Source organism: Bacillus sp. 22483 (assembly GCF_052044605.1).
Lineage (GTDB): Bacteria > Bacillota > Bacilli > Bacillales > Bacillaceae > Bacillus > Bacillus altitudinis.
In genome coordinates this window covers 1-54,979 of sequence record NZ_JBQENU010000017.1, presented here as the reverse complement: position 1 = coordinate 54,979, position 54,979 = coordinate 1, and the positions used below count along the sequence as shown (strand labels likewise).

Genomic DNA, 54,979 nt, shown 5'->3' with positions numbered 1-54,979 from the left:
GAATTGGAGAAGTAAGAGCGAAAAAGATAAAAAAAGGATTAAAAAGACTGCAAGAAAAACATTATATCGACCGTCAGCTATAAAAAGAGAAATTTTTCTTAAATACGGTTAAAAATGGATGAATATGGGTATATTAATGATGGTTTTGTTTTCTGTTCATGATGATAGGAAACTTAAGCATATATCAATGTCAGATGAAGGTGGATTGACAGATGAAAAATAAAGGAGGTGAAGGTATGTTAAAAAGAATCGTTCAGGCGTTTTTTATCATTTTCGGTGCAGTTGTAGGGATTTTTATCATTCCAGAGTTATTTCTGCTGTTAAATGTGAAGGACATACCTTTCATAACAAATGCTTACTCTTCGGCACTAATAGGAGCCGCTGTGTTCTTTATCATTGGTAAATGGTGCACAGGCTATGTGGTTAATTGGGTGAAATGGATCGAGGATTCTCTATTGAAGGCGCCTCTTCCTGATCTTATATCTGGAAGTTTCGGTTTAGTATTTGGACTTATTCTAGCATATCTTATTGTAAACGTGATCCCGCTAAACAATATCCCATATCATATTTTTGGTACCATTATTCCGATTTTCCTGGCTTTCTTTTTAGGATACCTTGGATTTCAGGTAGGGTTTAAGAAGAAGGATGAAATGATGGGGCTGTTCTCTCGATCTGCAAAGGTCACAAAGAAAAAAGGAGCAGCTGATGATGAACCTGAAATAGAAGATAAAAAGCTGAAAATTTTAGACACAAGTGTTATCATTGATGGAAGAATCGCAGATATTTGTCAAACTGGATTCCTAGAAGGTGTGATGGTCATTCCTCAATTTGTACTCGAGGAATTACAGCATATTGCAGACTCTTCTGATGTATTAAAGAGAAATAGAGGCCGAAGAGGTCTTGATATTTTAAATCGTATCCAAAAAGAACTGGATATTAAAGTTGAAATTTACGAAGGTGACTTTGAAGATATTCAAGAGGTTGACAGCAAGCTTGTGAAACTCGCTAAGTTAACTTCAGGTGTTGTTGTGACAAATGATTTTAATTTAAATAAAGTATGCGAACTTCAAAAAGTAGCAGTGTTAAACATCAATGATCTAGCCAATGCAGTCAAACCGGTTGTACTGCCTGGGGAAGAAATGAAGGTACAGGTCATCAAAGATGGGAAAGAGCATAACCAAGGTGTTGCTTACTTAGATGACGGTACGATGATTGTGGTCGAAGAAGGACGCAATTATATTGGAAAAGACATTGATGTGCTCGTCACGAGTGTGCTGCAAACTGCTGCTGGAAGAATGATTTTTGCGAAGCCAAAACTTCTGGAGAAGGCGCTCTAAAGGGAGAACGAACATGTATTATGAAGTAGTTATTCCGGCTGCGGGGCAGGGGAAGCGAATGAAGGCCGGCCGCAATAAACTTTTTATTGAATTGAAAAGAATGCCGGTCATCATCCACACACTGAAGGTGTTTGACGCTCATTCACAATGCAGACGCATGATCTTAGCGATCAATGAGGAAGAGCGTCGTGACTTTGAAAGGCTACTGAAGGTACACGCTTTTCAAACGCCTGTTTCACTTGTCACTGGCGGTGAAGAACGGCAGCAAAGTGTATACGAAGGATTGAAGGCTGTGCAAGATGCGGACATCGTGCTTGTGCATGATGGCGCAAGGCCTTTTATTAAGCATACACAGATTGACTTGCTCGTTAAAGCAGCGATTGAAAAAGGCTCCGCAGTCGTAGCGGTACCAGTGAAAGACACAATCAAACGCGTTCAAGAAGGCAAAGTGGAACAAACCATTGAACGTCAGAGCTTGTGGGCAGTCCAGACCCCACAAGCTTTTCGTCATTCTATTTTAAAAGAAGCGCATGAACATGCGGAGCGGACAGGCTTTCTTGGAACAGATGACGCCAGTCTTGTGGAACAATTACACGGTGAGAGTGTGTATGTTGTCCAAGGAGACTATACCAATATTAAACTGACAACACCGGATGATTTATTGGTTGCCAAGGCAATTATGGATGCGGAAAGAGGGTACTAGAACATGTTTAGAATAGGACAAGGTTTTGATGTGCATCAATTAACAGAGGGAAGACCTCTTATTATTGGCGGTGTGACCATCCCTTATGAAAAGGGTCTACTTGGGCATTCAGATGCGGACGTACTGCTTCACACTGTGGCAGATGCCTGCCTAGGTGCGATTGCTGAAGGAGATATCGGCAGACATTTCCCAGACACGGATCCGGAGTTTAAAGATGCAGACTCTTTTAAATTACTTCAGCACGTGTGGGCGCTTGTAAAAGAAAAAGGCTATACACTGGTGAATATCGATTGCACGATCATGGCGCAAAAGCCAAAGATGGCACCATACATTCAGCCAATGTGTGAGAAAATCGCAGAAGCCCTTGAGGCAGATGTCACACAGGTGAATGTCAAAGCAACAACGACAGAGAAACTTGGATTTACAGGAAGAGGCGAAGGAATTGCCTCTCAAGCAACCGTACTTCTTCAGAAAAAGTAAAATCCGTTTTGATGAGAATGGGTTTTGATGATAAAATACGTTTATAAAAAATTGGTGTCAGACAACATGATGCAGATGAAAGGAAGTTAAACTCATGGGAAATGAAGTGCGTGTTCGTTATGCACCGAGTCCAACTGGTCATTTACATATTGGGAATGCTAGAACGGCTCTTTTCAACTATTTGTTCGCACGCAGTCAAGGCGGCAAATTTATTATTCGAATCGAGGATACGGATCAAAAGCGTAATGTAGAAGGCGGAGAAGAAAGTCAGCTTCGTCATTTGCAGTGGCTCGGAATTGATTGGGACGAGAGCATTGATAAAGATGGCGGCTACGGTCCTTACAGACAATCAGAGCGTAATGATATTTACAAAAAATATTATGACGAGCTACTAGCGAAAGACTTGGCATATAAGTGCTATTGTACGGCTGAAGAACTAGAAGAAGAGCGTGAAGCACAAATTGCCCGCAGTGAAATGCCTCGATATTCTGGTAAATGCAGTCATTTATCAAAAGAAGAAGAGGACAAGCTGATTGCTGAAGGAAGAGAGCCAAGCATTCGCTTCCGTGTGCCAAAAGGAGAAATCATCAAATTTGATGATATGGTCAAAGGTGATATTTCATTTGAAACAGACGGCATCGGTGACTTTGTCATTGTGAAGAAAGATGGTACGCCAACGTATAACTTCGCTGTAGCAGTGGATGATCATTTGATGAAAATGACTCACATTCTTCGTGGTGAGGATCACATCTCGAATACACCTAAACAAATTATGGTCTTCAATGCATTTGGCTGGGATGTTCCGCTGTTCGGACATATGACGCTGATTGTAAACGAGAACCGCAAGAAATTAAGCAAGCGTGATGAATCAATTATCCAGTTCATCGAACAGTATAAGAACTTGGGCTATTTACCAGAAGCTTTGTTTAACTTCATTGCACTGCTTGGATGGTCTCCAGTTGGTGAAGAGGAACTATTTACAAAAGAGCAGTTCATCGATATTTTTGATGTCAATCGACTTTCTAAGTCACCAGCTCTATTTGATATGCATAAACTAAAATGGGTGAATAACCAATACGTGAAAGCACTTGATCTTGATCAAGTTGTGGCACTTACACTTCCACATCTTCAAAAGGCAGGCAAGGTAAGCGAGCAGCTGACAGAAGAAGAAAACACGTGGGTGCGCAAACTCATTTCTCTATACCACGAGCAATTGAGCTACGGAGCAGAAATTGTTGAGTTAACAGAGTTGTTCTTTAAGGAACAAATTGAGTATAATCAAGAGGCAAAGGAAGTTCTTGCAGAAGAGCAAGTACCAGAAGTGATGGCTTCGTTTGCAGGTCAGCTTGAACGTCTAGAGTCTTTCACACCTGATGAAATCAAAGCTGCCATTAAAGCGGTACAAAAAGAAACAGGGCATAAAGGTAAGAAACTATTCATGCCAATTCGTGTGGCTGTCACTGGACAAACGCATGGCCCAGAGCTTCCGCAAAGTATTGAACTACTAGGTAAAGAGACGGTATTAAACCGCATTAAACAAATATAAGGAAAATCGTTGCGAGGGAGAAGTACAATGTTATCGTCCATCACAGAAAGAGTCTTCACCGGCTGAAAGAGACTTATGGGCAGACGTTGGAAATGCACCCTCAAGACCCTTGAGGAACACGTATGTTAGTATGCAAGGGCGGTACCCTCCGTTATGGGATGAAGTTGAGAAGGCTGCGAAATGAGGGCTTTCTAAACAGAGTGGAACCGCGTTTTCAAAACGTCTCTGTCATATGGCAGAGGCGTTTTTTATTTGTCCAAAAAAGAGAGCAAGTCCTAAGAGAGATTGATGGGGAAGAACGGGGGGAGCATGTGTTTTTCAAAATGCTGAAAGAAGATATTGATACTGTGTTTGATCAAGATCCTGCTGCTAGAAGCTATCTTGAAGTAGTGCTAACCTATTCAGGGCTTCATGCGATTTGGGCTCATCGTATTGCGCATGCATTTTATAAGCGTAAGCTGTATTTTCTTGCGCGGATCATTTCTCAGGTCAGCCGGTTTTTCACAGGGGTTGAGATTCACCCAGCAGCAACCATCGGCCGGCGGTTCTTTATTGATCACGGCATGGGCGTCGTGATTGGGGAAACATGTGAAATTGGAGATAACGTCACTGTTTTCCAAGGCGTGACATTAGGGGGAACAGGGAAAGAAAAGGGAAAGCGGCATCCAACTATTTTGGACGATGCCCTGATTGCGACTGGTGCTAAGGTGCTCGGTTCCATTACCGTAGGAAAAGGGTCCAAGATTGGTGCGGGGTCTGTTGTGTTAAAAGACGTACCAGACCATTCCACTGTTGTAGGTATACCTGGGCGAGTGGTCGTTCAAAATGGAAAGAAAATCAATCGTGATCTCAATCATCAAGATTTGCCAGATCCAGTTTCCGATCGTTTCAAAGAATTGGAGCGAGAAATGGAAAAGCTAAAACGTGAACTGGCTTCATTGAGCAGAAAGGAAGAACAATCATGACAATCAATATTTATAATACATTGACACGTAAGAAGGAAGAGTTTGTCCCGCTTGAACCAGGAAAGGTCAAAATGTATGTATGCGGACCAACCGTGTATAACTACATTCACATCGGGAATGCAAGACCTGCCATTGTATATGACACGGTACGTAAGTATTTAGAATATAGCGGCTATGATGTGAATTTCGTATCCAACTTTACTGATGTGGATGATAAACTCATCAAAGCAGCAAATGAATTAGGCGAGGATGTCCCAACGATTGCCGATCGATTTATCCAAGCATACTTTGAGGACGTCAGTGCATTAGGCTGCAAAAAAGCAGACCTTCACCCGCGAGTGACAGAAAATATGGATGATATCATTGCGTTTATCGCCACATTGATTGAAAAAGGCTACGCCTATGAGGCAGATGGTGACGTGTATTACAGCACACGCTCATTTGAAGGCTACGGAAAGCTGTCTCACCAATCGATTGATGAATTAAAGACAGGTGCCCGTATTCGTGTAGGTGAAAAGAAAAGGGATGCACTCGATTTTGCATTATGGAAGGCCGCAAAGGATCAGGAGATTTCTTGGGACAGTCCGTGGGGTGAAGGGCGTCCAGGCTGGCATATCGAGTGCTCTGCGATGGTCAAAAAGTATTTAGGCGATACGATTGACATTCATGCTGGCGGACAGGATTTAACGTTCCCTCATCACGAGAATGAGATCGCTCAATCTGAGGCTTTGACAGGAAAACCTTTTGCGAAGTATTGGATGCATAACGGGTATATTAATATTGAGAATGAAAAAATGTCAAAATCACTTGGGAACTTTGTGCTTGTACATGACATTATTAAAGAACAAGATCCAGATGTGCTTCGTTTCTTTATGCTGTCAGTTCACTATCGTCATCCAATCAATTACTCCATTGACTTATTGGAAAGTACAAAGAGTGCATTTAACAGACTCAAAACATCTTATTCAAATCTACATCATCGCCTTGAGAGCAGTACCAATTTAACAGAGGATAACACTGAATGGTTGACAAAGATTGAAGAGCAGCGAGCGACATTTATTTCTGAAATGAATGATGACTTCAATACGGCAAATGCCATCTCTGTTTTATTTGAACTAGCGAAACAAGCGAATTACTATATGGAAAATGATCATACTTCTGAGGAAGTGATCAAGGCATTTATTGGCTTGTTCCAAGAAATCACATCCGTCCTCGGCTTCTCCCTAGAAGAAAAGCACACGCTTGACGAAGAGGTAGAAGCATTAATTGAGAAGCGGAATGAAGCTAGAAGGAATCGTGACTTCGCATTGTCTGATCAAATTCGTGACCAGTTAAAGAGCATGAATATTGTATTGGAGGACACTCCTCAAGGTACGCGCTGGAAAAGAGGAGAATAGGTCATGTTGAATTTTGAAAAGTTGAAAGACGGAAAACAGTTGAACGGACTTGCACTTGCTTATATGGGTGATGCCATTTTTGAAGTATACGTGAGGCATCACCTCCTCCAAACGGGGGCGACCAAACCAAATGAGCTTCATAAACGTGCAAGTAAGATCGTCTCAGCTAAATCTCAGGCCGCTATTTTATTTGAGCTTCAGCAGAAGGGCTTTTTCACAGAAGCGGAAGAAGCGGTGCTGAAAAGAGGAAGAAATGCAAAATCAGGCACAGTGCCTAAAAACACAGACGTTCAAACGTATCGTTATAGTACAGCGCTTGAAGCGCTCATGGGTTATTTATTTATTGAGAAGCAGGACGAACGCTTAGAAGAGTTAATTAGTCAGGCGATTGAAATCGGAACGTCAGGGAGGAAGACAAATGAGTCAGCAACATGATTATGTGATTGGGAAAAATGCAGTGATTGAAACACTGAAGTCAGATCGGGAGTTATACAAGCTCTGGATGGCAGAAAACACTGTAAAAGGACAAGCCCAGCAGGTCATTGAACTCGCGAAAAAGCAAAATATCACCATTCAGTATGTTCCGAGGAAAAAGCTTGATCAGATGGTAACAGGTCAGCACCAGGGAATCGTTGCACAAGTAGCAGCATATGAATATGCAGAATTGGACGATCTGTATCAAATTGCTGAAAAGCGGAATGAACAACCATTTTTCATCATCTTAGATGAAATTGAAGATCCGCACAATTTAGGGTCGATCATGCGTACGGCCGATGCTGTTGGTGCACATGGAATCGTCATTCCAAAACGACGAGCGGTAGGCTTGACGACAACTGTTGCGAAAGCATCTACTGGAGCCATTGAACATATCCCGGTCGCAAAAGTAACCAATCTTTCCAGAGCTCTTGATGAAATGAAAGAAAGAGGAATCTGGGTCGCAGGAACAGATGCATCTGCGAAGCAGGACTACAGACAATTTGATGGAACGATGCCTCTCGCTCTTGTCATTGGCAGTGAAGGAAAAGGAATTGGCCGGTTGATTAAGGAAAAATGTGATTTCTTGATTAAATTGCCAATGGCCGGGAAGGTCACTTCATTAAATGCATCAGTTGCCGCTAGTCTATTGATGTATGAAGTGTATCGAAAACGTTATCCGTTAGGAGAATAGAGATGGACATCCTCTTAGTCGATGGATACAACATGATAGGTGCATGGCCTCGTTTGCAGCACTTAAAAGAAAACAGCTTTGAAGAAGCCAGAGACGTGCTGATTCAACATTTAGCAGAATATCAAGCATATACAGGGTATCGAGTCATTGTCGTATTCGATGCCCATATGGTCAAAGGAATCGAAAAGAAGCGGACAAACCACCGAGTAGAGGTCATCTTTACAAGAGAAAATGAAACGGCTGATGAGCGGATTGAAAAACTGGCACAAGACTTAAATAACATTCGGACGCAAATTCATGTGGCGACCTCTGATTATACAGAACAATGGGCGATTTTTGGGCAGGGTGCACTTCGTAAGTCAGCACGAGAGCTCTTAAGAGAGATAGAAGTGATTGAACGAAAGATTGAAACACGTGTCAAAAAGATTACTTCTGATAAACCAGCATCCAAAATTGAATTGTCAGAAGATGTATTGAAAACGTTTGAAAAATGGCGGCGGGGAAACTTGGAATAGCTTGACGATATTTCAACCATTATTGTATAATATTTCTATCTAGGTGCGGTCGGGGGGATCGAAGTGAATCTAAACAACAGCAAGGGTAAGTCCATCAGAGAGCAATTTTGCCAGTTGGAAGATGAACAAGTCATTGAAAGGGTTCATGTCGGAGATAGTGATGCGCTAGATTATTTAATAACGAAATACCGCAATTTTGTACGTGCGAAAGCAAGATCTTATTTCTTGATTGGAGCGGATCGAGAGGACATTGTCCAAGAGGGGATGATCGGACTTTATAAGTCTATCCGCGATTTCAGAGAGGACAAGCTTACTTCATTTAAGGCTTTTGCAGAATTATGTATTACCCGCCAAATTATCACCGCAATTAAAACAGCTACTCGCCAAAAACATATCCCGTTAAATTCCTATGTATCATTAGACAAGCCGATATACGATGAAGAATCGGACAGAACATTATTGGACGTCATTTCCGGTGCTAAAGCGCTTAACCCAGAAGATTTAATCATTAGCAAAGAAGAATTTGATGATATTGAAATGAAAATGGGTGAATTACTAAGCGAGCTGGAAAGAAAGGTACTTGTGCTTTATCTTGATGGTAGGTCCTATCAGGAGATTTCTGAAGATTTAAACCGTCATGTGAAATCAATTGATAACGCACTCCAAAGAGTAAAGAGAAAATTAGAGAAATATTTAGAGCTGCGCGAGATCAGTCTCTAATCAAACCTATATTGACAGCTTTTTCGACACTGTGATAAGGTACTAAGGAAATGATGTCGAGAAAATAGGTGTAAATATGAGGAAAAAGATTACTCTAGCCTGTAAAGACTGCGGAAGCCGCAATTATACGACAATGAAAAGTGTTGCTTCAGCAGCTGAAAGATTAGAAGTTAAGAAATATTGCAAGACTTGTAATTCACATAAAACACATTTAGAAACGAAGTAGGATTTGCGTTCTTTAATCTGTGGAGGTCTTTTACATGCGTATTATCAGTTTCTTAAAAAGTGTCGGGAAAGAAATGAAAAAGGTCAGCTGGCCAAAGAAAAACGAAATGGTCCGCTACACGATCACTGTTATTTTAACAGTCGTATTTTTTGCCATCTTTTTCTCTTTTCTTGATATAGGAATCTCACAATTAATCGAATTAATTCATTAATACTTGAATAATGGTCTGCTGAACGTGCTATAATAGATCATAATATGACTTGCCAAAAAACCCGTTTTACGGGTTTTTTCAATTGCTTGAAAATATTTACCGGTACTCGAGATTCGTCAAATAGACATTACGAAATGTGGGGAGGGAAGGACTAAATAGTCCTGAACGAAAATGGAAAAGAATTGGTATGTTGTGCATACGTACTCTGGCTATGAGAACAAAGTGAAAGCGAACTTGGAAAAGCGTGTTGAATCAATGGGCATGCAGGATAAAATTTTCCGCGTTGTTGTACCAGAAGAAGAAGAAACGGACATTAAAAACGGTAAGAAAAAAGTAGTGAAAAAGAAAGTATTCCCTGGATATGTGTTGGTAGAAATCGTCATGACTGACGATTCTTGGTATGTCGTTCGTAATACACCAGGTGTGACAGGATTCGTTGGATCAGCTGGATCAGGCTCTAAGCCGACAGCGTTACTACCTGGCGAAGCAGAAACCATTCTGAAGAGAATGGGACTTGAAGAGCGCAAGACAGAAATCGACTTTGAACTAAAAGAAACAGTCAAGGTCATCGATGGACCATTTGCTAACTTCACAGGCTCTATCGAAGAGATTGATTATGATAAAAGCAAAGTCAAAGTATTCGTTAATATGTTTGGTAGAGAAACTCCTGTGGAACTTGAGTTCACACAGATCGATAAATTGTAATTTAAAAGAGCTTGAAATGAGTGTATAGAAGTGGTAATATAGCAAAGGTACGTCTTGAGTTCGCTCAAGATCGCTAGCTAGTTATTTCGTCATTCATATAAAGAATGAAGTTGTTGAGTGGGAGGGGGATTCCCCTATTACCACATCACGGACTTTAAGGAGGTGTGTCTCGTGGCTAAAAAAGTAGTTAAAGTTGTTAAATTGCAAATTCCTGCTGGAAAAGCTAACCCAGCTCCACCAGTTGGACCTGCACTAGGTCAAGCCGGTGTTAATATCATGGGATTCTGTAAGGAGTTTAACGCTCGTACAGCTGACCAAGCTGGTCTTATCATTCCTGTTGAAATTTCGGTTTTTGAAGACCGTTCATTTACATTTATTACTAAAACTCCACCTGCTGCAGTTTTACTTAAAAAAGCAGCTGGTATTGAGTCTGGTTCTGGTGAACCTAACCGTAATAAAGTGGCAACTGTTAAGCGTGATAAAGTACGCGAAATCGCGGAAACAAAAATGCCTGACTTAAACGCTGCTAGCGTTGAATCAGCTATGCGCATGGTTGAAGGTACTGCACGCAGTATGGGTATTGTCATCGAAGATTAATTTTTTGTCTTGTTGGGTTGCGAGTTTGGTTTTGACAAGTTCGCAACCCTTATTCGTGGGAGGTTATTCCGCTAAAACCACATAAGGAGGATTTTTATAATGGCTAAAAAAGGTAAAAAGTATGTAGAAGCTGCTAAGCTAATCGAACGTACTAAAGCGTATGATGTAGCTGAAGCTGTTTCTCTTACAAAAAAAGCAAATACAGCGAAATTTGATGCGACTGTAGAAGTTGCTTTTCGTTTGGGCGTAGACCCTCGTAAAAACGATCAACAAATCCGCGGTGCAGTTGTACTTCCTAACGGAACTGGTAAAACTCAACGCGTTCTTGTGTTCGCTAAAGGCGAAAAAGCAAAAGAAGCAGAAGCTGCTGGAGCAGACTACGTTGGAGATTCTGATTACATCACTAAAATCCAACAAGGCTGGTTCGAATTCGATGTAATCGTTGCGACACCTGACATGATGGGTGAAGTTGGTAAGATCGGTCGTGTACTTGGACCAAAAGGTCTTATGCCAAACCCTAAAACAGGAACTGTAACTTTCGAAGTTGAAAAAGCAATCAATGAAATCAAAGCTGGTAAAGTAGAATACCGCGTTGATAAAGCTGGTAACATCCACGCGCCAATCGGAAAGGTTTCTTTCGAGGACGAAAAGCTTGTTGAGAACTTTGCAACAATCTATGACACAATCCTTAAAGCAAAACCTGCAGCGGCTAAAGGTGTATACGTGAAAAACGTTTCTGTTACATCTACTATGGGCCCTGGCGTGAAAGTGGACCCATCTTCTTTCTCTGCAAAATAATTCTTGACTTGTCACAACCGTTTTGATAATATCAAAATGTTGTAAAATAGAATAATCATTTATACCGTAGACAGCAGGGGCCTTATGGCTTAATTAACCCGCCGAGGTGTATATGTCACAGTCTTACGTTAACGTATGCTTGTATATACAGCCTCCATGTCTTAATGGAGGCTTTTTATATGGAGAACCGTTCGTTAGGAACGTGATGGCCTGATCGGTATAAGTGTTACACAAAGAATGTACAGGAGGTGTAACCATGAGCAATGCAATCGATACTAAAAAAGTTGTCGTTGATGAAATTACTTCTAAGTTTAAAGACAGTATGTCTACTGTAATCGTAGATTACCGCGGTCTTTCAGTTTCTGAAGTGACTGAACTTCGTAAACAGCTTCGTGATGCTGGCGTAGAATTCAAAGTTTACAAAAATACTTTGACTCGCCGTGCAGTTGAACAAGTTGAACTAACGGGTTTAAACGATTTCTTAACAGGTCCAAACGCTATCGCATTCAGTAACGAAGATGTTATCGCACCTGCGAAAATCATCAACGAATTTGCGAAAAGCCATGAAGCTTTAGAAATCAAAGCTGGTGTTATCGAAGGAAACGTAGCGACTGTAGAAGAAGTGAAGGCTCTTGCGGAACTTCCGTCTCGCGAAGGCTTACTTTCTATGTTGCTTAGCGTTCTTCAAGCTCCAGTTCGTAACCTTGCTCTTGCTACTAAAGCAGTTGCAGATCAAAAAGAAGAACAAGGCGCTTAATGCGTACTTGACGTAAAAAAACTTAAAATGGAGGAATTACAAATGGCTTTAAATATCGAAGAAATCATTGCTTCAGTTAAAGAAGCAACTGTACTTGAGTTAAACGACTTAGTAAAAGCAATCGAAGAAGAATTTGGCGTAACTGCTGCTGCTCCTGTAGCTGTAGCTGCTGGTGGCGGTGCTGCTGCTGAAGAAAAAACTGATTTTGATCTAGTACTTGCTGGTGCTGGAGACCAAAAAATCAAAGTTATCAAAGTGGTTCGTGAAATCACTGGTCTTGGCTTGAAAGAAGCTAAAGAACTTGTTGACAACACTCCAAAACCTCTTAAAGAAGGTATTGCTAAAGAAGAAGCTGAAGAACTTAAAGCTAAGCTTGAAGAAGTTGGCGCTTCTGTAGAAGTTAAGTAATCTTCGCCTAATCTTTTGGGAAAGCTCGCTTTTACTGGCGGGCTTTTTCTTTTCTTATCTCCTGAAACGATTGAATCCAGAGGAGGTCCATTCACCATGAGTGACCACTATTATACGGAAAAGCCATCAGTGAAAAGCAATAAACAGACATGGGACTTCACCTTGAGAAACCGTAGCTTTACTTTTACAAGTGACAGTGGAGTGTTTTCTAAGAAAGAAGTCGACTATGGTTCGAGGCTTTTAATTGAAGCTTTTGAAGAACCTGACTTGGATGGCGACGTCTTAGATGTCGGTTGCGGTTATGGACCGATCGGCTTATCGTTAGCAAACGAAATGACAGGCCGCACCATTCATATGATTGATGTGAACGAAAGAGCAGTCGAACTTTCAAAGGAAAACGCTAAGCATAATCGCATTGATAATGTCCGCATCTATCAAAGTGATTTGTTCTCGAATGTTCATTCATCAGCTGCTTTTGCCTCTATACTGACCAATCCCCCAATACGGGCAGGGAAGAAAGTAGTACATGCGATCTTTGAAAAAAGTGCTGATCATTTATTGCCGGAAGGTGAGTTGTGGGTGGTTATTCAGAAAAAACAAGGTGGACCATCTGCGATTGAGAAATTAGAGCAGCTTTTTGGAGAAGTGACGGTCGTTATGAAAAAAAAGGGCTACTATATTATCAAAGCTAAAAAAGTTTGACGCAGTTTCCTAGCTGTGTTAACATTATAAAATGCCAATGTGTATATTTTGCTTGATAGGCTTAAAAAACAACTATTTTGTATAAATTATGCATACTTGGGAAAACTAATAAAATCGGTATTTGTTTTTGGATGTGGTTTTCTTATTTTAGAAACCCTTTTTTCTTTTGTCTTGTAAAAGTATTTCTTTACTGACATTTGAAAGACAGAAATACTTTTTACACATATAATACGCATGATTTGAGGGGTGAATCAGTTGACAGGTCAACTAGTTCAGTATGGACGACACCGCCAGCGCAGAAGCTACGCACGCATAAGCGAAGTGTTAGAATTACCAAATCTCATTGAAATTCAAACCTCTTCTTATCAGTGGTTTCTTGATGAGGGTCTTAGAGAGATGTTTCAAGATATATCCCCAATTGAGGATTTTACTGGTAACCTTTCTCTTGAATTCATTGATTACAGCCTAGGGGATCCTAAGTATCCTGTAGCAGAATCAAAAGAACGTGATGTAACTTACTCTGCTCCACTAAGAGTAAAAGTTCGTTTAATTAACAAAGAAACTGGAGAAGTAAAAGACCAAGATGTGTTTATGGGTGATTTCCCAATCATGACAGACACAGGTACTTTTATCATTAATGGTGCGGAACGTGTAATCGTTTCTCAGTTAGTACGTTCTCCAAGTGTATATTTCAGTGGTAAAGTAGACAAAAACGGTAAAAAAGGTTTTACTGCGACTGTCATTCCAAACCGTGGCGCATGGTTAGAATACGAAACTGATGCGAAGGATGTAGTCTATGTACGCATCGATCGCACACGTAAGTTGCCGGTTACGGTTCTTTTGCGTGCTCTCGGCTTCAGCTCTGATCAAGAGATACTTGACCTCATTGGCGAGAATGAATACTTACGCAACACGTTGGAAAAAGACAATACAGAGAATGCTGATAAAGCACTTCTCGAAATCTACGAGCGTCTTCGTCCCGGAGAGCCGCCAACTGTTGAAAATGCGAAAAGCTTGCTAGACTCTCGCTTCTTTGATCCGAAGAGATATGACTTAGCAAATGTTGGACGCTACAAGATTAATAAGAAGCTTCATATTAAAAATAGACTATTCAATCAAAAATTGGCTGAAACGCTAGTTGATCCTGAAACAGGTGAAATCCTAGCAGAAAAAGGTCAAATTTTAGATAGAAGAGTGCTTGATAAAGTTCTTCCATACTTAGAAAACGGCATCGGATTTAGAAAGCTTTATCCAAACGGTGGCGTAGTAGAGGATGAAGTAGAACTTCAATCTATCAAGATTTATGCACCAACTGATCAAGAAGGCGAGCAAGTGATCAACGTGATTGGTAATGCATATGTAGAGGAAGCTGTGAAGAACATCACGCCTTCTGACATCATTGCTTCAATCAGTTACTTCTTTAACCTACTTCATGGAGTAGGCGACACAGATGATATCGATCACCTTGGTAACCGTCGTCTGCGTTCTGTAGGTGAACTTCTGCAAAATCAATTCCGTATTGGTTTAAGCAGAATGGAGCGTGTTGTTCGTGAAAGAATGTCGATTCAAGACACGAACACGATCACACCTCAGCAGCTGATCAACATCCGTCCTGTGATCGCTTCTATCAAAGAGTTCTTTGGTAGTTCTCAGCTTTCTCAGTTCATGGATCAAACAAACCCGCTTGCTGAATTGACACACAAACGTCGTCTATCAGCGCTTGGACCGGGTGGTTTGACACGTGAGCGTGCAGGAATGGAAGTTCGTGACGTTCACTATTCTCACTATGGTCGTATGTGTCCGATTGAAACACCAGAGGGTCCAAACATTGGTTTGATCAACTCTCTATCTTCATTTGCGAAAGTGAATCGCTTCGGATTTATCGAAACACCTTACCGTCGGGTTGATCCTGAAACAGGTAAAGTGACGCCGAGAATCGATTACTTAACGGCTGATGAAGAGGATAATTACGTAGTAGCACAAGCGAACGCTATATTAGGTGAAGATGGTTCGTTTATTGATGATAATATCATTGCTCGTTTCAGAGGGGAAAACACCGTTGTTCCTCGAAACCGCGTTGACTACATGGACGTTTCGCCGAAGCAGGTTGTTTCTGCAGCGACAGCATGTATCCCATTCTTAGAAAACGATGACTCTAACCGTGCTCTAATGGGAGCAAACATGCAACGTCAGGCTGTGCCTTTGATGCAGCCGGAATCACCGATTGTTGGTACAGGTATGGAGTATGTATCAGGTAAAGACTCTGGTGCTGCTGTGATCTGCCGTTACCCAGGTGTTGTAGAACGTGTTGAAGCGAAAAATATTTGGGTTCGCCGTTATGAAGACGTTGACGGACAACAAGTCAAAGGAAACCTAGACAAATACAGCTTGCTGAAATTTGTCCGCTCTAACCAAGGGACTTGCTACAACCAGCGCCCAATTGTAAGTGTTGGAGATGAAGTCGTCAAAGGAGAAATCCTTGCAGACGGTCCTTCTATGGAAAAAGGTGAATTGGCTCTAGGACGTAACGTCATGGTCGGCTTCATGACTTGGGACGGTTACAACTATGAGGATGCGATCATTATGAGTGAGCGCCTTGTAAAAGATGACGTCTACACTTCTATTCATATTGAAGAATATGAATCAGAAGCTCGTGATACAAAGCTTGGACCAGAAGAAATTACGCGTGATATTCCAAACGTTGGGGAAGATGCTTTACGCAACCTTGACGAGCGTGGAATCATCCGTATTGGTGCAGAAGTAAAAGACGGAGATCTTCTTGTTGGGAAAGTAACGCCTAAAGGTGTAACAGAACTAACAGCTGAAGAACGTCTATTACATGCAATCTTCGGTGAAAAGGCTCGTGAAGTACGTGATACGTCTCTACGTGTACCACACGGCGGCGGCGGAATCATCCACGATGTCAAAGTCTTTAACCGTGAAGATGGAGATGAATTACCACCAGGTGTTAACCAGTTAGTCCGTGTATACATCGTTCAGAAGCGTAAAATTTCTGAAGGTGACAAAATGGCCGGACGACATGGTAACAAAGGGGTTATCTCCAAAATCCTTCCAGAAGAAGATATGCCGTATCTTCCAGATGGAACACCGATTGATATCATGTTAAACCCTCTAGGGGTACCATCTCGTATGAATATCGGTCAGGTACTTGAGCTTCATATGGGTATGGCTGCACGTTACCTAGGCATCCACATTGCGTCACCAGTATTTGATGGTGCTCGTGAGGAAGATGTTTGGGAAACGCTTGAAGAAGCAGGTATGTCCCGTGATGCGAAAACAGTCCTTTATGACGGTCGAACTGGTGAACCATTCGACAACCGTGTATCTGTTGGAATCATGTATATGATCAAACTGGCTCACATGGTTGACGATAAACTTCACGCACGTTCAACTGGACCATACTCACTTGTTACGCAGCAGCCACTGGGCGGTAAAGCACAGTTTGGTGGACAGCGTTTCGGAGAGATGGAAGTATGGGCACTTGAAGCTTACGGTGCAGCATATACACTTCAAGAAATCTTAACTGTAAAATCGGATGACGTTGTGGGTCGTGTGAAAACATACGAAGCGATCGTCAAAGGGGATAACGTACCTGAACCAGGTGTCCCTGAATCATTCAAAGTATTAATTAAAGAACTTCAAAGTTTAGGTATGGATGTGAAAATCCTATCTGGCGATGAAGAAGAGATAGAAATGAGAGATTTAGAAGACGATGAGGAAACGAAGAAAGCAGACGGATTAGCGTTATCTAATGACGAAGATGCTGCAGACCTCGCACCTGTCGATCTTGAACGTGACGCAGTCACAAAAGAATAGCAGAAACGATTAGAGCAAGTGACTAGGGTATAACCCGAAGATTAAAAGGGAGGTAGGCCCCTTGCTAGATGTGAACAATTTTGAGTATATGAACATCGGTCTCGCATCACCTGATAAAATCCGTTCTTGGTCTTTTGGTGAAGTGAAAAAGCCTGAAACGATTAACTATCGTACACTGAAACCGGAAAAAGATGGTCTCTTTTGTGAACGTATCTTCGGACCGCAAAAAGACTGGGAATGTCATTGTGGAAAGTATAAACGCGTTCGTTATAAGGGTGTTGTATGTGACCGTTGTGGTGTAGAAGTAACACGGGCAAAAGTCCGTCGTGAGAGAATGGGGCATATCGAACTGGCTGCCCCAGTTTCCCACATTTGGTATTTCAAAGGTATCCCAAGCCGTATGGGTCTTGTTCTAGATATGTCACCACGTGCGTTAGAAGAAGTGATTTACTTCGCTTCTTACGTCGTGACTGATCCGGGCAACACACCGCTTGAGAAGAAACAACTTCTTTCTGAGAAAGAATTCCGTGCTTATTTAGATAAATACGGTAACACCTTCCAAGCAGCTATGGGTGCAGAAGCAATTAACAAACTTCTTCAAGATATCGATCTTGTGAAAGAAGTAGATACACTCAAAGAAGAGCTAAAAACAGCTCAAGGACAGCGTCGTACACGTGCGATCAAACGCCTTGAAGTGTTGGAAGCTTTCCGTAACTCAGGAAACAAACCGTCTTGGATGATCCTTGATGTACTTCCGGTTATTCCACCAGAATTACGTCCAATGGTTCAGCTTGATGGCGGACGTTTTGCTACTTCTGACTTGAACGACCTTTATCGTCGTGTCATCAACCGTAACAATCGTCTGAAACGTTTATTAGATCTTGGCGCGCCAAGCATCATCGTTCAGAACGAGAAGCGTATGCTTCAAGAAGCTGTCGATGCCTTGATTGATAATGGACGTAGAGGCCGACCAGTAACAGGACCAGGAAATAGACCATTGAAATCTCTTTCTCACATGCTGAAAGGGAAACAAGGGCGTTTCCGTCAAAACTTGCTTGGTAAACGTGTTGACTATTCTGGACGTTCCGTTATCGTCGTTGGACCACATTTGAAAATGTATCAGTGTGGACTTCCGAAAGAAATGGCTCTTGAACTATTCAAACCATTCGTGATGAAGGAGCTTGTTGAAAAAGGATTAGCTCACAACATTAAGAGTGCGAAACGTAAGATTGAGCGCGTGCAGCCGGAAGTTTGGGATGTTTTAGAATCAGTGATTCGTGAGCATCCAGTCTTACTAAACCGTGCACCAACTCTTCACAGACTTGGTATTCAAGCGTTTGAACCTACACTTGTGGAAGGACGCGCAATTCGTCTGCATCCACTTGTATGTACTGCCTACAACGCTGACTTTGATGGTGACCAAATGGCGGTTCACGTACCATTATCTGCTGAAGCTCAAGCTGAAGCTCGTATCTTAATGCTTGCTGCTCAAAACATTTTGAACCCGAAAGATGGAAAACCTGTTGTTACGCCATCTCAGGATATGGTGCTAGGTAACTACTACCTTACACTTGAGCGTAAAGGTGCTATCGGAGAAGGTATGGTCTTCAAAGATACGAACGAAGCCCTTCTAGCTTATCAAAATGGGTATGTGCATCTTCATACACGTGTAGCTGTTGCAGCTAACTCGTTGAAGAATGTGACATTCACTGATGAACAGCGTTCTAAATTGTTGATTACAACAGTTGGAAAACTAATCTTTAACGAAATCTTACCGGAATCATTCCCATACATGAATGAACCGACTAAGAGCAATATCGAAGAAAAAACGCCTGACCGCTTCTTCCTTGAAAAAGGTGAGGATGTCAAAGCTGCGATTGAGAAACAAGAAATCAATGCGCCGTTCAAAAAAGGTATTTTAGGTAAAATCATTGCGGAAATCTTTAAGAGATTCCATATCACTGAAACATCTAAAATGCTTGACCGCATGAAAAATCTTGGTTTCAGATACTCTACTAAAGCCGGTATTACGGTTGGTGTGTCTGATATCGTCGTACTAGACGATAAACAAAAAATCCTTGAAGAAGCACAAGCAAAAGTAGATAACGTCATGAAGCAATTCAGACGTGGCTTGATTACTGAAGAAGAGCGTTATGAGAGAGTCATTTCGATCTGGAGTTCTTCTAAAGATGTCATCCAAGGTAAACTGATGAAGTCCCTTGATGAAGTCAACCCTATCTACATGATGAGTGACTCTGGAGCGCGTGGTAACGCATCTAACTTCACTCAGCTGGCTGGTATGCGTGGTCTGATGGCCAACCCGGCTGGACGTATCATCGAACTTCCGATTAAATCTAGTTTCCGTGAAGGTTTAACCGTATTGGAATACTTTATTTCCACTCACGGAGCGCGTAAAGGTCTTGCCGATACAGCTCTTAAAACAGCTGACTCAGGTTACCTCACGCGTCGTCTCGTTGACGTTGCACAGGATGTTATCATCCGTGAAACAGATTGCGGTACAGACCGTGGAATCTTGGCGAAGTCCATTAAAGAAGGAAATGAAATTATTGAGAAACTTGAAGAACGTCTGATCGGACGTTTTGCAAGAAAACCAATTGTTCATCCTGAAACGGGCGAAGTCATTGTTGGCGAAAACGAACTAATTGATGAAGATAAAGCACTTGAAGTAGTTGAAGCAGGAATCGAGGAAGTATGGATCCGTTCTGCATTTACATGTAACACGCCTCATGGTGTATGTAAACGATGCTACGGCCGTAACCTTGCAACTGGTACTGACGTTGAAGTCGGTGAAGCAGTTGGAATCATCGCTGCACAATCGATCGGTGAGCCAGGAACACAGCTTACAATGCGTACGTTCCACACCGGTGGGGTAGCAGGAGACGATATCACTCAAGGTTTACCTCGTATCCAAGAGTTATTTGAAGCGCGTAATCCGAAAGGGCAGGCAACCATTTCTGAAATTGATGGTGTCGTTGCTGAAATTAACGATGTTCGTGACAAGCAACAGGAAATTGTGGTTCAAGGCGAAGTTGAAACTCGCTCTTACACAGCTCCTTACAATGCACGTCTGAAAGTTGTTGAAGGTGACAAAGTCACTCGTGGTCAAGTACTGACAGAAGGTTCAATCGATCCGAAAGAACTTCTTAAAGTGACTGATATGACAGCTGTTCAAGAATATCTGCTTCATGAAGTACAAAAAGTATACCGTATGCAAGGGGTAGAAATCGGAGATAAGCACGTAGAAGTAATGGTTCGCCAAATGCTTCGTAAAGTGCGTGTCGCTGATGCAGGGGATACAGATGTATTACCAGGCACACTTCTTGATGTACACCAATTCACAGAAGCGAACAAAAAAGTACTATTCGAAGGCAAACGTCCTGCAACAGGCCGTCCAGTTCTTCTTGGTATTACAAAAGCATCGCTTGAAACAGACTCATTCTTGTCTGCAGCATCCTTCCAAGAAACGACTCGTGTCCTAACAGATGCGGCGATCAAAGGAAAACGTGATGAACTGCTTGGCTTGAAAGAGAATGTCATCATAGGTAAACTTGTTCCTGCTGGAACTGGAATGCCAAACTACCGTAAAGTTAAGCCGGTTTCACAAGTGCAGCCGTCTGACGATATGGTTCCTGTAGAGTAATCTTTCTCTTAAGATTTCTATAAAAATCATCAAAATATGGTGAAGGATGTCAAGATAATCTGTCAAACGATATTGACATCCTTCTGCCATGATGATAATATAACCAAGGTGCTCAAAATAAAACCTGTTACTTTGGAGGATATTCGATGTCTTATGATAAAGTATCACAGGCTCAATCCATTATTATTGGTACGAAGCAAACAGTAAAAGCTCTGAAACGAGATTCAGTGAAGGAAATCGTCGTAGCGAAAGATGCTGATCCTGCTTTAACCGCTAGTGTAATGAAACTAGCGCAAGAGAAGGGTGTAGACATTTTAGTGGTAGATTCCATGAAAAAGCTCGGCAAGGCCTGCGGAATTGAAGTTGGGGCAGCAGCTGTTGCCATTATGTTATAGCGTACTTGTTTTGTTTTTGCATGCTTAAAATGCAAAAGCATTGTTTTTTGCCTTTTGATGAACCACCTGGGTATGTGGGTTATAAAAAAAGTAATGAAGGGAGGAATAACAACATGCCTACAATTAATCAGCTAATACGCAAAGGACGCGTGAGTAAAGTTGAAAACTCAAAGTCTCCTGCACTTAACAAAGGATACAACAGTTTCAAAAAAGAGCACACTAACGTAACATCTCCACAGAAGCGCGGGGTTTGTACTCGTGTCGGTACAATGACACCGAAAAAACCAAACTCAGCACTACGTAAATATGCTCGTGTACGTTTGTCTAACCTGATTGAGGTAACAGCTTACATTCCTGGTATCGGACATAACCTACAAGAGCACAGTGTAGTACTTATCCGTGGCGGACGTGTAAAAGACTTACCGGGTGTACGTTACCACATCGTTCGTGGTGCGCTTGATACTGCCGGAGTTGACGGTCGTATGCAAGGACGTTCTAAATATGGAACAAAACGCCCTAAACAAAGCAAATAATATAAACAAACATAAGGGTTTTTAGAAGTTGAGTTCAGATCAGTGGAGTCAGGCAGCTGACAATGAAATTGAGATGAAAGACAGATAGAAATCCTTTTAAAAGAGAAGGGAGGCTATTCAGATGCCACGTAAAGGTCCTGTAGCAAAAAGAGACGTTTTGCCAGATCCAATTTACAATTCTAAACTTGTATCTCGTTTGATCAACAAAATGATGATCGACGGTAAAAGAGGAAAGTCACAAACTATTCTCTACAAGTCATTTGATATTATCAAAGAACGTACTGGTAATGAAGCGATGGAGGTTTTCGAACAAGCCTTGAAAAACATCATGCCAGTTCTTGAAGTTAAAGCACGTCGTGTAGGTGGAGCTAACTACCAAGTTCCTGTAGAAGTTCGCCCAGATCGTCGTACGACTTTAGGTCTTCGCTGGTTAGTAAACTACGCTCGTCTTCGTGGAGAAAAAACGATGGAAGAGCGTCTTGCTAACGAAATCCTTGACGCAGCTAACAACACTGGTGCTGCTGTTAAGAAACGTGAAGATACACACAAAATGGCAGAAGCGAACAAAGCATTCGCTCACTACCGCTGGTAGGATTTATACCAAACTAAAAAAACTATTCCCTAATAAGGAAGGAGAAATTACCCAATGGCAAGAGAGTTCTCCTTAGACAAAACTCGTAATATTGGTATCATGGCTCACATCGATGCCGGTAAAACGACAACGACTGAGCGTATCTTGTACTACACTGGTCGTATCCATAAAATTGGTGAAACTCACGAAGGAGCTTCACAAATGGACTGGATGGAGCAGGAGCAAGAACGTGGTATTACAATCACTTCTGCTGCTACTACAGCACAATGGAAAGGTTACCGTGTAAACATCATTGATACACCAGGACACGTAGACTTCACTGTTGAAGTTGAACGTTCTTTGCGTGTACTTGATGGTGCGGTTGCTGTTCTTGATGCACAATCAGGTGTAGAGCCTCAAACTGAAACAGTTTGGCGCCAAGCAACAACTTACGGAGTACCTCGTATCGTATTCGTTAACAAAATGGATAAAACCGGTGCGGACTTCCTTTACTCTGTAAGCACATTAAGAGATCGTCTTCAAGCGAACGCTCATGCAATTCAATTGCCGATCGGCGCTGAAGATCAATTCGAAGGAATCATCGACCTTGTAGAAAACGTAGCATACTTCTACGAAGATGACCTTGGAACTCGCTCTGATGCACAAGAAATCCCTGCTGAGTATAAAGACAAAGCTGAAGAGCTTCGTAGCAGCTTAATTGAAGCTGTCGCTGAGCTTGATGAAGAGCTTATGGAAAAATACCTTGAGGGTGAAGAAATCACAATTCCTGAATTGAAAGCTGCAATCCGTAAAGGAACTTTGAATGTTGAATTCTACCCAGTTCTTGTTGGATCTGCTTTCAAAAACAAAGGTGTTCAGCTTGTACTTGATGCTGTGCTTGACTACCTTCCTGCACCAACTGATGTTGCTGCAATCAAAGGTACATTGCCAGATACAAATGAAGAGGTTGTACGTGAGTCTACTGATGACGCACCATTCGCAGCTCTTGCATTTAAAGTTATGACTGACCCTTATGTTGGGAAACTAACTTTCTTCCGCGTATACTCTGGAACACTTGATTCTGGTTCTTACGTGAAGAACTCTTCTAAGAACAAGCGTGAGCGTGTTGGACGTATCCTTCAAATGCACGCAAACAGCCGTGAAGAAATCTCTACTGTATATGCAGGGGATATCGCAGCAGCTGTTGGTCTTAAAGATACATCTACTGGTGATACTCTTTGTGACGAGAAAAATCTTGTTATCCTTGAGTCTATGGAATTCCCAGAGCCAGTTATCGATGTAGCTATCGAGCCAAAATCTAAGGCTGACCAAGATAAAATGGGTATCGCTTTAGCTAAACTAGCTGAAGAGGATCCAACATTCCGTACACAAACAAACACTGAAACTGGTCAAACGATCATCTCTGGTATGGGTGAGCTTCACCTTGATATCATTGTTGACCGTATGAAGCGTGAGTTCAAGGTTGAAGCTAACGTAGGAGCTCCTCAAGTTGCGTACCGTGAAACATTCCGTTCTAGTGCAAAAGTTGAAGGTAAATTCGTACGTCAGTCTGGTGGACGCGGTCAGTTCGGACACGTTTGGATCGAATTCGAACCAAACGAAGAAGGCGCAGGCTTCGAATTCACAAATGCAATCGTCGGTGGGGTTGTTCCACGTGAATACATTCCAGCAATTCAAGCAGGTCTTGAAGATTCACTAGAAAATGGTGTATTAGCTGGATTCCCATTAATCGACATCAAAGCAAAATTATTCGATGGATCTTACCACGATGTTGACTCTAACGAAATGGCGTTTAAAATTGCTGCATCTATGGCATTGAAAAATGCTGTCAGCAAATGTAACCCAGTTCTACTTGAGCCAATGATGAAAGTGGAAGTCGTTATCCCAGAAGAATACATGGGAGACATCATGGGTGATATCACATCTCGTCGTGGACGTGTAGAAGGTATGGAAGCTCGCGGTAACGCTCAAGTTGTTCGCGCTATGGTTCCACTTTCTGAAATGTTCGGATATGCAACTGCACTCCGTTCTAACACACAAGGACGCGGTACTTTCACTATGCACATGGATCACTACGAAGAAGTGCCTAAGAGCATCAGTGAAGAAATCATCAAAAAAAATAAAGGTGAATAATTGATTTTGCCTTTAAACTAAAGTATAACTACTATTGAAGATCAGAAAGTGAGAGGTAACTCTTCACTTTCTATCACTCATACCAAATACAATGAACCTTTAAGGAGGATTTTTAGAATGGCTAAAGAAAAATTCGACCGTTCCAAATCGCATGCTAACATTGGTACAATTGGACACGTTGACCATGGTAAAACAACTCTAACTGCTGCTATCTCAACAGTTCTTCATAAGAAATCTGGTAAAGGTACAGCTATGGCTTATGACCAAATCGATGGTGCTCCAGAAGAGCGCGAGCGTGGAATCACAATCTCAACTGCACACGTTGAGTATGAAACTGAAACTCGTCACTATGCACACGTAGACTGCCCAGGACACGCTGACTATGTTAAAAACATGATCACTGGTGCTGCTCAAATGGACGGCGCGATCTTAGTAGTATCTGCTGCTGATGGTCCAATGCCACAAACACGTGAGCACATCCTACTTTCTCGTAACGTAGGTGTTCCTTACATCGTAGTATTCCTTAACAAATGTGACATGGTTGACGATGAAGAGTTACTTGAACTTGTTGAAATGGAAGTTCGTGACCTTCTTTCTGACTATGACTTCCCTGGTGACGATGTACCAGTTATCAAAGGTTCTGCTCTTAAAGCTCTTGAAGGTGATGCTGATTACGAAGCAAAAATCTTCGAACTTATGGATGCGGTTGATGAGTACATCCCAACTCCAGAGCGTGACACTGAGAAGCCTTTCATGATGCCAGTTGAGGACGTATTCTCAATCACTGGTCGTGGAACAGTTGCTACTGGTCGTGTTGAGCGTGGACAAGTTAAAGTCGGTGACGAAGTTGAAATCATCGGTCTTCAAGAAGAAAACGGTAAAACAACTGTTACAGGTGTTGAAATGTTCCGTAAACTTCTTGACTATGCTGAAGCTGGTGACAACATCGGTGCACTACTTCGTGGTGTATCTCGTGAAGATATCCAACGTGGTCAAGTACTTGCTAAACCAGGTACAATCACTCCACATAGCCGTTTCAAAGCTGAAGTTTATGTACTTTCTAAAGAAGAGGGTGGACGTCATACTCCATTCTTCACTAACTACCGTCCGCAGTTCTACTTCCGTACAACTGACGTAACTGGTATCGTACATCTTCCAGAAGGTACTGAAATGGTAATGCCTGGCGATAACACTGAGATGGAAGTTGAACTTATCTCTACTATCGCTATCGAAGAAGGAACTCGTTTCTCTATCCGTGAGGGTGGACGTACTGTAGGTTCTGGTGTCGTTTCTACTATCATTAAGTAATAACAGTTAAAAGAGACTCCTTGCAAAAGGGTCTCTTTTTTTGCTTTTCCAGTGCATAACCGCTACTATAAGCTATAGAATCTAAATGGAAACCGAGAGGATCACTGGAATGGCGAAGACAATGTTAAAAAAGTGGCTGATTGGCGGGCTTGATCAATGGATTATGATAAAAGAAGATCAAGCGGAAAAAACAAAACCTGTTTTATTATTTTTACACGGTGGCCCAGGCTCAGCTCAAATGAGTTACATAGATTCCTTTCATAAGGAACTTGATCAAGACTTCACTGTTGTCCATTGGGACCAGCGTGGTGCAGGACTGTCTTATCAAAAAAACATTCCTGAGTCTTCTATGACCATTGGGCAATTCGTAGAGGATACGATTGAGCTTACAGAAAAACTACTTTCCTATACTGATCAAGCGAAAATATACATTGCAGGTTATTCATGGGGATCATTAATCGCCATACAAGCTGTACATAAACGCCCAGATTTGTATCATGCCTATTATGGAATTAGTCAGGTGGTTGATGTATTAAAAGAGGATATTGTATCGTACGAACTTCTTCTAAAAAAATATCAAGGCAAGCACTTCTTCACTAGATGTCTAAGATTGCTGACACCACCCCCTTGGAAACGCACCTCTGCTCATGCTTTATTCTCACTATATAAAGAGTTCGCAAAAGTAGGGCTCACGCATAGGTGGAAGCCCATTTTTCAAATGCTGTATGCATTTCTCGTTAGTAAGCATTATCAGCTAAAAGATAAGTGGAAATTCCTTATGGGACAGAAGTATAGCCAGGAATTGCTGTGGGACGAGCTGATGAACGAAAGCATTCAATACCGAGTTTCTTCTATATTAATACCCTGCTACTTTATCATCGGGGAACATGACATGATTACACCAGCTGCTGTATCAAAACCATATGTTGATCAACTTACAGCACCAATAAAAGAGTGGTTTACTTTTAAAGAATCTGCGCATTCTCCGCATATTGAAGAGCCAGAAGAATTTATTCGTATCGTCAGGAAGACAGCTACACATCATCTTCAGGGAAAGCTTGATTTATAGGCTGAACCCCTGTATAATATGAAAAGTGTGCAAATCATAAATTTATCCGATTTATTATTGCAACACGCAGGCCAATTTGGTACAATAGTGCATGTTGGTCTTTGACTGCGATGAAGTGAGAGGTTGCTGACACACCCGGCCGCTTTGCCATGGCAAGGTGATCAGGTTTTTCTCACGGAGAACTGTCTAACGTAAGTAGGCGAAAAGGAGGGAAAATAATGGCAAAACAAAAAATTCGTATTCGTTTAAAAGCATATGATCATAGAATTCTTGATCAATCTGCTGAGAAGATTGTTGAAACGGCTAAGCGTTCTGGTGCTAGTGTATCTGGTCCAATTCCGCTTCCAACTGAAAAATCAGTTTACACAATCCTTCGTGCGGTGCATAAGTACAAAGATTCTCGTGAGCAATTCGAGATGCGTACTCACAAACGTCTAATCGACATCGTGAATCCAACTCCGCAAACAGTTGATGCACTTATGCGTTTAGATTTACCATCCGGTGTAGATATCGAAATCAAACTTTAATTCAAATAGAAAACACATATTATAGGAGGTGTGACGAATGACCAAAGGAATCTTAGGTAGAAAAATTGGTATGACGCAAGTATTCGCAGAAAACGGTGATCTTATCCCTGTAACTGTTGTTGAGGCTGCTGCTAACGTTGTTCTTCAGAAGAAGACTACTGACACGGATGGCTATGAAGCAATCCAAATCGGTTTTGACGACAAACGTGAGAAGCTTTCTAACAAACCAGAGAAAGGCCACGTTGCTAAAGCGGAAACTGCTCCTAAGCGCTTCGTAAAAGAATTACGCGGTGTGGAGTTAGATGCGTATGAAGTTGGTCAGGAAGTCAAAGTTGATATTTTCGCAAATGGAGATATCGTAGATGTAACAGGAACATCAAAAGGTAAAGGATTCCAAGGGGCTATCAAACGCCACGGACAATCACGCGGACCAATGACTCACGGTTCACGTTACCACCGTCGTCCTGGTTCAATGGGACCTGTTGATCCAAACCGAGTATTCAAAGGTAAACTTCTTCCAGGACGTATGGGCGGAGAGCAAATCACTGTCCAAAATCTTGAGATCGTTAAAGTTGATGCAGAACGCAATCTTCTTTTGATCAAAGGTAACGTACCAGGAGCTAAAAAATCTCTAGTAACTGTAAAGAGTGCAGTTAAAACTAAATAACTCTCTTAGGAAAGGAGGAAACAAGTCATGCCAAAAGTAGCATTATTTAACCAAAACGGTTCTACTAACGGTGAAATCGAATTAAACGCTTCTGTGTTTGGAATTGAGCCAAACGAAAGCGTAGTATTCGATGCTATTCTTATGCAAAGAGCTTCCTTACGTCAAGGAACTCACAAAGTAAAAACTCGTTCTGAAGTACGTGGCGGAGGTCGTAAACCTTGGAGACAGAAGGGTACAGGTCGTGCTCGTCAAGGTTCTATCCGTTCACCACAATGGCGCGGAGGCGGTATCGTATTCGGTCCAACACCACGCAGCTATTCTTATAAATTACCTAAAAAAGTTCGCCGCTTGGCTATCAAGTCAGTATTGTCTTCTAAAGTAATCGACAACAACATCATCGTTCTTGAAGATCTTACTCTTGATGCAGTGAAAACGAAAGAATTCGCAGGCATCCTTAAAGGGTTATCTGTTGAGAAGAAAGCGTTGATCGTCACTGCGGATGCAAACGAAACAGTTGCTTTATCTGCTCGTAACATCCCTGGAGTAACAGTTGTTGAAGCTAACGGTATCAACGTTCTTGACGTTGTCAACCACGACAAACTTCTGATCACTAAAGCAGCGGTTGAAAAAGTAGAGGAGGGACTTGCATAATGAAAGATCCTCGTGATGTTCTAAAGCGCCCTATCATTACTGAACGTTCTGCTGATCTAATGACAGAGAAGAAGTATACGTTCGAAGTTGATGTCAGAGCTAACAAGACAGAAGTGAAAGACGCTGTTGAAGAAATCTTTGGAGTGAAAGTTGAGAAAGTCAACGTTCAAAACTACAAAGGTAAATCAAAACGCGTTGGACGCTACACTGGTATGACTAGCCGTCGCAGAAAAGCGATCGTGAAATTAACTGCTGACAGCAAAGAAATCGAAATTTTTGAAGCGTAAATCTTAAAAAGAAGGAGGGAAATTCAAAATGGCGATTAAAAAGTATAAACCAACCAGTAATGGTCGTCGTGGCATGACTACTTCAGATTTTGCTGAAATCACGACTGACAAACCAGAAAAATCGTTGCTTGCACCGCTTCACAGAAAAGGCGGACGTAACAACCAAGGTAGATTGACTGTTCGTCATCAAGGTGGCGGTCACAAACGTCAATACCGTATCATCGACTTTAAGCGTGATAAAGACGGTATACCTGGACGCGTTGCTACAATCGAGTATGATCCAAACCGTTCAGCGAACATCGCTCTTGTAAACTATGCAGATGGTGAGAAACGTTACATTCTTGCTCCGAAAGGAATCCAAGTTGGTACTGAAGTTACTTCTGGACCAGAAGCTGACATCAAACCAGGTAATGCTCTTCCACTTATCAACATCCCAGTTGGTACAGTTGTGCATAACATTGAATTAAAACCAGGTAAAGGTGGACAATTAGTTCGTTCTGCTGGTACTTCTGCTCAAGTTCTAGGTAAAGAAGGTAAATACGTTCTTGTACGTTTGAACTCTGGTGAAGTACGCATGATCCTTTCTGCTTGCCGTGCGACTATCGGTCAAGTTGGAAACGAACAACACGAACTAATCAACATCGGTAAAGCTGGACGTTCTCGCTGGAAAGGCGTACGCCCAACAGTTCGTGGTTCTGTAATGAACCCTAACGATCACCCACACGGCGGTGGTGAAGGACGCGCTCCAATCGGACGTAAATCACCAATGTCTCCATGGGGTAAACCGACTCTTGGATTCAAGACTCGTAAGAAAACCAACAAGTCTGATAAATTCATTGTACGTCGTCGTAAAAACAAGTAACGGGGTTGTCTACGGTTCATTTAGGACCGTAGTTCAATCACGAAGGGAGGTTCCACAATGGCTCGCAGCTTAAAAAAAGGACCATTTGTTGATGATCATTTGATGGCTAAAGTCGAGAAATTGAATGAAACTGACAAAAAGCAAGTCGTAAAAACTTGGTCTCGTCGTTCTACAATTTTCCCACAATTCATCGGTCACACAATCGCTGTCTATGACGGACGCAAACATGTACCTGTTTTCATTTCTGAAGATATGGTAGGTCACAAATTGGGCGAATTCGCACCAAGCCGTACTTACAAAGGTCATGCTAGTGACGATAAAAAAACAAGACGCTAATGAGAGGAGGCTTTTAAATGCAAGCTAAAGCTGTCGCAAGAACAGTCCGTATTGCTCCTCGTAAAGCACGTCTAGTAATGGACCTGATCCGAGGTAAGCAAGTAGGAGAAGCAGTTTCTATCTTAAACCTTACACCTAAGGCTGCTTCACCAATTATTGAAAAAGTATTAAAATCTGCTATCGCAAATGCTGAGCACAACTACGAGTTGGACGCTAACAGCCTAGTGATTACTCAAGCATTCGTTGACGAAGGTCCAACACTTAAGAGATTCCGTCCACGTGCTATGGGTCGTGCGAGCGCAATTAACAAACGTACTAGCCACATTACAATCGTTGTATCAGAAAAGAAGGAGGGATAATCCGTGGGTCAAAAGGTAAATCCAGTAGGTCTTCGTATTGGCGTCATTCGTGATTGGGAATCTAAATGGTTCGCAGGAAAAGATTACGCTGACTTCTTACATGAAGACTTGAAAATCCGTGAATTCATCAGCAAGCGTTTGTCTGACGCGTCTGTTTCTAAAGTAGAAATCGAACGTGCTGCAAACCGCGTAAATATCACAATCCACACGGCTAAACCAGGTATGGTAATTGGTAAAGGCGGATCTGAAGTTGAAGCACTTCGTAAAGCTCTTAACAGCCTAACTGGCAAACGTGTACACATCAACATTCTTGAAATCAAGAGAGCAGATCTTGATGCTCAGCTAGTTGCTGAAAACATCGCTCGTCAACTTGAAAATCGTATTTCATTCCGTCGTGCACAAAAACAAACAATCCAACGCACAATGCGTGCTGGAGCACAAGGAATCAAAACAATGGTTTCTGGTCGTCTTGGCGGTGCAGATATTGCTCGTTCTGAATATTACAGTGAAGGTACTGTTCCATTGCACACACTTCGTGCTGACATCGATTATGCTACTGCTGAAGCTGATACTACTTATGGTAAGCTTGGCGTAAAAGTATGGATCTATCGTGGAGAAGTCCTTCCAACTAAGAAGAATACTGCGGAAGGAGGAAAATAATATGTTATTGCCAAAACGCGTGAAGTATCGCAGAGAACATCGTGGAAAAATGCGTGGTCGTGCAAAAGGCGGTACTGAAGTACATTTCGGTGAGTTCGGTATCCAAGCTCTTGAAGCTTCTTGGATCACTAACCGTCAAATCGAAGCTGCTCGTATTGCTATGACTCGTTACATGAAACGTGGCGGTAAAGTTTGGATCAAAATTTTCCCTTCTAAGCCATACACAGCTAAACCTCTAGAGGTCCGCATGGGTTCCGGTAAAGGTGCTCCAGAAGGCTGGGTAGCTGTAGTAAAACCGGGCAAAGTTTTATTTGAAATTTCTGGTGTGTCTGAAGAAGTTGCTCGTGAAGCTCTTCGTCTTGCATCTCACAAATTGCCAATTAAAACGAAGTTCGTAAAACGTGAAGAAATTGGTGGTGAATCAAATGAAAGCTAATGAAATTCGTGACCTTACCACTGCTGAAATTGAACAAAAAGTAAAGTCTCTTAAAGAAGAACTTTTCAATCTTCGTTTCCAATTAGCGACTGGGCAGCTTGAAAACACTGCTCGCATTCGTGAAGTGCGTAAATCAATCGCACGCATGAAAACTGTGATTCGTCAAAGAGAAATCGCTGCTAATAAATAATAATTAGAGGGGAGGCCCCGCAAACATGAGCGAACGTAACCAACGTAAAGTGTATCAAGGTCGTGTTGTTTCTGACAAAATGGATAAAACCATCACTGTTGTAGTTGAAACATACAAAAAGCATTCACTTTATGGCAAACGTGTAAGATACTCTAAAAAGTTCAAAGCACATGATGAAAACAACCAAGCAAAAATCGGAGACATCGTAAAGGTCATGGAAACTCGTCCATTATCTGCGACTAAACGCTTTCGTCTAGTTGAAGTTGTCGAAGAAGCTGTTATTATCTAATAAAGTTCGGATTTCTTTTTCCGAAGGGAGGTAACATTAATGATTCAACAGGAGACTCGTTTAAAAGTAGCTGACAACTCTGGCGCACGCGAAGTACTAACGATTAAAGTTCTTGGTGGCTCTGGACGTAAAACGGCTAACATCGGTGATGTCATTGTTTGTACGGTTAAACAAGCAACACCAGGAGGCGTTGTCAAAAAAGGTGAAGTTGTGAAAGCAGTTATCGTTCGTACTAAGAGCGGAGCTCGCAGAAACGATGGATCTTACATCAGTTTTGATGAAAATGCATGTGTCATCATCCGTGACGACAAGAGCCCACGTGGAACTCGTATCTTCGGACCAGTAGCACGTGAACTTCGTGAAAATAACTATATGAAAATTGTTTCTTTAGCACCAGAAGTACTTTAATGAATACAATCCGCGACTCAAGGAGGTGCGATTAAATGCATGTTAAAAAGGGCGATAAAGTAGTGGTTATCTCTGGTAAAGATAAAGGTAAACAAGGTGTCATCCTTGCTGCTTTCCCTAAAAAGGACCGTGTTTTAGTAGAAGGTATTAACCTTGTGAAAAAACACTCTAAACCAACCCAAGCTAACCCTCAAGGCGGAATTTCTGAACAAGAAGCGCCGATCCACGTATCAAACGTAATGCCGCTTGATCCTAAAACGGGTGAAGTGACACGTATTGGATATAAAGTTGAGGACGGAAAGAAAGTCCGTGTAGCGAAAAAATCTGGGCAAGTTCTAGATAAATAGTAAATAAGGAAGGGAGGTCTTTCTCATGAACCGCCTTAAAGAAAAGTATGTAAAAGAAATTACACCTGCATTAGTTTCTAAGTTTGAATACAAATCAGTAATGCAAGTGCCAAAAATCGAAAAAATCGTGATCAACATGGGTGTTGGTGACGCCGTTCAAAACGCTAAAGCAATCGATACTGCTGTTGAAGAATTAACGTTTATCGCTGGTCAAAAACCTGTCGTTACTCGTGCGAAGAAGTCTATTGCTGGATTCCGTCTACGTGAAGGAATGCCAATCGGTGCGAAAGTAACACTTCGCGGAGAGCGCATGTACGATTTCCTTGATAAACTTATTTCTGTATCTTTACCACGTGTACGTGACTTCCGCGGGATTTCTAAGAAATCTTTCGACGGTCGTGGAAACTACACGCTTGGTATTAAAGAACAGTTAATCTTCCCAGAAATTGATTACGATAAAGTAACAAAAGTCCGCGGTATGGATATCGTTATCGTTACGACTGCCAACACGGATGAAGAAGCACGTGAGTTATTAACTCAAGTAGGTATGCCGTTCCAGAAATAATCAATGAAAGGGAGGCGAAATCGTGGCTAAAAAGTCTATGATTGCGAAACAACAACGCAAACAAAAGTTTAAAGTTCAAGAGTATACGCGCTGCGAACGTTGTGGACGTCCACATTCAGTAATTCGCAAGTTTAAACTTTGCCGTATTTGTTTCCGCGAACTTGCATATAAAGGACAAATTCCTGGCGTTAAAAAAGCCAGCTGGTAATCCCCATAAATGGGAAGGAGGTTATTAAATAATGGTTATGACAGATCCGATTGCAGATTTGCTGACTCGTATTCGCAATGCGAACATGGTACGTCATGAGAAGCTAGAAGTACCGGCTTCAAAAATCAAAAGAGAAATTGCTGAAATCTTAAAGCGTGAAGGTTTTATCCGTGACGTTGAGTACGTCGAAGACAGCAAACAAGGAATTATCCGTTTGTTCCTTAAATACGGCCAAAACAACGAACGTGTTATCACTGGTCTTAAAAGAATCAGTAAACCTGGTTTACGCGTATATGCGAAATCAAATGAAGTACCACGTGTACTTAACGGACTTGGAATCGCAATTATTTCTACATCACAAGGTGTTTTATCGGACAAAGAAGCCCGTGCTAAACAAGCTGGTGGAGAAGTACTTGCTTACGTATGGTAAAAAAAGTTTAAGATGAATGGAGGTGCTTGGTATGTCTCGTATAGGTAAAAAGCTAATCGAGATCCCTTCAGGAGTAACTGTGACAAACAACGATAACACAGTGACAGTAAAGGGACCAAAAGGTGAACTAACTCGTGCATTTCACCCTGATATGGAAATTAAAATTGAGGACAACGTCTTAACTGTAAGCCGTCCGTCTGAAAATAAAGAACACCGTGCATTACATGGTACAACACGTAGCTTAATTGCAAACATGGTTGAAGGTGTATCTAAAGGTTTCGAAAGAGGTTTAGAACTAATCGGTGTCGGTTACCGTGCAGCTAAATCTGGAAACAAACTTGTTCTTAACGTTGGATACTCTCACCCAGTTGAAATCGTTCCTGAGGCTGGAGTTGAAGTAGAAGTTCCATCTCAAACGAAAGTAATCGTTAAAGGTATCGATAAAGAGCGTGTAGGAGCTCTAGCTTCTAACATCCGCGCTGTCCGTGCTCCAGAGCCTTACAAAGGTAAAGGAATTCGTTACGAAGGTGAATTCGTTCGCCGTAAAGAAGGAAAAACTGGTAAGTAAGATCGCTTAATGTGAAGAAAGGAGTGACTCGGATGATTACGAAAACTAGCAAAAACGCTACTCGTCTTAAAAGACACGCTCGTGTTCGTGCGAAACTTTCAGGTACTGCTGAAAGACCTCGCCTTAACGTTTTCCGTTCTAACAAGAACATCTACGCTCAAGTAATTGATGATGTTAACGGTGTAACACTTGTAAGTGCTTCTACTCTTGATAAAGATTTAAAGATCGAGAATAGTTCTGACGCTGCAGCTGCTACTAAAGTTGGCGAACTTGTTGCAAAACGTGCTGTTGAAAAAGGCATCTCTAACGTGGTATTTGACCGCGGAGGATACTTATATCATGGACGTGTAAAAGCTCTAGCTGAAGCTGCTCGTGAGGCTGGACTTAAATTTTAATAAAAGAAGGAGGGACACATCCGAATGAGTCGTATTGACCCAAGCAAATTAGAGTTAGAAGAACGCTTAGTTACGGTTAACCGGGTAGCGAAAGTTGTTAAAGGTGGACGTCGTTTCCGTTTTGCAGCTTTAGTTGTTGTCGGTGACAAAAACGGTCATGTAGGATTCGGTACTGGTAAAGCACAAGAAGTACCAGAAGCGATCCGCAAAGCTGTTGAAGACGCGAAAAAGAATTTAATTGAAGTACCAATGGTTGGAACTACAATTCCACATGAAATCATCGGTCGATTCGGTGCAGGAAACGTTCTATTGAAGCCTGCTTCAGAAGGTACAGGAGTTATCGCTGGAGGCCCAGTGCGTGCGGTACTTGAGCTTGCTGGTCTAGCTGATATCCTTTCTAAATCTCTAGGTTCTAATACACCGATCAACATGATCCGCGCAACACTTCAAGGTTTAAGTGAACTTAAACGTGCAGAAGATGTAGCGAAGCTTCGTGGAAAATCTGTAGAAGACCTGTTAGGATAAGGAGGGAACAATAATGGCAAATAAATTAGAAATTACCCTCAAACGCAGTGTAATCGGTCGCCCGGAAGATCAGCGTGTCACTGTTCGTACTCTTGGTCTAAAGAAAACAAACCAAACAGTCGTACATGAAGACAATGCAGCGATCCGCGGCATGATTAACAAGGTGTCTCATTTAGTTTCTGTTAAAGAACAATAAAACATTTTTAATCGATAAGGAGGTGCCCAAATGAAACTTCATGAATTGAAGCCTTCAGAAGGTTCACGTAAAGTACGCAACCGTGTTGGTCGTGGTATTGGATCAGGTAACGGTAAAACTTCTGGTAAAGGTCATAAAGGTCAAAACGCTCGTTCTGGCGGCGGTGTACGCCCAGGATTCGAAGGTGGTCAAATGCCTTTATTCCAACGCCTTCCAAAACGTGGTTTTACAAACATCAACCGTAAAGATTACGCGGTAATCAACTTAGACAGATTAAACAGTTTTGACGAAGGAACGGAAGTCACTCCTGAACTTCTTCTAGAGACTGGTGCAATAAGCAAGTTAAAAGCAGGAGTAAAAATTCTTGGCAACGGTAAATTAGAAAAAAAATTAACTGTAAAAGCCAATAAATTCTCTGCTTCTGCTAAAGAAGCGATTGAAGCTGCTGGCGGTACAGCCGAGGTGATCTAACTTGTTTAAGACAATCTCCAATTTTATGCGTGTGAAAGATATACGGAATAAGATTATATTTACACTTTTAATGTTAGTCGTCTTTCGTATAGGTGCTTTCATCCCTGTGCCTAATGTGAACGCCGAAGTTCTCCAGGCACAGGATCAAATGAGTGTTTTCGGAATCCTCAACACGTTTGGGGGCGGGGCACTTTTCCAATTCTCCATTCTTGCAATGGGGATTATGCCGTATATCACTGCTTCGATCATCATCCAGCTCTTGCAGATGGATGTTGTACCGAAGTTTACTGAGTGGTCAAAGCAAGGAGAGGTTGGCCGCCGAAAATTAGCACAATTCACAAGGTATTTTACAATTGTTCTAGGATTTATCCAGGCGTTAGGAATGTCATATGGATTTAACAATATGGCAGGAGGCATGCTGATTGAAAACCCAGGTGTTTCAACGTATCTCTTAATTGCGGTCGTACTCACTGCGGGAACAGCATTTTTAATGTGGCTGGGAGAGCAGATTACTGCTCACGGTGTTGGTAACGGTATTTCGATTATTATCTTTGCCGGTATCATCGCAGGTATCCCTCAAACATTAAAGCAAGTGTACGCTCAGCAATTTGTAGGTGGAGATGGACAGCTGTTCATGCAAATCCTGAAAATTGCCCTTATTGTGATTGCTATTCTTGTCATTGTTATCGGTGTTATTTACATTCAAATGGCAGTGAGAAAGATTGCGATTCAGTATTCAAAAGGAACTGGCCGTGCACAAATGTCTGCTAGTCAAGCAACGCACCTTCCATTGAAAGTGAATCCAGCAGGGGTGATTCCAGTCATCTTTGCCGTTTCGTTCATTATTACTCCGCAGACGATCGCATCGTTCTTCGGAACAAATAATGTGACAACCTGGATAACTAACAACTTTGACTATACTAAGCCAATCGGTATGACGATTTATGTAGCACTGATTGTTGCTTTCACATATTTTTATGCCTTTGTCCAAGTAAACCCTGAACAAATGGCTGAAAATCTGCAAAAGCAGGGTGGCTATATCCCGGGAGTTCGTCCAGGGAAAATGACTCAAGATAGAATTACGAGCATTTTGTACCGACTCACGTTTGTGGGCGCCATTTTCTTAGCCGTGATTTCAATACTTCCTATCTTTTTCATTCAATTCGCTGGATTACCTTCCGCTGCACAAATTGGCGGCACAAGTCTTCTCATTGTTGTAGGTGTTGCACTTGAAACAATGAAACAGCTTGAAAGCCAATTAGTGAAACGAAACTACCGTGGATTTATGAAATAAAACAGAGGGCTGGGCTCCTGCCCAACCTCTCTAAGTAAGGAAGGGGAAATCCGAAATGAACTTAGTCTTAATGGGGCTTCCGGGTGCTGGTAAAGGCACTCAGGCAGAACGAATTGTTGATGATTATGGGATCCCTCATATCTCAACAGGAGATATGTTCCGTGCTGCTATGAAAGAGGAGACACAACTTGGACTCGAAGCAAAATCCTTTATCGATAAAGGAGAGCTTGTTCCTGATGAGGTCACAATCGGTATTGTTAGAGAAAGACTTGGCAAGAATGATTGTGAACAAGGTTTTCTTCTGGACGGATTTCCGCGAACAGTCGCTCAGGCTGAAGCTTTAGAAGACATTCTAAAGGACCTTGGCAGAACGATTGATTATGTCATTAATATTAAAGTCGATAAAGATGCTTTGATGGAGCGTCTGACTGGCCGAAGAATTTGCAAAGATTGCGGAGCAACATATCATTTAGTATTCAATCCACCTGCGAAAGAAAATGTTTGTGACAAGTGTGGAGGCGAGCTTTATCAACGTGCAGATGATAATGCAGAAACCGTTTCGACAAGACTTGAAGTGAACTTAAAGCAGACTGAACCTTTACTGAACTTCTATTCAGAAAAAGGATATCTTGCAAACATTGATGGTGCGAAGCACATTAACGATGTTTACGCTGATATCAAGGACCTGCTTGGGGGATTAAATAAATGATTATCTGTAAAACTCCTCGCGAGCTTGAGATTATGAGAGAAGCTGGACGCATTGTCGCACTGACTCATGAAGAGCTGAAGAAACATATAAAACCAGGTATTTCGACAAAAGAATTGGATCAAATTGCCGAACGTTTTATTACAAAGCAGGGTGCAATCCCATCTTTTAAAGGGTATAATGGTTTTCGCGGGAGCATTTGCGTTTCGGTGAATGAAGAACTCGTTCACGGTATTCCTGGTAAACGGGTTTTACGTGATGGAGACATCATTAGTATCGATATCGGCGCAAAGTTAAATGGCTATCATGGTGACTCTGCTTGGACTTATCCAGTTGGGGTAATCAGTGATGAGGACCGCAAACTACTGGAAGTCACAGAGGAATCTCTATATAAGGGCTTACAGGAAGCAAAGCCAGGTGAACGTCTGTCAAACATTTCCTATGCCATACAAACGTATGTTGAAGATGAGAATTTCTCAGTTGTTAGAGAATATGTTGGACATGGGGTCGGACAGGATCTTCATGAGGACCCTCAAATTCCTCATTATGGTCCGCCGAACAAAGGCCCACGGCTCAAACCTGGAATGGTGTTGGCCATCGAACCGATGGTGAACGCAGGCAGCCGATATGTGAAAACACTGGCTGATAACTGGACGGTTGTAACGGTTGATGGGAAAAAGTGTGCTCACTTTGAGCATACGATTGCGATTACAGATACAGGTTTTGATATACTGACTAAGATTTAGGTCTTCACTGAAGCCTTTCAGGCCCAAATCGGGCAGGTTGTCTGTATAGTCCAAGGAAAGAACAAGATCAGTATACAGTTGTCATCGGCGTGTTCGATGGCTGCCATGTACTAATCGCAGACGGAGAAAAGCGTAAATTCATTCTCCTAAGAAAAAATATCAATCATTTAACCTTTTATGATTGCGTATCTCCGGAAGTTCAGAACAGTATATTCAAAACAGGTCGGGTGATAGATGGACAATTGAGAACATCTCATTTGAACATTTATCAGAGAGCAAGTTACTGATTTGAAGAAGGGAGAACACTTGAATGGCGAAAGACGATGTAATTGAAGTGGAAGGTACTGTAGCAGAAACTTTGCCAAATGCAATGTTCAAAGTTGAACTAGAGAATGGTCATACAGTTTTGGCTCATGTATCAGGAAAAATCCGTATGCACTTCATTCGCATTTTACCTGGAGACAAAGTTACGGTAGAATTATCTCCATATGACTTAACTCGTGGTAGAATTACGTACCGTTACAAATAAAGCAACTCCGGAAGAAGGAGGTTGGAAACACATGAAAGTGAGACCATCTGTTAAACCTATCTGTGAAAAATGTAAAGTGATTCGCAGAAAAGGAAAAGTAATGGTGATCTGTGAAAACCCAAAACATAAACAAAAACAAGGCTAATAACAAGGAGGTGCCCAAATCATGGCTCGTATTGCTGGTGTAGATATTCCACGTGATAAGCGTGTTGTCATTTCTTTAACATATGTTTTTGGAATTGGTCGTACGACGGCTCAACAAGTCCTTAAAGAAGCAGGTGTTTCTGAAGACACTCGCGTTCGCGATCTAACTGAAGACGAACTAGGTAAAATCCGTGATATCATTGACAAACTTAAAGTAGAAGGTGACCTTCGTCGTGAAGTTTCACTTAACATTAAGCGTCTAATTGAAATCGGAAGCTACCGCGGAATCCGTCATCGTAGAGGACTTCCTGTTCGTGGACAAAACACAAAAAACAACGCGCGTACTCGTAAAGGTCCGCGTCGTACTGTAGCTAACAAGAAAAAATAAGTAAAGGAGGTAGTTAAAGAATGGCTGCTGCTCGTAAACAAAATACGCGTAAACGTCGCGTGAAAAAGAATATTGAAGCTGGAATCGCTCATATCCGTTCCACTTTCAACAACACGATTGTAACGATTACTGATGTTCATGGAAACGCAATTTCTTGGTCAAGTGCTGGTGCATTAGGATTCAGAGGTTCTCGTAAATCTACTCCTTTCGCTGCACAAATGGCTGCTGAAACTGCTGCTAAAGGTTCTATCGAACATGGTCTTAAAACACTTGAAGTAACTGTTAAAGGTCCTGGTTCTGGTCGTGAAGCTGCAATTCGTGCGCTTCAAGCTGCAGGTCTTGAAGTTACTGCAATCAGAGACGTAACTCCAGTTCCTCATAACGGATGCCGTCCACCAAAACGTCGCCGCGTGTAATTTGTTTGTATAGATTTTGTGTCCCTGTCAATAATGGGTTATGATACAGTTATTTATGAGACGAATACACGACTCGTTGCCTGAGCACATACGGGACTAAACAATGAGGAATTTCGGATGGAATCTCATATGATTCTATTCGAGGTTTCGACGTTTTGAAGGAGGGTTTTATTAGATGATCGAAATTGAAAAACCAAAAATCGAAACGGTTGAAATCAGCGACGATGCCAAGTATGGCAAGTTTGTCGTAGAGCCACTTGAGCGTGGATATGGTACCACTTTAGGGAACTCCCTTCGTCGTATCCTTTTATCCTCACTTCCTGGTGCAGCTGTAACATCGATCCAGATAGATGGTGTCTTACACGAATTCTCAACGATCGAAGGCGTGGTTGAAGATGTTACAACGATTATCTTAAACATTAAAAAGCTTGCACTCAAAATCTACTCTGAAGAAGAGAAGACGCTTGAAATTGATGTACAAGATGAAGGAACTGTAACAGCTGCTGATATTACACACGACAGCGATATTGAAATCTTAAATCCAGATCTCCACATCGCAACTCTTGGCAAAAATGCGAGCTTCCGTGTTCGTTTGACTGCACAAAGAGGTCGCGGGTATAATCCTGCTGATGCAAACAAAAGAGACGATCAGCCTATCGGCGTGATTCCGATCGACTCAATCTATACACCTGTATCTCGTGTAACTTATCAAGTGGAGAACACCCGTGTTGGGCAAATCACAAACTATGATAAATTAACACTAGATGTATGGACTGATGGAAGCACAGGACCGAAAGAAGCGATCGCTCTAGGTTCTAAGATTTTAACTGAACACCTAAATATTTTCGTTGGGTTAACTGACGAAGCTCAGCATGCAGAAATCATGGTTGAAAAAGAAGAAGACCAAAAAGAAAAAGTGCTTGAAATGACAATTGAAGAGCTTGATCTTTCTGTTCGTTCTTACAACTGTTTGAAGCGTGCGGGTATTAACACTGTTCAAGAGCTTGCTAACAAGACAGAAGAGGATATGATGAAAGTTCGTAACCTTGGACGTAAATCTCTTGAAGAAGTGAAAGCGAAACTAGAAGAACTTGGACTGGGTCTTCGTAAAGACGATTGACTAGTTTCATTGTGAACTAGGATTTTCGTGTGTTTTTTATTCATACAGCATCTCTAATTAAGGAGGGGACATCACATGGCATACAGAAAGCTAGGACGCACTAGTGCACAACGTAAAGCAATGCTTCGTGACCTAACGACTGATTTGATCATCAACGAACGCATCGAAACAACTGAAACACGTGCGAAAGAACTTCGCTCTGTAGTTGAAAAAATGATCACTCTTGGCAAACGCGGAGATCTTCATGCTCGCCGTCAAGCTGCAGCTTACATTCGTAACGAAGTAGCTAACGCTGAAACAAACCAAGATGCACTTCAAAAATTATTCGCTGACGTTGCAACTCGCTACGAAGATCGCCAAGGTGGATACACTCGTATCATGAAGCTTGGACCTCGTCGCGGCGATGGCGCACCAATGGCTGTCATTGAATTAGTTTAATCACATATCGTGTATCTAAGAAAGGGCGGGACAGTTCATAACTGGATCTATGCCCTTTTTTAGATACTACGGCTTTTTAGCAATAGGCAAAGTAGAGGTTGAGCTGAGAGGAGGTCCGGTAGAGATGGAGAAGACATTAATTGACGTAAAAGACATTGTATTTCGTTATCACAAAGATGCGGACAAGCCCGCTTTAGACCAAGTGTCATTGCATGTGAATCAAAATGAATGGCTTGCCATTGTTGGCCACAACGGTTCAGGTAAATCCACACTTGCCCGTGTACTGAATGGGCTCATTTTACCGGATGCAGGAACGGTCAAGGTTGGTGAGATTGAGCTGAAAGAAGAAAGTGTTTGGGATATTCGCAAAAAGGTCGGCATGGTCTTTCAAAACCCAGACAACCAATTCGTTGGCTCAACGGTTCGTGATGATGTGGCTTTTGGTTTAGAAAATAACGGGGTTGAGCGGGAATTGATGATAGAGCGTGTAGATTGGGCTGTCAAACAGGTCAATATGCAGGAGTTTCTTGATCAAGAGCCGCACCATCTATCAGGCGGGCAAAAGCAGAGAGTAGCAATCGCAGGTGTACTTGCCGCAAGCCCTGACATCATGATCTTGGATGAAGCAACATCAATGCTTGATCCGATTGGCCGTGAAGAAGTGCTAGAAACCGTCAGACTGCTGAAGGAACAAGGAACGGTCACGGTCATTTCCATCACACATGATTTAGACGAGGCTGCGAAAGCAGACCGCGTTATTGTGATGAATGGTGGGAAGAAATTTGCCGAGGGAACACCAGAGGAAGTATTTGAACTAGATGAACAGCTGGTTCAGATTGGACTTGATCTGCCATTTTCCTACCGTTTGAGTAAGCAATTGAAGCAGCAAGGTGTGCCGCTTGCAAATGCCCATTTGACACAAGAAGGATTGGTGAAAGAGCTATGGACATTACGATCAAAGAATTAGAGCATCGTTATCAAATGAAAACGCCGTTTGAGCGTCTCGCTTTGTATGATGTCAATGCTTCCATCAAAGAAGGCAGCTATGTGGCTGTCATTGGTCATACGGGTTCCGGCAAGTCGACATTGCTGCAACATTTAAATGGACTGCTCAAACCAACGAAGGGGAGCATTGCGCTTGGAGATACGGTCTTACAAGCCAATAAAAAGCAGAAGGAACTGAAATCTCTTCGCAAAAAGGTAGGTATCGTGTTTCAGTTTCCTGAACATCAGCTCTTTGAGGAGACGATTCTGAAGGATATCTGTTTTGGTCCGATGAACTTCGGCGTTCCAAAAGAAAAGGCAGAAGCCAAGGCTAAAGAGATGCTGAAGCTTGTAGGCCTTCCTGAATCCTTGTTATCTCGATCACCCTTTGAATTAAGCGGTGGTCAAATGAGACGTGTGGCGATTGCAGGTGTTCTAGCGATGGAGCCAGAAGTGCTTGTGCTTGATGAGCCGACTGCGGGATTAGATCCACGCGGACGTAAAGAAATCATGGACATGTTCTATGAGCTTCATCAAAAAGCCAACCTGACGACGATCCTTGTGACACACAGTATGGAAGATGCCGCTCATTATGCGGATCAAATGATTGTGATGCACAAAGGAACAGTAAAAGCGACAGGTACGCCGAGGGAGCTATTTGCCAATCGTACCGACATGTCTTCTTTCGGACTGGACCTCCCGGAAACGATCAAATTCCAGCAGGCTGTCGAAGAAAAGCTGGGGATGACGTTTCCAAGACCGCTTCTGACCATGGATGAAATGGCAGAAGCCTTAACAGCTTTATATCAGGAGGACACGACATCATGATGGATAGTATGATTATCGGCAAATATGTGCCAGGTACATCCTTTGTCCATCGTCTTGATCCAAGGACAAAGCTGTTATCAATTTTCTTTTTTGTCTTTATTGTCTTTTTTGCGAATAACTACATCACTTACGGGCTTTTAGGGGTCTTTACGATCCTTGTGGTGATGGTGTCTCAGGTGCCGCTGTACTTTATTCTCAAAGGAATGAAACCCATCCTTTGGATTGTTCTGTTTACCTTTATTCTGCATATCTTCATGACAAAGGATGGCGCTTTGCTCCTTCACTTTGGTTTTCTGAATATTTATGAAGAAGGTCTAAAACAGGGGATTTTCATTTCACTCCGTTTTGTCTATCTCATCATGATGACAACACTTCTGACGTTGACCACAACACCTATTGAAGTGACAGACGGTATGGAGAAGCTGTTGCATCCTTTCCGTAAAATCAAGCTACCTGTTCATGAGCTTGCTCTTATGATGTCTATCTCTCTTCGATTTATTCCGACTTTACTCGAAGAAACAGACAAAATCATGAAAGCGCAAATGGCAAGAGGTGTTGATTTTACAAGCGGACCCGTGAAAGATCGTTTAAAAGCGATTGTTCCGTTGCTTGTCCCGCTTTTTGTCAGTGCGTTTAAGCGTGCGGAGGAATTGGCGACCGCTATGGAAGCGAGAGGCTACCGCGGGGGAGAAGGGCGTACGAAATACCGTCAGCTTGTCTGGGGAATGAAAGACACGTTCACGCTGCTTCTATTCATCCTGTTAACAGCACTCCTTGTGCTGCTTAGAAATTAGGTGATGTCTAGATGAAAGTAAAATGTACCGTATCATACGATGGGACACATTTTAAAGGGTATCAAGTGCAACCAGGACAGCGTACTGTACAAACGGAGATTGAATCTGCTCTTGCTAGAATGCATAAACAAGATGAACTGATTCCGATTGTGGCTTCTGGCCGGACAGACAGTGGCGTTCACGCAAAGGGGCAGGTCATCCATTTTGACACCCCGCTTGCCATCCCGATGGAAAGATGGCCTTTTGCCCTCAATAGTCTCCTGCCTGATGACATCAGGGTTCTAAAGGCTGAGGAAGTGGATGAATCGTTTCATGCACGTTTTAGTGTCGTTTCGAAGGAGTACCGTTATAAGGTCTCAACGGAAACGCACCAAAATGTGTTCACGAGACAGTATGCCTGCCACTTTCCTTACCGGCTGGATGCAGACAAAATGAGAGAAGCTGCTGGGCACCTCATTGGCATACACGATTTCACAAGCTTTTGTGCGGCCAATACAGAGGTTCAAGACAAGGTGAGAGAGATTTACACCCTTGAGTGGAAAAACGTCTCAGACGGGCTTGAAATGCGTGTGAGAGGGAATGGCTTTTTATACAACATGGTGCGAATTATCGCTGGAACATTACTTGAAATTGGTTCTGGTAAATTTCACCCTGAGGAGATAAAAGCCATGCTTGCCGCCCGAAATCGCGAAGCGGCAGGCAAGACTGCGCCCAGTCACGGACTGTATTTATGGGAAGTTTTCTATGACAACTAAACCAGGTGTAACATGTTCTTGACACAGGAAGCAGAAAGTTATAAGATATCATATGGTATGTATTTCAACCCCACAAATAAGCCCCGGAAGACTTATCTGTGTTTTGAAATAGAACGTAGCATTTGATTCAGGAAAATTCATTGATTTATTTAGGAGGGAAACTCATGCGTACAACACCAATGGCGAACGCAAGCACAATTGAGCGCAAATGGCTAGTGGTTGATGCGGCAGGCAAGACTCTAGGTCGTCTTTCTACTGAAGTAGCATCACTTTTGCGCGGTAAGCACAAACCAACTTATACACCACACGTTGATACAGGTGATCACGTGATCATCATCAATGCTGAGAAAATCGAATTAACTGGTAAGAAATTGACGGACAAAATTTACTACCGTCATACGATGCACCCAGGTGGTTTGAAACAAAGAACTGCTCTTGAGATGCGTACAAACTACCCTGAAAAAATGTTGGAGCTTGCTATCAAAGGTATGCTTCCAAAGGGTCCACTAGGTCGTCAAATGTTCAAAAAATTAAATGTGTACCGTGGTTCTGAGCATCCACATCAAGCACAACAACCTGAAGTTTACGAACTTCGCGGTTAATTATAAGGGAGGTTAACAATTTGGCACAGGTTCAATATTACGGTACAGGTCGTCGTAAAAGTTCTGTAGCGCGCGTTCGCTTAGTTCCAGGTGAAGGCCGTATCGTCGTTAATAATCGTGAAATTACTGAATACATTCCATTCGCTGCTTTAATCGAAGACGTGAAACAGCCTTTGAACATCACAGAAACAGCTAACAGCTACGATGTTCTTGTAAATGTTCACGGTGGTGGATTCTCTGGTCAAGCTGGAGCAATTCGTCACGGTATCTCTCGTGCTCTTCTAGAAATAGATCCTGAGTACCGTACACCACTTAAACGTGCTGGACTTCTTACTCGTGACTCTCGTATGAAAGAGCGTAAGAAATACGGTCTTAAAGGCGCACGTCGCGCACCTCAGTTCTCAAAACGTTAATCAATTTTATATTGTATGGACGTTTTACAAAGGTTTGTACAGACAAACCCTATATGAAAAGCATCAGCATCTTGCTGGTGCTTTTTTATTTGTGTTTTTTTCTGTCTGGAAACATATAAAATAGGATCATAGTGTGGTTTCTGTTTAAAAAATGATGTTAAAGGGGATGGCATTTATGAATCTAACAACAGAAAGATGTTTCATTCGACCGTTTATTGAGGATGATTGGCAAGATGTCTATGCATATACATCTGATCTAGCGGTGATGAAGTATATGCCAGAAGGTGTTTTTTCTAAAGAAGAGGCGCAGGAATTTGTCAAAAATAATCGTCTTGAGATGGGCAAGAATTTTGCTGTTCTATTAAAAGAAGATCATACATGCATTGGGCATATCGTGTTTCATCCTTACTTTGGTGAGCACACATATGAAATTGGCTGGGTCTTCAATTCTGCATATCAAAACAAAGGCTTTGCTTCTGAAGCGGCTTTTGCTGTCCTACATCATGCTTTTCACACAATGAATTTACATCGAATCATTGCCACTTGTCAGCCTGAAAATGTGCCGTCATGGAGAGTGATGGAGAAAATGGGGATGAGGAGAGAGGGCTATTTTAAAAAATGTATACCACAAGGAAATGAGTGGTGGGATGAGTTTTATTATGCCATCTTACGAGAGGAATGGAAAACTTGATAAGTTTTCATGATATGAAGTAATTCGTCATTCCAAATATCCCTTGGCTTGCTCTATTGATATAATCAGGTCAAATAAGTAGAAGAGGGGCGCGGGCATGAGGATCTTTGATGCACATTTTCATATCATTGATTTTGATTTTCCGATTCAAGAAAACCAAGGATATACACCGCCGAGTTATGTGGTGAATGATTATAGGAGAGAGACGGCTGATTTAGGGATTGTAGGTGGAGCGATTGTATCAGGGTCATTTCAGGGCTTTGATCAAGGTTATTTGTTGAAAGCACTCGATGAAATGGGACTAGCTTTTTGCGGTGTGACACAATTACCTTTTACAGCAACTGACGATGAGATTGTTCATTTGGATCAACAAGGGGTAAAGGCTTTACGTTTTAATGTGAAGCGGGGCGGTTCGGAGGATATTTCAAAGCTCGACTATTTTGCGAGAAGGGTGTATGAGCTGGCTGGGTGGCATAGTGAGATTTACATAGACGCTAAGCATCTCCCTGACATCTCATCAACGCTTGAACAGCTGCCGGCCGTTTCCATTGATCATCTAGGCTTATCTGAAGAAGGTTTGCCGCATTTGCTCAAGCTGGTTGAAAAAGGTGTTCGTGTGAAAGCGACTGGCTTTGGGCGTGTTGATTTAAAGATCGAACATGCATTGACGTCTATTTATCAAACGAATCCTGATGCACTGATGTTTGGTACAGATCTTCCCTCTACAAGGTCGAAACGGCCATTTGAATACGGTGATATTGAATTGATTCAACAGATGTTTGATGAGGAAGCGGGGGATAAAATTTTATATGAGAACGCTATCAATTGGTATTTTGGCAAATGAATAAAGGTTTCCATTCCGTGATAGGAGGTGTGTTCATTGAATCTGAATCAATTGACATTTAGAGAAGCCGTCCAAGGAGACCTCGACAACATCGTTTTGATGCTTTCAGATGACAAATTAGGCCAAAAGAGAGAACGCTACACTCGTCCAATATTAGAAAGCTACCTCAATGCCTTTCATTCGATCGAAGCGGATCCCAATATTGAACTAATCGTCGCTTGTAATCGGGAAGAGGTAGTCGGTGTTCTCCAATTAACAATGACTCCATTCTAACGTATCAAGGAGGATGGAGAGCTTCAATAGAAGGAGTTCGTACAGCCTCGACTCATAGAGGAAGAGGAATTGGCACATTATTGATCAAACGGGCTATTCAACGCGCGAGTGACCGCGGGTGTCATATGATTCAGCTGACAACAGACAAACAGAGGCCAGAAGCACGCCGTCTTTACGAAAAGTTGGGATTTGAAGCTACGCATGATGGGATGAAACTGCATCTTCTTCGTAAATAAACACACCAAGAAGCAAAGGTATTCACAACCCTTTGCTTTTTTGTGCCTTTGTTTCAAATATTTGTTATATTGGAGACGAGAATCTATAGTGGTTTGGAAAGGAGAAACATTTGAAGAAAACAAAAGAGGATCTTTTGGCATTTGTCACGAAAAACAAAAAGGACGTATCAGTAACAATTATTGAAAATGAAGATGTGGTATTAGATTGGAATGGTGCTCAAAAAACAGCACTTGCAAGTACGATGAAATTAATGGTTTTGGTTCATTTTGTTAAAGCTGTATCCAGCGGTGACATCAAGCTAGATGAAAAAGTGGCATTGTCTGATATAGAGCAGTTTTATATTGATAGAACCGATGGCGGTGCGCACACATACTGGCTGGAGGTCAACGATTTTTCTGAGCATGCAACTTTATTAGATGTTGCCAAAGGGATGATGCAATTCAGTTCGAATGCTTGTACTGATTATTTGATTGACCTGCTGGGCTTAGAGAAGATCAATAATCAGATGAAACAAGCAGGTCTTACAGAACATGATGAACTCATGCCGCTGACACCCAAGGTGTTGTGGCCAGCCTATGTATCTGATCATGAGCAGGATGCATTAAAGCAAATAAGCGATGTAACTGATGAACAATACAAATCTCTGATGATTGAGATTTTTCATATCATGAAAAATGACCCGGAGCATAAAAAGGCGTTAGAAGAAAAATTGATGAAAAAGAACTTGTTAAGCTTGCGTATTCAATCTTTACTGACGCAAAAGATGACAAGGTCTACAACGAATCAATATGCACATTTTATGAAACGTCTACAGGATGAGCTGTTAACAACAGAAGAAAAGCGTCTTTTTAGCCAAATTGTGTTGGGAGAAACATTGAAGACGGAAACAGATCAATATATTTGGTATAAAGGGGGATCGACGTTGTTTGTTGTCACTGCTGCTTTATATCGAAAAACGGATACATCAACTATATCGATTTCTCTATTCATCAATGACCTGAAAGCGGAGAATTCTCACTGGATGGGGGAAGTGTTCGATGAATTTATACTTACCGTAGTAGCAGATCAAAACTTTCGACAACGATTGATTCAAGCTTTTACTACATAATTATCAAAAAACAGAGGGTGACGCCCCTCTGTTTTTATTATTTCTTGATGGGAAAAGCTTTGTATACATCTTGACGTTTATCTTTTGACTTCACAACTCCATCAACCAGTTCCTTTTGCCAAAGCGCTGTATCGTCTTTGTACACTTTAAAAGAGTGAGGCAGCTTTTTTTCTAGCTGTTTTCTTTTAAACGTGACGGATGGCTCGTCTTTAGCGTTCATCTTGAGTGTCACTTGCTCCACGTTATCGATAAGAATAAAAAGTGCCAATGCATTATATAAGTAGTTTTTTTCAATGGTATCCTTCTTATCAAACCAAAATGAATCAAACTGTTCTTCTGTATCATTGGTATTTTCTTTCACGCCGTATGTCACTTTTAGCGCTTTTTCATCTACGATTTCATACTCGCGAATCACGTTACCTGGAAGATCTGATAAAATAGCGCCGACTGCTCCATTGTCTCCAATATAAGAATTTTTGTGCTTAGAAAGCTGTTTTAAGGAAATGTCTTCTATTCCTTTCATGTCGCTTTCTTTCTCACTGGCTTGACTACTGCAAGCGGATAGAATGACTGTCATTAGTAGTAGGATATACATCCACTTTTTCATTTACTTTGCCCCTTTATCTTTTTTCTATATAAAAATTCATTTTATCATAAGGTCCCATTTCCACCACTTATTTCATGATTTCCATTTACTGAACTGCATGTTTTGTTCAAACCAACGAACAATACAAAGAAAAAAGGAGTTCAGTCCATGGCAGAAGTTCTTTCATTTTATCAATTAAAAACAAAACGAGATGTCACGCTTGAAAAGAAGCTGTTGCGTACATTGTCTCTTCAACAGGTGACGGTCGCTTCCGAGAAATTCACGAGGAAGCTGTTCCCATTCGCAGATGATCCAGCTGGGATTATGAGTGATGGCTGTATTGATTTCGCCATTGAGGCTTTTTTAGCAGGTGGGAGATACGGTGAGTCGAGTAAGTATGGTGAATCCTTCGATGATATAAAAAAGCGGTCAGTTCATGAAGAAGATGAGCTGGTTGAGGAGCTAGCAGGGTGTTTGCAATCGTGGGGGAATATGTTCCGAATGGAGCGTAAGATGTCGTGTCTGTATCCATTTGCGAAGGAATTCTTAAGTAAGTGGTGGCAGGAAGGCTTTCGGGAATCAGAAAAAAGGCATAAGCTTCGCCTGCACTAAGCATATTTCCAGCCCTTGTCCCATATCTATAAAATAATGGTGTATGGGAGGGACAGGGATGAAAAGAAAGCTGAAATGGACAGGGTTTTTAATCGGGTTTATTGTCCTCTTATTCTTATTCAGATTTCAGTTTCTAAATGATGATTCGTGGAAATCGTGGAACTTGCCTTTGAGCGGCAAGATCATCTATTTAGATCCGGGTCACGGCGGTCCAGATGGCGGTGCTGTTGGCGGCGAGTTGCTCGAAAAAGAGATTGCACTGGATGTGTCCATGAAGATAAGAGACTATTTGCAGGAGCAGGGAGCACTTGTTCTCATGACCCGGGAAGATGACTCTGATTTATCATCAAAGAATACAAAGGGTTATGCCCGAAAGAAAGCGGAGGATTTGAGAAACCGTGTGAAAGTCATCAATGAATCTGAAGCGGATCTCTATTTAAGCATTCATTTAAATGCGATTCCATCGAACAAATGGAGCGGGGCACAGACGTTCTTTTACGGAAAGTATGAAGAGAATGAAAAAGCAGCGAAGTTCATTCAAGATGAATTGCGCAACAACCTTGAAAACACAGATCGCAAGGCGAAGCGAATCAACGGGATTTATTTAATGCAAAATGTCACGAAGCCAGGAGCGCTTGTCGAAATCGGATTTTTATCGAATCCAAAAGAGGCTGGTCAGCTGGCAACTCCTAAATATCAGGATCAAATTGCTGCTTCGATTTATAAAGGCATTCTCAGATATTTAACAGAGCAAAAAGAGCCGCCTGAATAAGGGGCTTTTTCCTGTTTATCGCAGGCAAAGAGGACAGACATTGTAAGGATATGTATGATATACTTGGATTGTAAACGAATTCAATAAAGGGTGAGGTTCTGCTATGATCGGACAAGATGATGTGAGAAAACTAGTTGGGAAGATGGACGAACCTTTCCTTCATATACCGCTTGGTGAGCTGGATGCCATCAAGGAAATCAGCCTAAAGCCTGAAAAAGAGCATGTGAGCTTAAAAGTGGCGATTGCCAAAACAGGCACTGCTGAGCAGATGAAGCTGCAGCAAGACATCGTACAAGCTTTAAAAGCAGCCGGCGCGAACACTGTAGGACTTCGTTTTGAAGAACTGCCTCAAGAAACGCTTGAAAAGTTTATGCCGTCACAGGATGAGGAAGAAAATTTGCTCAACTCTAAAAATCCGCCTGTGTTCTTAGCGATTGCGAGTGGAAAAGGCGGAGTTGGGAAATCAACTGTTTCCGTTAACCTGGCTGTGGCACTGGCTCGTCTAGGGAAAAAAGTGGGACTAATCGATGCTGATATTTACGGCTTTAGCGTACCGGATATGATGGGAATCACCGTCAGACCGACAGTTAAAGGGGAAAAAATTATTCCTGTGGAACGCTTTGGCGTCAAAGTGATTTCAATGGGCTTTTTTGTTGAAGAAAACGCACCGGTCATTTGGAGAGGACCGATGCTTGGTAAAATGCTAAATAACTTCTTCCACGAAGTAGAGTGGGGAGAATTAGATTACTTACTATTAGACCTTCCGCCTGGAACAGGTGATGTGGCACTTGATATTCATACGATGCTTCCGAGCTGTAAAGAAATCATTGTAACGACACCGCATCCAACAGCGGCTTTCGTTGCTGCTAGAGCAGGCGCAATGGCACTGCAAACAGATCACGAGGTGCTAGGGGTCGTTGAGAATATGAGTTACTATGAAAGCAAAAAAACAGGTGAGAAGGAATATGTCTTTGGAAAGGGCGGCGGGAACAAGCTGGCGGAGGAGCTGCGTGTATCAGTTCTTGGTCAAATCCCTTTAAGACAGCCTGATTGGAATGAGGACGATTTTGCACCTTCTGTCTATGATGCGAGTCATCCGACAGGGGAAGTGTATCAACACATTGCCAATAAAGTCATTGAACAATTAACAGTGAAAGCATAATGAAAGCCCGAGTGGACCTTGTGCCACTCGGGTGATGTTTAACTGCCGCTTCCTTGTGAACCGGAATCATTGCTGCTTTCAGAGACTGCTTTTTTTAGCTCATCTTCGAATTTCTTCTTGTAGAGAGGGCTGCTTAATGTTTCTGTGATGACTTTCTCTAAGTGCTTTCTGAACTCTTTGCTTTTGACCAGTTCACCGTATTTCTTTTCCATTTCAGGATCCTTGAGAATATCCATCATCATTTGTTGATAGTCAGGGTCCTTCATCAATTGTTTTAACATCTTTTCATGCTGTTGCTGCATGGATTTTGCGAAAGTCTCGGCAAATTTAGAATCCTCAAAGACCTTCTTCCAGAACTCTTTGCCTTTATCAGAAGTCAGTGTTTTCTCTATTGTTTTTTTCACAGTTTGTTCATCCATTACCAAAGCTTCATTCATTGCCTCGTCATTTAATAACTGTTGAATGGCCTTTTTACCGTCATCTGTTTTCAAAATATCGACGACCATTTTTTTCGTTTCGTCATAGTCCATATTAGATGAGGATTGGGTTTTGGGAGCACAAGCTGTTAGAGATAAAAGAAGAAAACAGCTCATTATACGCAAGATGCCTTTTGACATACTGTGGCTCCTTTCATTACATGTCTTACTTTTAATATGAATGTTTCACATGAATTTATACATAACAAAAATAGGGGTTGGGTCATTTCAATGAAAAGTCGGGATTTAGTTCGTTTTTTCTTCTCTGTGCTGGCTGTTGGAGCGGTCATTACAAGCGTGGTAGGTTTTGCGCTGGAGTGGGGGAAATATCAGAAGCTGTTTGTATCGTTTGAGATTTTAGAGATTGCGTCTGTGTTATTTTGGTTTATTGGTGTGGGGATGATCTTTAGTGTAATCAGTCAGATGGGGTTTGTTGTCTTTTTGACAGTGCACCGGTTTGCGCTGGAGATTTTCAGGTCGCATTCTTTATGGAATACCATTCAGTTATTCCTTGTGATTTTCGTGCTGTTTGATTTAGCTTATTTGCGGTTTTTGTTTTTCGGGGAGAATGAATCATTTCTTCCATACTTGTGGCTGCCTGTTTTTATCGGTGTGTTTGCATTGATCGTGTCTTATTTTAAACAGCAGCAGTCCTCTAAGAAAACATTTATTTCTGCAATGTTTCTAATGGTCGTGATCACGTCGTTAGAATGGTTTCCGGCGCTTAGAGTCAATGAAGAGGACTGGCTGTATTTAATGCTATTCCCGCTATTAGGTTGTAATGCGTTTCAGTTATTAGCTATGCCGCGGTTTTCAAAAGCAAAAGCTACTTAACCTCAGTTGACTTTGTTTTTGTATTAGAGATAAGCTCGCCAACCGTGACGTTTCTTAAATTTTGATCTTTTAAGTGTTTTAAAATAGCTGGTAAGGCTTGAGCGGTTTGGATGGCTGAATCTGAGGCGTGAAGGAGAATGATGTCTCCGCTTTTCATTCGATCATTTACATTATGAACAATCTGGTCGACGCCCGGGTTCAGCCAATCTTGAGAATTGATGCTGTAATGGACAACGGTATAGCCATACTGTGTTGCAATTTTCAATACCGTTTCATTAAATTGCCCAGTTGGCGGTCTTAATAATTGAATGTCTTCCAGTCCAAGCTTTTGGAATGTATTTTGTGCACGGACAAGATCACGCTTAATTTCGTTTTCTTCAAGCTGGCTATAATTTTTATATGCATAGCCAAGGCTGCCGATTTGATGGCCGTCCTCTTTAATCCTTTTCACAATATCCGGGTGACGCTCAGCCCAAGAAGCAGACAGAAAGAAAGTGGCGTTCTTTATATCGTACTCTCGGAGGACATTTAAAATAGGAACAGCCTTCTCGTCTCCCCAGCCAATATTAAACGTAAGGGATGCATGTTTTGATGAGGTCTCTCCTTTATAAATCGCTCGGGGTCCTTGTTCTGTTTTAAATACAGACAGCGGCGGTGCCTTTTGTACATAAAAAAAGGTTGCAGCTGCAAGGGCTGCTACAAGAATAATAACTACTTGCTTCAGCCGTTTAATAGGCAACACATATAATCGACTCAATTCAAACACTCCTGCCTTGTCCAAGATTGTTACTTGATTGTATGCAGGACAAGGGTTTAACATGCACGATAAAACTATTTTAAAAAAAGTTCTGAAAAGGCGTTGACCAACAGAATGTTTTCGTGATATATTATTAATCGTCGCTGACACACAGTGACAAACACAAACGCTTCGGGAAATAAACTTGAAAAAAGTTGTTGACATAAGATGAAGCGAAATGTTATATTATTAAAGCCGCTAAGAACGGCGAAGATGATCTTTGAAAACTAAACAAGACAAAACGTACCTGTTAATTCGAGTTTTTATAAAAAAATCCTATGATACATCATA

At 41.9% G+C, this 54,979-nt stretch carries 73 protein-coding genes, 1 pseudogene and 2 other annotated features (1 of these 76 cut by a window edge); of the genes and pseudogenes, 71 read left to right on the top strand and 3 right to left on the bottom strand.

The window, feature by feature from the left end; all coding sequences use genetic code 11:
• The 67 genes and pseudogenes from disA to ACTJJQ_RS18125 all read left to right on the top strand — a co-directional run.
• Positions 1-83, top strand: the 3' portion of a protein-coding gene (gene disA, locus ACTJJQ_RS18455; protein WP_007496267.1) for a DNA integrity scanning diadenylate cyclase DisA. The gene continues 997 nt to the left of window position 1, outside the view; the window shows 83 of its 1,080 coding nt (coding positions 998-1,080); the start codon falls outside the window, past its left edge; its stop codon occupies positions 81-83.
• Positions 84-236: 153 nt separating this feature from the next.
• Positions 237-1,337 (top strand): PIN/TRAM domain-containing protein, encoded by a 1,101-nt coding sequence (locus ACTJJQ_RS18450; protein WP_003217214.1) that lies wholly within the window; start codon positions 237-239, stop codon positions 1,335-1,337.
• Positions 1,338-1,350: 13 nt separating this feature from the next.
• Positions 1,351-2,040: a 2-C-methyl-D-erythritol 4-phosphate cytidylyltransferase gene (ispD, locus tag ACTJJQ_RS18445; protein ID WP_440600483.1), complete on the top strand. Its 690-nt coding sequence runs from the start codon at positions 1,351-1,353 to the stop codon at positions 2,038-2,040.
• A 3-nt stretch (positions 2,041-2,043) separates the two neighbouring features.
• Positions 2,044-2,520, top strand: coding sequence for a 2-C-methyl-D-erythritol 2,4-cyclodiphosphate synthase (ispF, locus tag ACTJJQ_RS18440; protein ID WP_007496273.1), 477 nt, complete (start codon positions 2,044-2,046; stop codon positions 2,518-2,520).
• Positions 2,521-2,614: 94 nt separating this feature from the next.
• Positions 2,615-4,066, top strand: coding sequence for a glutamate--tRNA ligase (gene gltX / locus ACTJJQ_RS18435; RefSeq protein WP_317328449.1), 1,452 nt, complete (start codon positions 2,615-2,617; stop codon positions 4,064-4,066).
• Positions 4,067-4,296 (top strand) — a binding site (T-box leader).
• 81 nt (positions 4,297-4,377) lie between these two features.
• Positions 4,378-5,031 (top strand): serine O-acetyltransferase, encoded by a 654-nt coding sequence (gene cysE / locus ACTJJQ_RS18430; RefSeq protein WP_440174280.1) that lies wholly within the window; start codon positions 4,378-4,380, stop codon positions 5,029-5,031.
• The gene (gene cysS, locus ACTJJQ_RS18425; protein WP_008345429.1) at positions 5,028-6,428 is read left to right on the top strand and encodes a cysteine--tRNA ligase; all 1,401 of its coding nucleotides are present in this window, start codon (positions 5,028-5,030) and stop codon (positions 6,426-6,428) included. The genes cysE and cysS overlap by 4 nt, the downstream gene beginning before the upstream one ends.
• 3 nt (positions 6,429-6,431) lie before the next feature.
• A complete protein-coding gene (locus tag ACTJJQ_RS18420) occupies positions 6,432-6,863 on the top strand; it encodes a Mini-ribonuclease 3 (RefSeq protein ID WP_007496281.1) in 432 nt (143 codons plus the stop codon).
• Positions 6,847-7,596: a 23S rRNA (guanosine(2251)-2'-O)-methyltransferase RlmB gene (gene rlmB, locus ACTJJQ_RS18415; RefSeq protein WP_017359163.1), complete on the top strand. Its 750-nt coding sequence runs from the start codon at positions 6,847-6,849 to the stop codon at positions 7,594-7,596. Before ACTJJQ_RS18420 ends, rlmB begins: the two co-directional genes overlap by 17 nt.
• A gap of 2 nt (positions 7,597-7,598) precedes the next feature.
• On the top strand, positions 7,599-8,111 hold the full coding sequence (gene rae1, locus ACTJJQ_RS18410) for a ribosome-dependent mRNA decay endonuclease Rae1/YacP (RefSeq protein ID WP_007496285.1): 513 nt from the start codon (positions 7,599-7,601) through the stop codon (positions 8,109-8,111).
• A 63-nt stretch (positions 8,112-8,174) separates the two neighbouring features.
• Positions 8,175-8,831 carry an RNA polymerase sporulation sigma factor SigH gene (gene sigH, locus ACTJJQ_RS18405; RefSeq protein ID WP_008345424.1) on the top strand — a complete coding sequence of 219 codons (657 nt, stop codon included), beginning with the start codon at positions 8,175-8,177 and terminating at the stop codon, positions 8,829-8,831.
• 76 nt (positions 8,832-8,907) lie between these two features.
• The gene (rpmG, locus tag ACTJJQ_RS18400) at positions 8,908-9,057 is read left to right on the top strand and encodes a 50S ribosomal protein L33 (protein WP_008356502.1); all 150 of its coding nucleotides are present in this window, start codon (positions 8,908-8,910) and stop codon (positions 9,055-9,057) included.
• A gap of 34 nt (positions 9,058-9,091) precedes the next feature.
• Positions 9,092-9,268: a preprotein translocase subunit SecE gene (secE, locus tag ACTJJQ_RS18395; RefSeq protein WP_008345422.1), complete on the top strand. Its 177-nt coding sequence runs from the start codon at positions 9,092-9,094 to the stop codon at positions 9,266-9,268.
• 171 nt (positions 9,269-9,439) lie between these two features.
• Positions 9,440-9,973 (top strand): transcription termination/antitermination protein NusG, encoded by a 534-nt coding sequence (nusG, locus tag ACTJJQ_RS18390; protein WP_003217197.1) that lies wholly within the window; start codon positions 9,440-9,442, stop codon positions 9,971-9,973.
• 171 nt (positions 9,974-10,144) lie between these two features.
• Positions 10,145-10,570: a 50S ribosomal protein L11 gene (gene rplK, locus ACTJJQ_RS18385; protein WP_003216956.1), complete on the top strand. Its 426-nt coding sequence runs from the start codon at positions 10,145-10,147 to the stop codon at positions 10,568-10,570.
• 99 nt (positions 10,571-10,669) lie between these two features.
• Complete coding sequence (rplA, locus tag ACTJJQ_RS18380; protein ID WP_007496292.1) at positions 10,670-11,368, top strand: 50S ribosomal protein L1; 699 nt, start codon at positions 10,670-10,672, stop codon at positions 11,366-11,368.
• Between the two features lie 46 nt (positions 11,369-11,414).
• Positions 11,415-11,555: a sequence feature (ribosomal protein L10 leader region), on the top strand.
• Between the two features lie 69 nt (positions 11,556-11,624).
• Positions 11,625-12,125 (top strand): 50S ribosomal protein L10, encoded by a 501-nt coding sequence (gene rplJ, locus ACTJJQ_RS18375; RefSeq protein ID WP_003217048.1) that lies wholly within the window; start codon positions 11,625-11,627, stop codon positions 12,123-12,125.
• Positions 12,126-12,167: 42 nt separating this feature from the next.
• Positions 12,168-12,533: a 50S ribosomal protein L7/L12 gene (gene rplL, locus ACTJJQ_RS18370; RefSeq protein ID WP_008345418.1), complete on the top strand. Its 366-nt coding sequence runs from the start codon at positions 12,168-12,170 to the stop codon at positions 12,531-12,533.
• Positions 12,534-12,629: 96 nt separating this feature from the next.
• On the top strand, positions 12,630-13,235 hold the full coding sequence (locus ACTJJQ_RS18365; RefSeq protein ID WP_007496296.1) for a class I SAM-dependent methyltransferase: 606 nt from the start codon (positions 12,630-12,632) through the stop codon (positions 13,233-13,235).
• 255 nt (positions 13,236-13,490) lie between these two features.
• Positions 13,491-17,072: a DNA-directed RNA polymerase subunit beta gene (gene rpoB, locus ACTJJQ_RS18360; RefSeq protein WP_007496297.1), complete on the top strand. Its 3,582-nt coding sequence runs from the start codon at positions 13,491-13,493 to the stop codon at positions 17,070-17,072.
• A 61-nt stretch (positions 17,073-17,133) separates the two neighbouring features.
• Positions 17,134-20,733: a DNA-directed RNA polymerase subunit beta' gene (rpoC, locus tag ACTJJQ_RS18355; protein ID WP_125590984.1), complete on the top strand. Its 3,600-nt coding sequence runs from the start codon at positions 17,134-17,136 to the stop codon at positions 20,731-20,733.
• 146 nt (positions 20,734-20,879) lie between these two features.
• Positions 20,880-21,128, top strand: a complete 249-nt coding sequence (locus tag ACTJJQ_RS18350) for a 50S ribosomal protein L7ae-like protein (protein ID WP_008345416.1) — start codon at positions 20,880-20,882, stop codon at positions 21,126-21,128.
• Between the two features lie 113 nt (positions 21,129-21,241).
• Complete coding sequence (gene rpsL / locus ACTJJQ_RS18345; RefSeq protein ID WP_003216962.1) at positions 21,242-21,661, top strand: 30S ribosomal protein S12; 420 nt, start codon at positions 21,242-21,244, stop codon at positions 21,659-21,661.
• Positions 21,662-21,782: 121 nt separating this feature from the next.
• The gene (rpsG, locus tag ACTJJQ_RS18340; protein WP_003216884.1) at positions 21,783-22,253 is read left to right on the top strand and encodes a 30S ribosomal protein S7; all 471 of its coding nucleotides are present in this window, start codon (positions 21,783-21,785) and stop codon (positions 22,251-22,253) included.
• Positions 22,254-22,307: 54 nt separating this feature from the next.
• Positions 22,308-24,386: an elongation factor G gene (fusA, locus tag ACTJJQ_RS18335; RefSeq protein WP_007496301.1), complete on the top strand. Its 2,079-nt coding sequence runs from the start codon at positions 22,308-22,310 to the stop codon at positions 24,384-24,386.
• Positions 24,387-24,503: 117 nt separating this feature from the next.
• Positions 24,504-25,694 (top strand): elongation factor Tu, encoded by a 1,191-nt coding sequence (gene tuf / locus ACTJJQ_RS18330; protein WP_007496302.1) that lies wholly within the window; start codon positions 24,504-24,506, stop codon positions 25,692-25,694.
• A gap of 109 nt (positions 25,695-25,803) precedes the next feature.
• Positions 25,804-26,763, top strand: a complete 960-nt coding sequence (locus ACTJJQ_RS18325) for an alpha/beta fold hydrolase (protein ID WP_440600482.1) — start codon at positions 25,804-25,806, stop codon at positions 26,761-26,763.
• 218 nt (positions 26,764-26,981) lie between these two features.
• Positions 26,982-27,290, top strand: coding sequence for a 30S ribosomal protein S10 (gene rpsJ, locus ACTJJQ_RS18320; RefSeq protein WP_003156464.1), 309 nt, complete (start codon positions 26,982-26,984; stop codon positions 27,288-27,290).
• 37 nt (positions 27,291-27,327) lie between these two features.
• Positions 27,328-27,957: a 50S ribosomal protein L3 gene (rplC, locus tag ACTJJQ_RS18315; protein WP_007496311.1), complete on the top strand. Its 630-nt coding sequence runs from the start codon at positions 27,328-27,330 to the stop codon at positions 27,955-27,957.
• Positions 27,958-27,984: 27 nt separating this feature from the next.
• Positions 27,985-28,608, top strand: coding sequence for a 50S ribosomal protein L4 (rplD, locus tag ACTJJQ_RS18310; protein WP_007496312.1), 624 nt, complete (start codon positions 27,985-27,987; stop codon positions 28,606-28,608).
• A complete protein-coding gene (rplW, locus tag ACTJJQ_RS18305; RefSeq protein ID WP_003217016.1) occupies positions 28,608-28,895 on the top strand; it encodes a 50S ribosomal protein L23 in 288 nt (95 codons plus the stop codon). The genes rplD and rplW overlap by 1 nt, the downstream gene beginning before the upstream one ends.
• A gap of 28 nt (positions 28,896-28,923) precedes the next feature.
• The gene (rplB, locus tag ACTJJQ_RS18300; RefSeq protein WP_007496314.1) at positions 28,924-29,757 is read left to right on the top strand and encodes a 50S ribosomal protein L2; all 834 of its coding nucleotides are present in this window, start codon (positions 28,924-28,926) and stop codon (positions 29,755-29,757) included.
• 57 nt (positions 29,758-29,814) lie between these two features.
• Entirely contained in the window at positions 29,815-30,093 is a 279-nt protein-coding gene (rpsS, locus tag ACTJJQ_RS18295; RefSeq protein WP_003216920.1) for a 30S ribosomal protein S19, read from the top strand.
• Positions 30,094-30,110: 17 nt separating this feature from the next.
• On the top strand, positions 30,111-30,452 hold the full coding sequence (gene rplV / locus ACTJJQ_RS18290) for a 50S ribosomal protein L22 (RefSeq protein ID WP_007496316.1): 342 nt from the start codon (positions 30,111-30,113) through the stop codon (positions 30,450-30,452).
• Positions 30,453-30,455: 3 nt separating this feature from the next.
• Positions 30,456-31,112 carry a 30S ribosomal protein S3 gene (rpsC, locus tag ACTJJQ_RS18285; RefSeq protein ID WP_003217241.1) on the top strand — a complete coding sequence of 219 codons (657 nt, stop codon included), beginning with the start codon at positions 30,456-30,458 and terminating at the stop codon, positions 31,110-31,112.
• Between the two features lies 1 nt (position 31,113).
• Complete coding sequence (gene rplP, locus ACTJJQ_RS18280) at positions 31,114-31,548, top strand: 50S ribosomal protein L16 (protein ID WP_003225801.1); 435 nt, start codon at positions 31,114-31,116, stop codon at positions 31,546-31,548.
• Positions 31,538-31,738, top strand: coding sequence for a 50S ribosomal protein L29 (gene rpmC / locus ACTJJQ_RS18275; RefSeq protein WP_003217155.1), 201 nt, complete (start codon positions 31,538-31,540; stop codon positions 31,736-31,738). The genes rplP and rpmC overlap by 11 nt, the downstream gene beginning before the upstream one ends.
• A 25-nt stretch (positions 31,739-31,763) precedes the next feature.
• On the top strand, positions 31,764-32,027 hold the full coding sequence (gene rpsQ, locus ACTJJQ_RS18270; RefSeq protein WP_003216906.1) for a 30S ribosomal protein S17: 264 nt from the start codon (positions 31,764-31,766) through the stop codon (positions 32,025-32,027).
• A 39-nt stretch (positions 32,028-32,066) separates the two neighbouring features.
• Positions 32,067-32,435, top strand: coding sequence for a 50S ribosomal protein L14 (rplN, locus tag ACTJJQ_RS18265; protein ID WP_003216882.1), 369 nt, complete (start codon positions 32,067-32,069; stop codon positions 32,433-32,435).
• A 35-nt stretch (positions 32,436-32,470) separates the two neighbouring features.
• On the top strand, positions 32,471-32,782 hold the full coding sequence (gene rplX / locus ACTJJQ_RS18260) for a 50S ribosomal protein L24 (RefSeq protein WP_007496325.1): 312 nt from the start codon (positions 32,471-32,473) through the stop codon (positions 32,780-32,782).
• A 25-nt stretch (positions 32,783-32,807) separates the two neighbouring features.
• Positions 32,808-33,347 (top strand): 50S ribosomal protein L5, encoded by a 540-nt coding sequence (gene rplE, locus ACTJJQ_RS18255; protein WP_003217159.1) that lies wholly within the window; start codon positions 32,808-32,810, stop codon positions 33,345-33,347.
• A gap of 22 nt (positions 33,348-33,369) precedes the next feature.
• A complete protein-coding gene (gene rpsN, locus ACTJJQ_RS18250; protein ID WP_008356542.1) occupies positions 33,370-33,555 on the top strand; it encodes a 30S ribosomal protein S14 in 186 nt (61 codons plus the stop codon).
• A 31-nt stretch (positions 33,556-33,586) separates the two neighbouring features.
• A complete protein-coding gene (rpsH, locus tag ACTJJQ_RS18245) occupies positions 33,587-33,985 on the top strand; it encodes a 30S ribosomal protein S8 (RefSeq protein ID WP_007496327.1) in 399 nt (132 codons plus the stop codon).
• A 31-nt stretch (positions 33,986-34,016) separates the two neighbouring features.
• Positions 34,017-34,553, top strand: coding sequence for a 50S ribosomal protein L6 (rplF, locus tag ACTJJQ_RS18240; RefSeq protein WP_008345395.1), 537 nt, complete (start codon positions 34,017-34,019; stop codon positions 34,551-34,553).
• 32 nt (positions 34,554-34,585) lie between these two features.
• Entirely contained in the window at positions 34,586-34,948 is a 363-nt protein-coding gene (gene rplR, locus ACTJJQ_RS18235; RefSeq protein ID WP_012008708.1) for a 50S ribosomal protein L18, read from the top strand.
• 24 nt (positions 34,949-34,972) lie between these two features.
• The gene (rpsE, locus tag ACTJJQ_RS18230) at positions 34,973-35,473 is read left to right on the top strand and encodes a 30S ribosomal protein S5 (RefSeq protein WP_007496332.1); all 501 of its coding nucleotides are present in this window, start codon (positions 34,973-34,975) and stop codon (positions 35,471-35,473) included.
• A 13-nt stretch (positions 35,474-35,486) separates the two neighbouring features.
• On the top strand, positions 35,487-35,669 hold the full coding sequence (rpmD, locus tag ACTJJQ_RS18225) for a 50S ribosomal protein L30 (RefSeq protein ID WP_003217067.1): 183 nt from the start codon (positions 35,487-35,489) through the stop codon (positions 35,667-35,669).
• A gap of 30 nt (positions 35,670-35,699) precedes the next feature.
• A complete protein-coding gene (rplO, locus tag ACTJJQ_RS18220) occupies positions 35,700-36,140 on the top strand; it encodes a 50S ribosomal protein L15 (protein WP_003216888.1) in 441 nt (146 codons plus the stop codon).
• Between the two features lies 1 nt (position 36,141).
• A complete protein-coding gene (secY, locus tag ACTJJQ_RS18215) occupies positions 36,142-37,434 on the top strand; it encodes a preprotein translocase subunit SecY (RefSeq protein WP_007496334.1) in 1,293 nt (430 codons plus the stop codon).
• 55 nt (positions 37,435-37,489) lie between these two features.
• Positions 37,490-38,143 carry an adenylate kinase gene (locus ACTJJQ_RS18210; RefSeq protein ID WP_007496336.1) on the top strand — a complete coding sequence of 218 codons (654 nt, stop codon included), beginning with the start codon at positions 37,490-37,492 and terminating at the stop codon, positions 38,141-38,143.
• A complete protein-coding gene (gene map, locus ACTJJQ_RS18205) occupies positions 38,140-38,886 on the top strand; it encodes a type I methionyl aminopeptidase (RefSeq protein ID WP_041091510.1) in 747 nt (248 codons plus the stop codon). Before ACTJJQ_RS18210 ends, map begins: the two co-directional genes overlap by 4 nt.
• Positions 38,887-39,196: 310 nt before the next feature.
• Positions 39,197-39,415, top strand: a complete 219-nt coding sequence (gene infA / locus ACTJJQ_RS18200; protein ID WP_003217190.1) for a translation initiation factor IF-1 — start codon at positions 39,197-39,199, stop codon at positions 39,413-39,415.
• 31 nt (positions 39,416-39,446) lie between these two features.
• Complete coding sequence (gene rpmJ / locus ACTJJQ_RS18195; RefSeq protein WP_003156543.1) at positions 39,447-39,560, top strand: 50S ribosomal protein L36; 114 nt, start codon at positions 39,447-39,449, stop codon at positions 39,558-39,560.
• A 21-nt stretch (positions 39,561-39,581) separates the two neighbouring features.
• Positions 39,582-39,947, top strand: a complete 366-nt coding sequence (gene rpsM / locus ACTJJQ_RS18190) for a 30S ribosomal protein S13 (RefSeq protein ID WP_003217023.1) — start codon at positions 39,582-39,584, stop codon at positions 39,945-39,947.
• Positions 39,948-39,967: 20 nt separating this feature from the next.
• Complete coding sequence (gene rpsK / locus ACTJJQ_RS18185; protein ID WP_003217231.1) at positions 39,968-40,363, top strand: 30S ribosomal protein S11; 396 nt, start codon at positions 39,968-39,970, stop codon at positions 40,361-40,363.
• Positions 40,364-40,538: 175 nt separating this feature from the next.
• Positions 40,539-41,483 (top strand): DNA-directed RNA polymerase subunit alpha, encoded by a 945-nt coding sequence (locus tag ACTJJQ_RS18180; protein ID WP_003217009.1) that lies wholly within the window; start codon positions 40,539-40,541, stop codon positions 41,481-41,483.
• A 75-nt stretch (positions 41,484-41,558) separates the two neighbouring features.
• A complete protein-coding gene (gene rplQ / locus ACTJJQ_RS18175) occupies positions 41,559-41,921 on the top strand; it encodes a 50S ribosomal protein L17 (RefSeq protein WP_003216944.1) in 363 nt (120 codons plus the stop codon).
• Between the two features lie 124 nt (positions 41,922-42,045).
• Entirely contained in the window at positions 42,046-42,888 is an 843-nt protein-coding gene (locus ACTJJQ_RS18170; RefSeq protein ID WP_008345218.1) for an energy-coupling factor ABC transporter ATP-binding protein, read from the top strand.
• Complete coding sequence (locus tag ACTJJQ_RS18165; protein WP_007496346.1) at positions 42,864-43,733, top strand: energy-coupling factor ABC transporter ATP-binding protein; 870 nt, start codon at positions 42,864-42,866, stop codon at positions 43,731-43,733. The genes ACTJJQ_RS18170 and ACTJJQ_RS18165 overlap by 25 nt, the downstream gene beginning before the upstream one ends.
• Positions 43,730-44,527: an energy-coupling factor transporter transmembrane component T family protein gene (locus ACTJJQ_RS18160; protein ID WP_007496348.1), complete on the top strand. Its 798-nt coding sequence runs from the start codon at positions 43,730-43,732 to the stop codon at positions 44,525-44,527. Before ACTJJQ_RS18165 ends, ACTJJQ_RS18160 begins: the two co-directional genes overlap by 4 nt.
• Before the next feature lie 11 nt (positions 44,528-44,538).
• Positions 44,539-45,282: a tRNA pseudouridine(38-40) synthase TruA gene (gene truA, locus ACTJJQ_RS18155; protein ID WP_039169596.1), complete on the top strand. Its 744-nt coding sequence runs from the start codon at positions 44,539-44,541 to the stop codon at positions 45,280-45,282.
• Positions 45,283-45,446: 164 nt separating this feature from the next.
• Entirely contained in the window at positions 45,447-45,884 is a 438-nt protein-coding gene (rplM, locus tag ACTJJQ_RS18150; RefSeq protein WP_003217042.1) for a 50S ribosomal protein L13, read from the top strand.
• 20 nt (positions 45,885-45,904) lie between these two features.
• Positions 45,905-46,297 (top strand): 30S ribosomal protein S9, encoded by a 393-nt coding sequence (rpsI, locus tag ACTJJQ_RS18145; RefSeq protein WP_268416445.1) that lies wholly within the window; start codon positions 45,905-45,907, stop codon positions 46,295-46,297.
• Between the two features lie 175 nt (positions 46,298-46,472).
• Positions 46,473-46,988, top strand: coding sequence for a GNAT family N-acetyltransferase (locus ACTJJQ_RS18140; protein ID WP_440600481.1), 516 nt, complete (start codon positions 46,473-46,475; stop codon positions 46,986-46,988).
• Between the two features lie 97 nt (positions 46,989-47,085).
• Complete coding sequence (locus ACTJJQ_RS18135) at positions 47,086-47,832, top strand: amidohydrolase family protein (protein WP_440600480.1); 747 nt, start codon at positions 47,086-47,088, stop codon at positions 47,830-47,832.
• A 99-nt stretch (positions 47,833-47,931) separates the two neighbouring features.
• A pseudogene (locus ACTJJQ_RS18130) lies at positions 47,932-48,341 on the top strand (GNAT family N-acetyltransferase).
• Between the two features lie 110 nt (positions 48,342-48,451).
• Positions 48,452-49,450 (top strand): serine hydrolase, encoded by a 999-nt coding sequence (locus ACTJJQ_RS18125; RefSeq protein WP_440600479.1) that lies wholly within the window; start codon positions 48,452-48,454, stop codon positions 49,448-49,450.
• Between the two features lie 37 nt (positions 49,451-49,487).
• Here ACTJJQ_RS18125 and ACTJJQ_RS18120 read toward each other — a convergent pair whose 3' ends face one another.
• Entirely contained in the window at positions 49,488-50,057 is a 570-nt protein-coding gene (locus tag ACTJJQ_RS18120; RefSeq protein ID WP_129548039.1) for a DUF4825 domain-containing protein, read from the bottom strand.
• Between the two features lie 147 nt (positions 50,058-50,204).
• Here ACTJJQ_RS18120 and ACTJJQ_RS18115 point away from each other — a divergent pair, with 147 nt between their 5' ends.
• From ACTJJQ_RS18115 to ACTJJQ_RS18105, 3 genes are all read left to right on the top strand, one after another.
• A complete protein-coding gene (locus ACTJJQ_RS18115; RefSeq protein ID WP_035389125.1) occupies positions 50,205-50,648 on the top strand; it encodes a YbaK family protein in 444 nt (147 codons plus the stop codon).
• A 58-nt stretch (positions 50,649-50,706) separates the two neighbouring features.
• Positions 50,707-51,420, top strand: a complete 714-nt coding sequence (gene cwlD / locus ACTJJQ_RS18110) for an N-acetylmuramoyl-L-alanine amidase CwlD (RefSeq protein WP_017359175.1) — start codon at positions 50,707-50,709, stop codon at positions 51,418-51,420.
• Between the two features lie 103 nt (positions 51,421-51,523).
• Positions 51,524-52,582: an Mrp/NBP35 family ATP-binding protein gene (locus ACTJJQ_RS18105; protein ID WP_129548040.1), complete on the top strand. Its 1,059-nt coding sequence runs from the start codon at positions 51,524-51,526 to the stop codon at positions 52,580-52,582.
• Positions 52,583-52,620: 38 nt separating this feature from the next.
• On the opposite strand, the gene gerD is transcribed toward ACTJJQ_RS18105, so the two are convergent.
• A complete protein-coding gene (gerD, locus tag ACTJJQ_RS18100; protein ID WP_007496366.1) occupies positions 52,621-53,199 on the bottom strand; it encodes a spore germination lipoprotein GerD in 579 nt (192 codons plus the stop codon).
• A 90-nt stretch (positions 53,200-53,289) separates the two neighbouring features.
• On the opposite strand from gerD, the gene ACTJJQ_RS18095 reads away from it, so the two are divergent.
• Positions 53,290-53,892 carry a KinB-signaling pathway activation protein gene (locus ACTJJQ_RS18095; protein ID WP_008345196.1) on the top strand — a complete coding sequence of 201 codons (603 nt, stop codon included), beginning with the start codon at positions 53,290-53,292 and terminating at the stop codon, positions 53,890-53,892.
• On the opposite strand, the gene pdaB is transcribed toward ACTJJQ_RS18095, so the two are convergent.
• Positions 53,885-54,649 carry a polysaccharide deacetylase family sporulation protein PdaB gene (gene pdaB, locus ACTJJQ_RS18090; protein WP_327862329.1) on the bottom strand — a complete coding sequence of 255 codons (765 nt, stop codon included), beginning with the start codon at positions 54,647-54,649 and terminating at the stop codon, positions 53,885-53,887. The genes ACTJJQ_RS18095 and pdaB overlap by 8 nt on opposite strands.
• Positions 54,650-54,979 lie beyond the last annotated feature (330 nt).

Excerpts from the sequence above, each read along its gene's own strand:
- ACTJJQ_RS18160 (WP_007496348.1), top strand. The coding sequence starts at position 43,730 with ATGATGGATAGTATGATTATCGGCAAATATGTGCCAGGTACATCCTTT.
- ACTJJQ_RS18120 (WP_129548039.1), bottom strand. The coding sequence starts at position 50,057 with ATGAAAAAGTGGATGTATATCCTACTACTAATGACAGTCATTCTATCC.
- gerD (WP_007496366.1), bottom strand. The coding sequence starts at position 53,199 with ATGTCAAAAGGCATCTTGCGTATAATGAGCTGTTTTCTTCTTTTATCT.
- ACTJJQ_RS18115 (WP_035389125.1), top strand. The coding sequence starts at position 50,205 with ATGGCAGAAGTTCTTTCATTTTATCAATTAAAAACAAAACGAGATGTC.
- rpsM (WP_003217023.1), top strand. The coding sequence starts at position 39,582 with ATGGCTCGTATTGCTGGTGTAGATATTCCACGTGATAAGCGTGTTGTC.
- rplP (WP_003225801.1), top strand. The coding sequence starts at position 31,114 with ATGTTATTGCCAAAACGCGTGAAGTATCGCAGAGAACATCGTGGAAAA.
- truA (WP_039169596.1), top strand. The coding sequence starts at position 44,539 with ATGAAAGTAAAATGTACCGTATCATACGATGGGACACATTTTAAAGGG.
- rpsG (WP_003216884.1), top strand. The coding sequence starts at position 21,783 with ATGCCACGTAAAGGTCCTGTAGCAAAAAGAGACGTTTTGCCAGATCCA.
- rpsJ (WP_003156464.1), top strand. The coding sequence starts at position 26,982 with ATGGCAAAACAAAAAATTCGTATTCGTTTAAAAGCATATGATCATAGA.
- rplV (WP_007496316.1), top strand. The coding sequence starts at position 30,111 with ATGCAAGCTAAAGCTGTCGCAAGAACAGTCCGTATTGCTCCTCGTAAA.
- gltX (WP_317328449.1), top strand. The coding sequence starts at position 2,615 with ATGGGAAATGAAGTGCGTGTTCGTTATGCACCGAGTCCAACTGGTCAT.
- ACTJJQ_RS18420 (WP_007496281.1), top strand. The coding sequence starts at position 6,432 with ATGTTGAATTTTGAAAAGTTGAAAGACGGAAAACAGTTGAACGGACTT.
- rplO (WP_003216888.1), top strand. The coding sequence starts at position 35,700 with ATGAAACTTCATGAATTGAAGCCTTCAGAAGGTTCACGTAAAGTACGC.
- rplA (WP_007496292.1), top strand. The coding sequence starts at position 10,670 with ATGGCTAAAAAAGGTAAAAAGTATGTAGAAGCTGCTAAGCTAATCGAA.
- ACTJJQ_RS18350 (WP_008345416.1), top strand. The coding sequence starts at position 20,880 with ATGTCTTATGATAAAGTATCACAGGCTCAATCCATTATTATTGGTACG.
- rplR (WP_012008708.1), top strand. The coding sequence starts at position 34,586 with ATGATTACGAAAACTAGCAAAAACGCTACTCGTCTTAAAAGACACGCT.
- rlmB (WP_017359163.1), top strand. The coding sequence starts at position 6,847 with ATGAGTCAGCAACATGATTATGTGATTGGGAAAAATGCAGTGATTGAA.
- rpsS (WP_003216920.1), top strand. The coding sequence starts at position 29,815 with ATGGCTCGCAGCTTAAAAAAAGGACCATTTGTTGATGATCATTTGATG.
- ACTJJQ_RS18180 (WP_003217009.1), top strand. The coding sequence starts at position 40,539 with ATGATCGAAATTGAAAAACCAAAAATCGAAACGGTTGAAATCAGCGAC.
- rplX (WP_007496325.1), top strand. The coding sequence starts at position 32,471 with ATGCATGTTAAAAAGGGCGATAAAGTAGTGGTTATCTCTGGTAAAGAT.
- rplF (WP_008345395.1), top strand. The coding sequence starts at position 34,017 with ATGTCTCGTATAGGTAAAAAGCTAATCGAGATCCCTTCAGGAGTAACT.
- rplW (WP_003217016.1), top strand. The coding sequence starts at position 28,608 with ATGAAAGATCCTCGTGATGTTCTAAAGCGCCCTATCATTACTGAACGT.
- rplL (WP_008345418.1), top strand. The coding sequence starts at position 12,168 with ATGGCTTTAAATATCGAAGAAATCATTGCTTCAGTTAAAGAAGCAACT.
- ACTJJQ_RS18140 (WP_440600481.1), top strand. The coding sequence starts at position 46,473 with ATGAATCTAACAACAGAAAGATGTTTCATTCGACCGTTTATTGAGGAT.
- ACTJJQ_RS18095 (WP_008345196.1), top strand. The coding sequence starts at position 53,290 with ATGAAAAGTCGGGATTTAGTTCGTTTTTTCTTCTCTGTGCTGGCTGTT.
- rpmJ (WP_003156543.1), top strand. The coding sequence starts at position 39,447 with ATGAAAGTGAGACCATCTGTTAAACCTATCTGTGAAAAATGTAAAGTG.
- ispF (WP_007496273.1), top strand. The coding sequence starts at position 2,044 with ATGTTTAGAATAGGACAAGGTTTTGATGTGCATCAATTAACAGAGGGA.
- rplQ (WP_003216944.1), top strand. The coding sequence starts at position 41,559 with ATGGCATACAGAAAGCTAGGACGCACTAGTGCACAACGTAAAGCAATG.
- rpmC (WP_003217155.1), top strand. The coding sequence starts at position 31,538 with ATGAAAGCTAATGAAATTCGTGACCTTACCACTGCTGAAATTGAACAA.
- rpmG (WP_008356502.1), top strand. The coding sequence starts at position 8,908 with ATGAGGAAAAAGATTACTCTAGCCTGTAAAGACTGCGGAAGCCGCAAT.
- ACTJJQ_RS18170 (WP_008345218.1), top strand. The coding sequence starts at position 42,046 with ATGGAGAAGACATTAATTGACGTAAAAGACATTGTATTTCGTTATCAC.
- rpsL (WP_003216962.1), top strand. The coding sequence starts at position 21,242 with ATGCCTACAATTAATCAGCTAATACGCAAAGGACGCGTGAGTAAAGTT.
- ispD (WP_440600483.1), top strand. The coding sequence starts at position 1,351 with ATGTATTATGAAGTAGTTATTCCGGCTGCGGGGCAGGGGAAGCGAATG.
- rplD (WP_007496312.1), top strand. The coding sequence starts at position 27,985 with ATGCCAAAAGTAGCATTATTTAACCAAAACGGTTCTACTAACGGTGAA.
- fusA (WP_007496301.1), top strand. The coding sequence starts at position 22,308 with ATGGCAAGAGAGTTCTCCTTAGACAAAACTCGTAATATTGGTATCATG.
- rpsQ (WP_003216906.1), top strand. The coding sequence starts at position 31,764 with ATGAGCGAACGTAACCAACGTAAAGTGTATCAAGGTCGTGTTGTTTCT.
- rae1 (WP_007496285.1), top strand. The coding sequence starts at position 7,599 with ATGGACATCCTCTTAGTCGATGGATACAACATGATAGGTGCATGGCCT.
- rplC (WP_007496311.1), top strand. The coding sequence starts at position 27,328 with ATGACCAAAGGAATCTTAGGTAGAAAAATTGGTATGACGCAAGTATTC.
- rplN (WP_003216882.1), top strand. The coding sequence starts at position 32,067 with ATGATTCAACAGGAGACTCGTTTAAAAGTAGCTGACAACTCTGGCGCA.
- rplJ (WP_003217048.1), top strand. The coding sequence starts at position 11,625 with ATGAGCAATGCAATCGATACTAAAAAAGTTGTCGTTGATGAAATTACT.
- rpsK (WP_003217231.1), top strand. The coding sequence starts at position 39,968 with ATGGCTGCTGCTCGTAAACAAAATACGCGTAAACGTCGCGTGAAAAAG.
- ACTJJQ_RS18325 (WP_440600482.1), top strand. The coding sequence starts at position 25,804 with ATGGCGAAGACAATGTTAAAAAAGTGGCTGATTGGCGGGCTTGATCAA.
- rplE (WP_003217159.1), top strand. The coding sequence starts at position 32,808 with ATGAACCGCCTTAAAGAAAAGTATGTAAAAGAAATTACACCTGCATTA.
- rpsE (WP_007496332.1), top strand. The coding sequence starts at position 34,973 with ATGAGTCGTATTGACCCAAGCAAATTAGAGTTAGAAGAACGCTTAGTT.
- tuf (WP_007496302.1), top strand. The coding sequence starts at position 24,504 with ATGGCTAAAGAAAAATTCGACCGTTCCAAATCGCATGCTAACATTGGT.
- rplB (WP_007496314.1), top strand. The coding sequence starts at position 28,924 with ATGGCGATTAAAAAGTATAAACCAACCAGTAATGGTCGTCGTGGCATG.
- rpsH (WP_007496327.1), top strand. The coding sequence starts at position 33,587 with ATGGTTATGACAGATCCGATTGCAGATTTGCTGACTCGTATTCGCAAT.
- rpmD (WP_003217067.1), top strand. The coding sequence starts at position 35,487 with ATGGCAAATAAATTAGAAATTACCCTCAAACGCAGTGTAATCGGTCGC.
- ACTJJQ_RS18365 (WP_007496296.1), top strand. The coding sequence starts at position 12,630 with ATGAGTGACCACTATTATACGGAAAAGCCATCAGTGAAAAGCAATAAA.
- ACTJJQ_RS18450 (WP_003217214.1), top strand. The coding sequence starts at position 237 with ATGTTAAAAAGAATCGTTCAGGCGTTTTTTATCATTTTCGGTGCAGTT.
- cysS (WP_008345429.1), top strand. The coding sequence starts at position 5,028 with ATGACAATCAATATTTATAATACATTGACACGTAAGAAGGAAGAGTTT.
- ACTJJQ_RS18105 (WP_129548040.1), top strand. The coding sequence starts at position 51,524 with ATGATCGGACAAGATGATGTGAGAAAACTAGTTGGGAAGATGGACGAA.
- ACTJJQ_RS18165 (WP_007496346.1), top strand. The coding sequence starts at position 42,864 with ATGGACATTACGATCAAAGAATTAGAGCATCGTTATCAAATGAAAACG.
- ACTJJQ_RS18210 (WP_007496336.1), top strand. The coding sequence starts at position 37,490 with ATGAACTTAGTCTTAATGGGGCTTCCGGGTGCTGGTAAAGGCACTCAG.
- infA (WP_003217190.1), top strand. The coding sequence starts at position 39,197 with ATGGCGAAAGACGATGTAATTGAAGTGGAAGGTACTGTAGCAGAAACT.
- ACTJJQ_RS18135 (WP_440600480.1), top strand. The coding sequence starts at position 47,086 with ATGAGGATCTTTGATGCACATTTTCATATCATTGATTTTGATTTTCCG.
- cwlD (WP_017359175.1), top strand. The coding sequence starts at position 50,707 with ATGAAAAGAAAGCTGAAATGGACAGGGTTTTTAATCGGGTTTATTGTC.
- rplM (WP_003217042.1), top strand. The coding sequence starts at position 45,447 with ATGCGTACAACACCAATGGCGAACGCAAGCACAATTGAGCGCAAATGG.
- nusG (WP_003217197.1), top strand. The coding sequence starts at position 9,440 with ATGGAAAAGAATTGGTATGTTGTGCATACGTACTCTGGCTATGAGAAC.
- map (WP_041091510.1), top strand. The coding sequence starts at position 38,140 with ATGATTATCTGTAAAACTCCTCGCGAGCTTGAGATTATGAGAGAAGCT.
- secE (WP_008345422.1), top strand. The coding sequence starts at position 9,092 with ATGCGTATTATCAGTTTCTTAAAAAGTGTCGGGAAAGAAATGAAAAAG.